This is a genomic window from Massilia sp. TWR1-2-2 (assembly GCF_049897565.1).
Taxonomy (GTDB): domain Bacteria; phylum Pseudomonadota; class Gammaproteobacteria; order Burkholderiales; family Burkholderiaceae_D; genus JAFCUW01.
On the sequence record NZ_JAFCWM010000007.1, the window covers coordinates 165,395 to 219,033 of the forward strand.

Genomic DNA, 53,639 nt, shown 5'->3' on the forward strand with positions numbered 1-53,639 from the left:
CAACGCCGCGCTGGCAATCGGTGTCGACACCGGCCTGACCCACATCGCCGCCGCCTTCGTGCGCCCGACCATCGAACTGTATTGCGACTCGCCGAAGTGGAAGACCGAAGGCAACTGGTCGCCGCGCATCGTCAACCTCGGCGAGCAGGGCGCGCCGCCGTCGGTGCCCGAGGTTGCCGCCGCCGCCGCGCAGCTGATGGCGGCGCCATGAAGCGCTCGACCTACACCGCCCTGTGGTATCTGGCGCTGCCGCTGGTGCTGGCGCGCCTGTCGTGGCGCGGCCTGCGCGAACCGGGCTATCGCAAGCATTTGGGCGAGCGGCTCGGCTACTACGGCGACCAGGGCGCCGGCTGGCACACCATCTGGATCCACGCCGTATCGGTGGGCGAAACGCGCGCCGCCGAGCCGCTGGTCGACGCACTGATGGCAGCCTACCCGAATAGCCGCATCGTCATGACCCACATGACGCCGACCGGGCGCGCCACCGGCAAGGAGCTGTTTTCCAGGCATGGCGAACGCCTGGTGCAGTCCTACCTGCCGTACGACATGCCGTCGATGGTGCGCCGCTTCAGGCGCCATTTCACGCCGCGCGTGTGCATCCTGATGGAGACCGAGGTGTGGCCGAACCTGATCGCGGTGTGCGCCGAACGCGGCGTCGGCGTCGCGCTGGTCAACGCGCGCTTGTCCGAGCGCTCGCTGCGCCGCGCCGGCCGCTTCGGCAGCCTGCTGACCGATGCCGCGCGCGCGATCACCCTGGTGGCTGCGCAGACCGAGGCCGACGCCGAACGCGTGCGCTCGCTCGGCGTGGCCGACGTCGAAGTCACCGGCAGCATCAAGTTCGACGTGGTGGTACCGCCAAGCGCCCACGCGATCGGCGAAGCGCTGCGCGCGCGCATCGGCGCGCGCCCGGTGCTGCTGTGCGCCAGCACCCGCGACGGCGAAGAGGCGCTGATCCTCGACGCCTTCAAACGCATGCCGGCGCGCCCGCCGGGCATGCTGCTGCTGATCGTGCCGCGCCACCCGCAGCGTTTCGACGACGTCGCCCGGCTGGTGCAGGCGCGCGCTCTGACCCTGGCGCGCCGCTCGGACGTAGGGCCGGTGGCGCTTGAGGCCGACGTCTTGCTGGGCGACTCGATGGGCGAGATGTTTGCCTATTACTTCGCCAGCGACTGCGCCTTCATCGGCGGCAGCCTGCTGCCGCTGGGCGGCCAGAACCTGATCGAGGCCTGCGCGGTCGGCAAGCCGGTGCTCATTGGCGAGCACACGTTCAACTTTGCGCAGGCAAGCGACGAAGCGGTAGCGGCCGGCGGCGCCCAGCGCGTGCACGACGCCGACCACATGCTCAAGCTCGCGGCCAGCCTGCTGCGCGACGGCGCTGTGCGCGCCGCGATGGGAGAGCGCGCCATGGCCTTCGCCAACCGCCATCGCGGCGCCACCGCGCGCACGCTTGAATTGCTACAGCGTCTGATTTATTAACATTTTTGATAGTATGTCTGCTTCATCGAAGGCTGACGGGGAGTCACATGCTGTGGTTTAACCATCCAAAGCCGGTCGGCAGCCGGAAACCGATCGCCGTTTTGGTCCAGCAGCACCGCGACCAGCGCAGTACGATCACGCTCGAAACCCCGCACGCCGACATACCCGCCTTGCATGCCAACGGTGACCTGGTCCTGATGCCGCTCGAGTTTTCGGTGCGCTACTCCTTGGTCGAATACGTCAGCTTCATGTGGCAGCACGCGCATCACCTGATCCGGCGGCGCCGCATCCACGCGCCCGCCAGCTGGTACATGCTGGTCAAAACCACCTGGGCGTCGGCCTTCCATTTCGTCACCCAAGGGCGCTCGCGCCATACCTACGCCTTCACCATCGACCGGCACGGCATCGTGCGCACCGGACCCGGTGGCGTAACCCTGATCGGATGGGAAGATGTCAGCGCGATCCGCAGCTATGCGCGCGGGCGCCTGATGGTGCTCAAGCGCGGAACCTTGCCGATCCCGTCGCGCTGCCTGACGCGCGAGCAGTCCGACAGCCTGGCCGCCTACGCAGCGTGGGTGAGGGAAGCCGCGCACTAAGTGCTCAGTCGATGAACAGCACCGGCAGTTCCTGCGATCGCTTGCGCAGCGCCGCCTTGGCGCCGTCGTAGTCCGGATACACCGATTCGACCGTCGCCCAGAAGCGCGCGCTGTGGTTCATCTCGCGCAGGTGCGCCAGTTCGTGCGCCACCACGTAGTCGATCAGCGCCAGCGGAAAGTGGATCAGGCGCCAGTTCAGTCGGATGCTGCCGTCGACCGTGCAGGAGCCCCAGCGGGTGCCGGCCGACGACAGTGTCATCGAGCTGTAGCTCACCCCCAGCCGCGGCGCGTACAAGGCCATCCGTTCGCTGAACACGCGCGTCGCTTCCGACTGCAGCCACAGGCGCACGCGCTCCTGCAGCTGCCACTCCGACAAGCCTGGCACCACGCCGATGGCCAGTTCGCGCAGTTCGCCGTCGAACACGCAGTGACTGCGCTCGGCCGGCTGCAATCGCAATGTGATGTCGCCGCCCATGAAGGGAAGCTGGGCGCCGTCGATCCATTGCACCGGCGGCTTCTGCTGGCGCAGCGCACGCCGCTCGCCGCGTTCGTGCAGCTTGGTCAGGATCCAGCGCTGCTTGGCGCGGATCGCATTGTCGATTTCGGCCAGGGTCACGCGCTTGGGCGCGGTCACGCGCAGGCCGTCGTCGTCGATCGTGAAACCGATCGAGCGGCGCGTCGAGCGCCGCAGCTGGTAGTCGAGCGAGTGGGAGCCGAGCTGGATGCGCCGCAGCGGCGTATCGGTCGATGTTGGCGGGGTAGGGAAGACGACGCGCGGCGCCGCCGGCGGCGCCTTGAACAGTGCCTGGGGCGGCGGTGCCGGCGCGGCCGGTTCAAGCGCGGCAAAAAAATCCTGCGCGAATAATTCGAGTTGCTGGTCGTCGATCTTTGGTGACTTCATGTCCGGTTGCGGCGCATTGGCCCGAATAAGTGCGCCGACCCCGCTCAGCCAGCGCTGTAGGCGTGGGGCGAAATGACGCGCATTTCTGATTCTATCCAATTTTCTACCTCTTGCATCATGCTGTCGGGAGTATGATTTTGCGGCGATATCGGCTTGCCGATCGAGACCGTGATCACACCGGGACGTTTCAGGAACGAGTTCTTGGGCCAGCACTCACCTGAATTATGCGCGATCGGCACCACCACCGTGTTCGTTTCCACGGCCAGGCGCGTGCCGCCGCTTTTATATTTGCCCGCCTTGCCCACCGCGATACGCGTCCCTTCAGGGAACATGATAATCCATTGGCCGTCGGCCAGACGGCGCTTGCCCTGTTCGACCACGTGCCTGAAGGCGTTCTTGCCCTGCTTGCGGTCGATCGGGATCATGCGCAGCAGCGCCATGCCCCAGCCGAAAAACGGGATATACAGGATTTCTTTTTTAAACACGTAGACCAGCGGGCGTCTCAGGTTGGGCAACAGGAAAATGGTCTCCCAGGCCGACTGGTGTTTCGACAGCACGATCGCCGCGGCGTCAGGTTGATTTTCGAGGCCCTTGAAGCGGTAGTGGATGCCGCAGATTACCTTGGCGGCCCATATCACGAATACGTTCCAGCGCGACGTCACCCAGAACCGCTTGTTGTAGGGCAGCGGAGCGGCCAGCAGGCACACGCAGACCCAGACGACGGTGGCCACCACCATGACGACGGTAAATAGCAGGGAACGCAGGAACAGGCCGAATTTATACAAAATCTTTTCTCCGAGGTAAATCAGTGGGTGCCGCCGGCAGGCGGCAGTGGTGTCTTGAGCAGCGCGCCGACCATCCCGGCGAGGTCGGCGAATACCTGGGTGCCCGGCGGCAGGCCGCCGGTCTCGAACGTCTTCTGGCCTTTGCCGGTCAGGACCAGGTAGGGCACGCAGCCGGTCTTGAAGCCTGCCTGCAGGTCGCGCAGCGAGTCGCCGACGGTGGGCACGCCCTTCAGGCTGACCTTGAAGCGCTTGCTGATTTCCTCGAACATGCCGGCCTTCGGCTTTCTGCAATCGCAGTTGTCGATCGCCGCGTGCGGGCAGAAAAAGATGGCGTCGATCGTCGCGCCCACCGTCTGCGCATTGGCATGCAGCTTCTGGTGGATGGCGTTGAGGATGGTCATGTCGAACAGCTCGCGCGCGATGCCGGACTGGTTCGAAGCGATCACCACCCGGTAGCCGGCCTGGTTAAGGCGCGCGATCGCTTCGAGCGAGCCGGGAATCGGCACCCACTCGGCCGGCGACTTGATGAACGCCGGCGAATCGTGGTTGATGACGCCGTCGCGGTCGAGGATGATCATCTTCATCACGCCAGTCTCCTCATGCCGCCAGTTTCGAGATGTCGGCGACGCGGTTCATCATCGCGTGCAACTGCGACAGCAGCGCCAGGCGGTTGTTGCGCAGGTCGAGGTTCTCGTCCATCACCATGACGTCGTTGAAGAAGCCATCGACGTCGTCGCGCAGCTGCGCCAGCGTCCTCAAAGTGCTGCTGAAGTCGCCTGCGCCAAAGGCCGCGTCGACTTCGGGTCGCACGCGCGCCACGCTGGCGGCCAGCTTGCGCTCGGCCTCGACCTGCAGCAGCTCGGCCGATACGGCGCCGATGGCGACATCGGTCTTTTTCAGGATATTCGTGATGCGCTTGTTGGCCGCGGCCAGCGACGCGCTCTCGGGCAGCGCGGCGAAGGCCTTGACGGCTTCCAGGCGCTGCACGATGTCGTCCAGCCGGTCCGGGTTCTGCGCCAGCACCGCCTCGACTTCGTTGGCCGAAAAGCCGCGCTCGCGCAGGATGCCGCGCAGGCGCTCGATGATGAAGGCGGCCACTTCGCTGGACGGATCCTTGAAGCCGGCGCGATAGTCGAATACCGCGGCGGCATCGGCCAGCAGGTCGCTGATCGCCAGCGGCAGGCGCTTTTCCAGCAGCATGCGCAGCACGCCGAGGGCGTGGCGGCGCAGCGCGAACGGATCCTTGTCGCCGGTTGGCTGCAGGCCGATCGACCAGATGCCGACCAGCGTCTCGAGCTTGTCGGCCAGCGCCACGGCGGTGCCGGTCGCGGTCGACGGCAGCGCGTCGCCGGCAAAGCGCGGCTGGTAGTGTTCGGACGCGGCCAGCGCCACTTCCTCGTGCTCGCCGTCGTGGCGCGCGTAGTACGCGCCCATGATGCCTTGCAGTTCCGGGAATTCGCCGACCATGTCGGTCAGCAGGTCCGTCTTGGCCAGCATGGCGCCGCGTTCTGCCAGCAGCACGTCGTAGCCGAGCCGCTTTGCGATGGCGCCGGCCAGCCGCGTAACGCGCTGCGTGCGCTCGGCCTGGGTGCCCAGCTTGTTGTGGTAGACCACGTTGGCCAGCAGCGGCAGGCGCGACTCGAGCGTCTTCTTCTTGTCCTGCTCGAAGAAGAACTTGGCGTCCGACAGGCGCGGACGCACGACCCGCTCGTTGCCGCCGATGATGTGCTGCGGGTCGCTCGTCTCGATGTTCGACACGATCAGGAAGCGCGAACGCAGCTTGCCGGCGCTATCGGTCAGCGCAAAGTACTTCTGGTTGGTCTGCATCGTCAGGATCAGGCATTCCTGCGGCACGGCCAGAAATTCGTCCTCGAAGCGGCATTCGTACACCACCGGCCATTCGACCAGGGCGGCCACTTCATCGAGCAGCGCTTCCGGCATCAGGACCTGGTCGGCGCCGGCTTTTTCCAGCAGCGCGGCGCGGATGGCGTCCTTGCGCTGGGCGGCGCTGGCGATGACCTTGCCCTCGTTTTCCAGCATGCCGGCGTAGTTGACCGGATGCGAGATCGAGATCGGCTGGCCCTCGGACAGGAAGCGGTGGCCGAGCGTGGTGCGGCCCGCCGAAAGACCCAGCGCGCTCAAGGGAACGATCTCCTCGCCGTGCAGCGCGATCAGCGAATGGGCAGGGCGCACGAACTGCACGGTGGCGCCGTCGGGCCGCTGATAGCTCATCAGCTTCGGAATGGGGAGCCTAGAAATCGATTCCATAATTGCGAACTGCAAACCCACCTGCAGAGATTTTCCGGCCGCCACAGAATTATAAAAAAGTGCTTCTGCCTTTCCATCCATGGCCCGCTCGAATTCTTCAAGTGGCACATGAGTCAAATGCATTGCGGCCAATTTCTTTAGCATCGGCGGTGTCGGGCTGCCGCTCGCGTCGAGCGCGATGTTAACTGGGAGGATTTTTTCTCGGATTGCGATATCGCGTGCTGTACCGCGAACATCTGTTATTGAAAGCGCCAATCTGCGCGGCGTCGCAAAAACCGTCACCGTGCTGCTATCCTCTAGCAATTCGCGCGCCTTAAGGCCGTCGGTAATCCCTGTGGCAAATGCGTTGCTTAGTTTGACGAGCGCCTTCGGCGGCAGTTCTTCGGTCAGCAGTTCGACGAGTAAGGTCTGGTTCATGGTTCTATTCTTATATGTTCGAAGGACTCAGGCCGCTTCGCGGTCGATGGGGGCGCCCGCGGCGCCAGGCGCCATCGGGAATCCCAGCTTTTCGCGCGAATCGTAGTAGGCCTGCGCGACCAGGCGCGACAAGGTGCGCACGCGGCCGATGTAGGCGGCGCGCTCGGTCACCGAGATGGCGCCGCGCGCATCTAACATGTTGAAGCTGTGCGACGCCTTCATGATCTGCTCGTACGCCGGGAGGGTCAGCGCCAGTTCGACCAGGCGCTTCGCCTCTGCTTCGTGGTTGGCGAAAGCGGCGAACAGCAGCTCGGTGTTGGCGTGCTCGAAGTTGTAGGTCGACTGCTCGACCTCGTTCTGGTGGAAGACGTCGCCGTACGACAGCGTCTTCCTGGCGCCGTTTTCTTCCCACTCCGTCCACACCAGGTCATACACGTTCTCGACGCCCTGCAGGTACATCGCCAGGCGCTCGATGCCGTAGGTGATTTCGCCGAGCACCGGCTTGCAATCGAGGCCGCCGACCTGCTGGAAGTAGGTGAACTGCGTCACCTCCATGCCGTTCAGCCAGACTTCCCAGCCGAGGCCCCAGGCGCCCAGGGTCGGGCTTTCCCAGTCGTCCTCGACGAAGCGCACGTCGTTCTGCTTCAGGTCCAGGCCGAGCGCCTCGAGCGAACCGAGATACAGGTCGAGGATGTTTTCCGGCGCCGGTTTCAGCACCACCTGGTACTGGTAGTAGTGCTGCAGGCGGTTCGGGTTCTCGCCGTAGCGGCCGTCCTTCGGGCGGCGCGACGGCTGCACATACGCGGCGCGCCACGGCTCCGGGCCGATCGCGCGCAGGAAGGTGCCGGTGTGGAAAGTGCCGGCGCCGACTTCCTGGTCGTACGGCTGGAGCAAGGCGCAGCCTTGCTTGTCCCAGTAGGATTGCAAGGTCAGAATAATTTGTTGGAATGTGAGCATCGGATCTGGAAGCCGCGCCAACGGGCGCGAACGGTAGGTGAGTTTGCCAAGCGCCCAATTTTAGCGGTTTTGGGCTGCGGCTGGGAACGTATGTAGAACAACAAGCATCATTAAGGGCAACTAAGCGGCGTTGGCAGCGTTGTTGCGGAACTTTCGCCCGGAAAGCCACGCCGCCGCCAGGCCGAGCGCGCCCAGCAGCAGGAATCCCAGATTGCCGAAGCGAATGTACGGCGTCATGCCTTCCATGCCCTGCACCTTGGCCGTGAGCACGCCGCGGGTAAACGGCGGCAGTTCGGCGGTGATGTTGCCGCGGCCATCGATGACGGCGGTGGCGCCGTTGCTGGTCGAGCGCAGCATCGGCCGTCCCGTCTCGAGCGAGCGCATGCGCGAAATCTGCAGGTGCTGCGGAATCGCCACCGACTCGCCGTACCAGGCCAGGTTCGACACGTTCAGCAGCACCGTGGCCGGCGCCGCGGCGGCGCGCAGCTGGTCGGCGATTTCCTCGCCAAAGGCGTCCTCGTAGCAGACGTTCGGCAGCACCAGCTGGTCCTTGACGGCGAACGCCGGCTGGATCTTGGCGCCGCGCGTGAAGTCGCCCAGCGGGATGCGCATCAGGTCGACGAACCAGCGAAAGCCCGGCGGCACGAACTCGCCGAACGGCACCAAGTGCTGCTTGTCGAAGCGGTAAGTCTGGCCGTTCGGGCCGATGCCGGCGACGCTGTTGGCGTACTGGGTCGGGCTGTCGGCCATCGGCGTGCCATACAGCAGGCTGCTGTTGGTGCTGCGCGCGAATGCCGCGAGGCTCTCCAGATAACCGGGCGGCAGATGCTGGGGCGGCAGGACGATCGCCGTTTCCGGCGTGGCGATCAAGTCGGCCGGCGCGGCGACGATCATCGAGCGGTACAGTTCCAGCGCGCGGTTGATGTGCAGCGGCTCGAATTTTTCGCCCTGCGCCACGTTACCCTGCAACAGGCGCACCGAGATCGGCTGGCCGTGAGGGCGCGTCCATTCGACATGGGTGAGGCCGAAGCCGGCCGCCATGATCGCGGCCAAGAGGCCGATCGCCGGCCAGCGCGCGCGCTGGGTCAGCATCGCCAGGCATGCGCCGCACAGCGCGACGAGCATGCCGATGCCGTACACGCCGATCAGCGGCGCGTAGCCCGACAGTGGACTGGTGTTGTGGGCGTAGCCGGAGGCGGCCCATGGAAAACCGGTGAATACCCAGCCGCGCATCCATTCGGACAGCGCCCAGGTGACGGGCAAGACCAGCATCAGGAACGAGGTCACCGGCAGCGACCAGCGGCGCCGCAGCCAGGCGGCGGCGCCAGTGGCAAGCGCGGCGAACAGGCCCATGTAGCACGCCAGCAGCAGGATCGCCAGCGCGGCGAGCGGCGCGGCCAGGCCGCCAAAGCGGTTCATCGCGATGTACAACCAGTGCATGCCGGCCACCGACCAACCGAGCCCGAAGGCCCAGCCGATCCAGGTGGCGCGGCGCACCGAGGTATCCATGCCGACCTGGTAGAACAGGAAGGCGAGCAGCAGCAGCTGGATCGGCCAGGCGCCGAAAGGGGCGAACGAGAACAGGCTGCACAGGCCGGCGAGGGCGGCCCACAGCATCGGCCACGCGGTGCCGCGCGGCGCACCCGCATATGTCGGGGCGCAGACGCGTGGCCGGCGCAGCATCAGTCGCGTTCGTCCTCTGGGTGCGGCAGCCGTTCGACCAGCAGCACGTGGATCTGGCGGGCGTCGGCGCGCAGCACTTCGAAGCGCAAGTTGTCGATGTCGAACAGCTCGCCCTTGTGCGGCATGCGGCCGAGGTGATTGGCGACCAGGCCGCCGATGGTGTCGACGTCGTCGTCGACCAGTGCGGCGCCGATCTCCTCGTTGAACTGTTCGAGTTCGGTCAGCGCCTTGACGCGCCAGCGCGGACCAAGCTGGCCTTCCTTGATCGACAGGACGTTGTCTTCTTCCTCGTCGAAATCGTATTCGTCCTCGATGTCGCCGACGATCTGCTCGAGCACATCTTCGATCGTGATCAGGCCGGCCACGCCGCTGTACTCGTCGACGACGATGGCCATGTGATTGTGGTTGGCGCGGAAGTCGCGCAGCAGCACATTGAGGCGCTTCGATTCGGGGATGAAGATGGCAGGGCGCAGCATGTCGCGCACGTCGAACGATTCTTCGGCGTAGTAGCGCAGCAGGTCCTTGGCCAGCAGGATGCCGATCACCTTGTCGCGTTCGCCCTCGATGGCGGGAAAGCGCGAGTGCGCGGTTGCCAGCACGTCGGGCATCCACTCTTCGATCGGCTTGCTGATGTCGATGACGTCCATCTGCGAGCGCGGCACCATGATGTCGCGCGCGGACAGGTCCGACACCTGGAACACGCCTTCGATCATCGACAAGGCGTCGGCATCGATCAGGCTGCGTTCGTGGGCGTCGTGCAGAACTTCGAGCAGCTCGGCGCGGTTTTCAGGCTCTGGGGAGATCAGTGCGGTCAGGCGTTCAAACAGTGACCGGTGTTGCTTGGCGTCCGTGCGGACGTCATTAGGGTGCTCTGGCATAGTTGGCGTGAGCCGTTGTTGCGATGGACGTAGGATACACTACATCGGCGATTGCCCGTTTTTTAAGCAGAGCGCGGGCGCGGTGGGGCCGCAGAATTCGGCTCAGCCATCGAGCCAGCTGACGGCCACAAACTGCTTCGTCAGTGTTACCTGATACGGCGATTCGTCCGGCCGGCTGGACGTCAGCGCGACCGCGCCAGGTCCGGCTTGCGTGCGCACCAGCGCCGCCTCTGACATTTGCCGGGCGATTGCATCGGCGTGCGCGCCTTCCCAGCGCGATCTGACGGCCGACAGCAGCTTGGCAATCGCCGCTTGCAGCATCAATGCTGAAATCGGGATTGCCTGCACCATCAAATGCGGAGGTTGTCGTGCCGGTGTCTGGACTAATCGTGGTGGTTTGCTGGCCATGTCCATCAACGGTGTAGCGCGTTATCAGCTTGCGCGGATCGGCGACAGATACAAGATCGTCCTGGTGCGAATAACCATAGCCGATCACGGGCGCTGCGGCGCCAGGCGTGGGCGGGGGCATAACCTGCGTCATCACGCGATCGCAGCTATCGAAAACCTGTGTAGTCGCGCGGCCGAGTGGATCGGTCACCCTGGTCAGGTTGCGCCCACGGTCGTAGGCATAAGCCACTCCAGGGTCCTGGTCATCGCGTTGTTCTTTCTGGAGCCGGCTGAGTGCGTCGTAGGTACGCTTTGACATCGTCACCAGTACGCCGGCCGGATCGCGCACTTCCTGTTTGATCACGTTGCCGATGTTGTCGGGCGTGAAGTGGACAGCGTTCCCTGCCGAGTCTCGGAGGTCCGTGAGGCGATGCGCCGCGTCGTAGGCATAGTCCATAAATGTACCGTCGGCGGCGGTAACGCGGGTGCGCTGGCCTGCGTCGTCATATTGATAGCTTGTACTTTCGGACAAGCCGCGGCCATCTTCAACGGTACGCGAAACGAGCTGCTGGCGGGGGCCATACTCGAGCTTGATGATTTGCCCGTTCGGCAGCTTGATATTGGTTGCCAGGCCATCTTTGCTGTACTCGCGAAACTGCGTGAGTTCGCCTGCGCCATTGGTTGCGGTCGCCAGATCGCCGGCAGTGTGGTCGTAGGTCGTGTCGAAGTAGGTGAGCAGCAGAGCGTCGTGGTTGCCCGCCGCATCGGCGGGTCCCGTGCGTGTCAGTAATTTGCCGACGCTGTTGTACGTGTACTGCCACGCACGTGCTGCGCCGGTTTTGGCGGCGGCGAAACCGAGCGCTCCGTTGTTGTCCGTGGTGGCTTGCACTGACTTACTGCAAAGGACGGCGACCGGCTTAGCGTTTGGCAGGGTCGCGTCGGAGCAACGCGCAATCTGCCCGTCGGCGCCGCGCTCACCGTTGTACACGTAATTTGTAAGTCGGTTCGGTTCGTCGGTCACGCTCTTCAGCGGCCAGTCCGGATGCCATTGTGTGCCGGTCATCCGTGCGGTCATGACGGAATCGTTAGCGGTAACCGGGCAGGCTGCGTCGGCCTTCAATCCGGCGATGCGACGTGTTTGCAACCCACGCGCAACGTCAGTCACGAAGCACGTTTTGTTGCCATTGAAATCGGTAGTGCTTGTCAAGTCGCCGCGGTTGGCATATTCGAATTTGCTCGAGGTTGCGGCCGATCCTGCCCCGGCAGGCCGGCTTTCGCTGGCGACGCGCCCTCTGGTACCGGACGGATAGGTGAGCGCCCAGAGTCTTTCTGTGCCGAGCGGGTCAATCACGCGCCGCGTAACGTCGGTGGGGTAAGAGAACGTGTAGCGTCCCGCGCCGCCGGCATGCTGTGTCGATAGCGCCTGGCCAGCAACGTTAAGCGCGTAGGTGGCGAAGCGGACGTTATTTTCGTCGGTGATGCCGGTCAAGAAGTAACGCGACGATTCGCGTTCGTAGTGGTAGCGCCTGGACGCCAAGACGGCGCCCTCGCGGCGTTGAAAATGTACTGCCTCCAGGCGGGCCATTCCGATGCTGTCAGCCTGGCCGAGAACCGAAGCCTGCTGATATTCGTAACGACCCCCCCCATCGGGTCCGTCGATCGATTCAACAACGCCGTCGCGCCAACCGATTTTGACGCTTCGGCCTTTGTCGTCCGAGATTAAAGTTAGCTGGCGCTCCGCGTCGTGCGAATAAGTCGCGGATCCCCCGGTCGCGCTATGCGAGCTGACCATCTTGTACGTACCATTTAAATTCTTGTAGCGCTCAACCTGACCGTTGGTGGTGGTGAGGAGCAGGTCGTTATAGTTCACGTCGAGCGCCTTCATCGAGACCCGCTTGTCATACCGCGAGACGAGTTTTCCGCCTGGCAGCAGGTCAAAAGCAAAAGCGCTACCGTCGCCGAAGGTGCCGGAGACGAAGGGCAAGAATATGCTGAACCGATCGACGACGAGCTCCCGGTCAAACGAAAAGGACCACCCGACTCCTGCGGATTGCGCGCTCCAGTTTTTGCGTAAGGTGCGATAGGTGCGTTGGATGCGCAGCCAGTCGCTTGGTCCGGCGATCAGGTCTGTTTCAGTCTGCACTTTGGCGCCACTTGCCAGTTGCACTGGATTGCCCAGTGTAAAGCCGACGTCCTCCTCTGAACAGCAGATTGGATCAGGGGACGGTGCGGGCGCTTCAGCTTGCTTGACGCAAACCCCCGGCGAACGTGGGCTGTATCCGGTTTCGCAGACAAGGATAGCGATGCCGTATCACTCGCCACCTTTTGCGAACACGCACCTGACCGAATCTACGTTGCGATTAGATCAATAATGTTGCGAATTTATAAGCATTCCTGCGGACCTTTTCAGAAGGTTGTACAAAACAGTCATCACGGTCCTGTGCCGAATCGCAATTGTTGGCCGCCGTGGAAAGGCTCGCGGTCGGGCGAATACAGCTCGCTCCAGCGGTTGGTGCGCCCGAGGATCTGGTCGTTGACGAGGATTGCACCGGCGGTGCAGTGGGTCATGCCGTTGCCGGAGTCGCCGGTGATGATGAAGACGTTGCCTTCGTCGAGCGGATTGCGGCCGAGCAGGGCGATGCCGTCACCCGGTTCCATCACCCGGCCCGACCAGGCGTAGTCGACCTGGCCGGCGATCGGGAAGCGCGCCCGTGCCCACGCCTCGATTTCGTCGTAGCGCTGCTGCGCCGGCGGGCTTGCCGCGTCCTTGTGGTCCTGGCCGCCGACGACCAGCAGTTCGTAGTTGGCGTCCGGTCTGGCCGACGCCAGCCGCACGTAGTAGTACGGTTTGCCGGTGTCCCACAGCAGCGCGCGCGGCAGCGCGTCTTTCGGCACGCGCAGGCCCAGCACGTAGCTGCGGTACGACTCCTGCATGCCGTGCTTGACGAAGCGCTCGATGAACGGCACGTTGGTGGCGATGACGACGGCAGCGGCCGTGATCGCGCCCTGCTCGCAGCGCACCGTCTGCGAGACGGCGTCGCCGCCGACGTCGAGCGCGCGGGTGTGATCGTGGATCCTGCCGCCGAGCGTGATGATCGCGCGCGCCAGCCCGGCGAGGTATTTGAGGGGATGGAACTGGGCCTGGCGCGCAAAGCGCAGGCACGGGCCGGTGTCGAACTGCAGGCCGGGCACGCGCTCGAGGCGGCGCACGTCGAGGCCGAAGCGGCTCGTCACCGCGTACTCGCTCTCGAGCACCGCGTTCCACTGGCCGTTCGGATTGAACAGGTAGCCGTCGAGGCGCTCGAATTCGCAGACGATCTGTTCGACGCGGATGATCGATTCGACGCAGTCGGTGGCGCGGCGGTAGCTGTCGGCCACCAGCGCGGCCTTGACGGCGCCGAAGCCGCGTTCGAGTTCGGAGTAGCGTTCGTCGGGCGGGAACATGTGCGCCGTGCTGCGGCCAGTTTCGCCGGCGCCGATGCCGGCGCTGTCGATGACGATCACCGATTTACCCTCGCGCAGCAGCATGTAGGCAGTGGTCAGGCCGGCGATGCCGGCGCCGATCACGCAGACGTCGGCAGTGGTGTCGCCGTCAAGGGCGGGGAAAGCGGGCATGCTGGCGTTGTCGAGCCAGATCGCGGTGGTCGGAGCGTTTGATGCTTGCATAGGCAGTATCTCCTGTCTGTTGTTCCTTTGTGTGACGTCCGAGTAGACAGGATTGTTCAATCGACAACTGTGCGCTTGCGAACAGAGAGGGGCGGAGCGGAGGAGTTGAGGCTGTAGGAGGACGCCGCGCTTTCAAGTGGGCAAAATACTACTGGGAAATTCGCGCGGCGCCGGTCAGCTGTGCGAGTCGGCGTACGGATCCGGATAGCCGAGCGCTTCGAGGATGTCGCGCTCGAGCTGCTCCATTTCGCCGGCTTCTTCCTCGTGCTCGTGGTCGTAGCCCTGGGCGTGCAGCACGCCGTGCACCACCAGGTGGGCGGTGTGTTCTTCGACCGTCTTCTGCTGTTCGGCCGCTTCGCGTTCGAGCACGTCGGTGCAAAGGATGATGTCGGCGCGGGTCGGCTCGTCGGCGGCCAGTTCCTCGCCCTCGTTGTAGGCGAACGTCAGCACGTTGGTGGCGTAGTCCTTGGCGCGGTAATCGCGATTGAGCACGCGCCCCTCCTCCTCGGCGACGAAGCGGATAGTCAGCTCGGCCGGCCCGAGCAGGGCAGCCTGCACCCAGCGCCGCACCTTCTGGCGCGACACCGACGCCAGCAGGCGCGCATCGGGATACTGCACCGCCAGCGTAAGCTTATTTTTTGCGGACATTTTTCGCACCCGGTTTGGGCAGGGCGATCAGCTCCTGGATCGAGGCGGCCGACTCGTAGGCGTCGACGATGCGCCCGACCAGCGGATGGCGCACCACGTCGGCGCTGGAGAACTGGGTGAAGGCGATGCCGCGCACGTCCTTGAGGACATGCACCGCGTCGATCAAGCCGCTCTTCTGGGTCTTGTGCAGGTCGACCTGGGTGACGTCGCCGGTCACCACGGCCTTGCTGCCGAAGCCGATCCGGGTCAGGAACATCTTCATCTGCTCGACCGTCGTGTTCTGCGCTTCGTCGAGGATCACGAACGCGTGGTTCAAGGTGCGCCCGCGCATGTAGGCCAGCGGCGCGATCTCGATGACCTGTTTCTCGAACATCTTCTGGGTGCGGTCGAAACCGAGCAGGTCGTACAGCGCGTCGTACAACGGCCGCAGGTACGGGTCGACCTTCGAGGCCATGTCGCCGGGCAGGAAGCCGAGGCGCTCGCCCGCTTCCACCGCGGGGCGCGTGAGGACGATGCGCTTGACCGCGTCGCGTTCGAGCGCGTCGACCGCGCACGCCACCGCGAGGTAGGTCTTGCCGGTGCCGGCCGGGCCGACGCCGAAGGCGATGTCGTGTTCGAGGATCGCGCGCAGATACTGGATCTGGTGCGGCGTGCGCCCGCGCAGGTCGGCGCGGCGCGTCTTGAGCACCGGCGTGGTGATCTCGGTCATGTCCGGATGCTCTTCGTCGGGCGCTTGCGGCGCGATGGTCGGCGCCAGGCCGGAGCGCTGTTCGACCAGCGCGAGCTGCACTTCCTCGATCGGCACGATCTTGTTGGCGACGGCGTAGAAGCGCTCGAGGATCTCGACGGCGACATCGGCGTTGCTGCCGCTGACGATGAATTTTTCGCCGCGGCGGAAAATGGTGACGTCGAGGGCGGCCGAAATCTGGCGCAGGTTTTCGTCGAGCGGGCCGCACAGGTGGGCCAGCCGGGTGTTGTCGAGCGGCTCGGGGACGAAGTACGAGGGCTGGGTAGGGGTCTTGGTTTTCAACTGGCTTTCGCAATCAGGTCGGCGCTGGCGACTAGTTCGCCGCGCAAGGTGTAGTTAAAACTCTCGGTGATGCGCACGTCGGCCATGCTGCCCACCAGCGCGGCAAACTGCGCGCCGGCGGCGAAGTTGACCACGCGGTTGTTCTCGGTGCGGCCAGCAAGTTCGCCGGCGTCCTTTTTCGACGGACCTTCGACGACGATGCGCTGCACCGTGCCGACCATCGCCGCGCTGAACTTGCGCGTGTTGGCGTCGATCGCCGCCTGCAGGCGCTGCAATCTCGCCAGCTTGACTTCATGCGGCGTGTCGTCTTCCAGGTTGGCGGCCGGCGTGCCGGGGCGCTTGCTGAAGATGAAGCTGTAGCTCGTGTCGAAACCGACATCGGCAATGAGCTTCATCATCGCTTCGAAGTCGGCCTCGGTTTCGCCGGGGAAGCCGACGATGAAGTCCGACGAAATCGACATGTTCGGGCGCACCGCCTTGATGCGGCGGATGATCGACTTGTACTCGAGCGCCGTGTAGCCGCGCTTCATGGCGCCGAGCACGCGGTCCGAGCCATGCTGCGCCGGCAGGTACAAGTGGTCGACCAGCTGCGGGATGGTGGCGTAGGCGTCGATCAGGCGCTGGGTAAATTCCTTCGGATGGCTGGTGACGAAGCGGATCCGCTCGACGCCGGGGATGGCAGCGACGTATTCGAGCAGCAGCGCGAAGTCGGCAGTTTCACCGCCTTCCATGGCACCGCGGAAGGCGTTGACGTTCTGCCCCAGCAGCGAGATTTCGCGCACGCCCTGCGCGGCCAGGCCAGCTACTTCAGCGAGCACGTCCTCGAACCGGCGCGACACTTCCTCGCCGCGGGTGTACGGCACCACGCAGTAACTGCAGTACTTGCTGCAGCCTTCCATGATCGACACGAACGCCGAGGCGCCGTCGGTGCGGGCGGGGGGCAGGTGGTCGAACTTCTCGATTTCGGGGAAGCTGATGTCGACCTGCGCCGCGCCGCTGCTGCGCCGTTCGCGCATCATCTGCGGCAGCCGGTGCAAGGTCTGCGGGCCGAACACCATGTCGACATACGGCGCGCGCTTGACGATGGCGTCGCCCTCCTGCGAGGCGACGCAGCCGCCGACGCCGATCAGCAGATCGGGCCTGGCCAGCTTCAGCTCGCGCAGGCGGCCCAGGTCGGAAAACACTTTTTCCTGCGCCTTTTCGCGCACCGAGCAGGTGTTGAGCAGGATGACGTCGGCGTCTTCCGGCGTATCGGTGCGCACCATGCCGTCCGAGGCGCCGAGCACGTCCGCCATCTTGTCGGAATCGTACTCGTTCATCTGGCAGCCGAAGGTCTTGATAAATACTTTTTTCTGCATGGAATGTTCTTGCTAGTGGTGTGCTGACGCTGTGACAACGCGAGGTGGCAGTTTACCGTAAATCGGCAACTTGGGCGGATTCGGCCGGGCGGCGCGCGCCGCCCGGCGAAGTATTAAATGCAAACGAATTTGTGAAATGCGGCACGGCGCCGACGACTAATGGTATTACTTTGCGCAAATTATACTGGGCGTTTCCTGCTGAAAACTTTCACATTCGTTAAATTGCCCAGAAGTATTTTCTGTTGTAAATCAATGGGTTCCGCCGGAATCGTCAAGCACAAGCTGAGTTCAAGAAAACTCTTGCGTGCGCCACAAATTATCCCCATGTGTTGAAATGCCGTTGTGACAAGCTTTCCGCACGATAGCTTGATTTTAAACAATGTAGGCGAAGCGAAGGTCGGATGTACTGATAGCGTATGAGTCTGATAATTTGTTTGATGAACAAGTGCGTTGGGAAGGCGAGTAGCGCGCAGGCGCAAACGATCCGGCAACGGTGAACGTGATTGATCGGTGGTTTGCTAGTTTGATCATCACACGTCGTTTTCCGGGAACTTATTTAGACGAAAGATAGTCTTTAACAAAGTTCGTAACGGAACTATTTCAACCACATACACGAGGTAAGATCATGGCACACCATGCTTTGGCATCACAAGAAAGTTACAACCCGAACCACCTGCTCGACATTCTGCTCGGCAAAATGCAGCTGAAGAACGACGCTGCCTTGTCGCGCATGCTCGAGGTGGCCCCGCCTGTCATCAGCAAGATTCGCCACCACCGCCTGCCGGTCGGCGCGTCGCTGCTGATCCGCATGCACGAAGTGACCGGCATGAGCATCCGCGACCTGCGCGACCTGATGGGCGATCGCCGCACCAAGTATCGTCTGTCCGACGCCCAGGGCCGTCCAAAGGCGGAAGACAAGGCCGCAGCCGAGGCAGCAGCGGCGACCACCACCACCGGCAACTATGCCCATTGATTCCGCGGGCGTGGCGGCAGCAGCTGTCATGCCAGCGGCGGATAGGGTAACAACACGCACACCGCGCAGCACGTGATCGGCGCCATCGATTTTGTTGAATCGCGACGCCGGGCACGGATTCCTGCGCAAGCCGTGCGCTCGGGAGTTAGCCCATCAGGACGGTAGCAATTTCTTCAAACTGCAATTCCGTTTCGCGAAATACATGCAGGTAGCTTTCCTCAGTGAGGCCCAGCGCGGTCCAGGCGACCGATGAGACGCGGGGCACCACGTCGTCGGTCTCGCGCGCGAGATCCAGTGCGTGAACGATGGCATTGGCCACATGAATGATGGTGGCCAGGAAGCCCGCGCCCGGGTGCTCCGGGCTGTGGTGGTTGGCAATTGCCAGCCGCATCGTGTCCGAAAAATTCCAGTGGTCCGCCAGCGCGACGCCCGCCATCACATGGTCGACGCCGAGCACCGCCCGTTCCGCGTCGAGCATGTCGACGTCGTGGGCGGCGCGGTAAGCGATCGCTTCGGCGTAGCGTTCCGGGTAGGTGCTGACCAGTACCTGCCGACCGATGTCGTGCAGCAGGCCGGCGGTGAAGGCGTAGTCCTGGTTGAAGCGCATGCGCCGTGCCAGCACCCGCGCGCAGGCGGCGGTGCCGATCGAATGGCGCCAGAACGCCTTGTCGTCAAACCCGGCGCACTTGCCGGCCGCGAAGCAACCGGTGACGGCGGCGGCGGTGATGATGTTGCGCGTCGTCTGAAAGCCGAGAAACGTGATCGCCTGCTGGATCGTGGTTACCTTCACCTGCAGCCCGTATACCGACGCATTGGCCAGGCGCAGCGTCTTGGCCGTCAGCGCCTGGTCGTGCGAAACTTTCTTGGCGAGCACGGAAATGTCGACGTCTTCCTGATCGATGCTGGTCAGCAGTTCCATCACCACCGCGGGCAGCGACGGCAGGTCTTCGAGTTTGCCGACAACGTCGTCGAGGCTCAGCGGTGTCATTCCGTCATCTCCCGCTCGAGCCGGTAGTCCGTGACGTAGCGGTACAGCGCGGCGGTGGCGCTATCGTCGTCGTTGCCGGCGTCATGGTGGCGAAACAGGTGCGCCAGGCGCGCCTGCACGGCGGACAGATCGACCGCCGGCGCGGCGGCGTCGGCGCCGCACAGGATCGCCAGCATCTCGATGCCATGGCGCGGCAGCAGGGCGATGATCGAGGTGGTCAGCACGGCGCCTTGCGGCAACAGCACCTGACCCTGCTGGTCTAGCAACACATCCGAGAGCACCATCCCGGGCCGTACATCGGCCAGCGCCAGGTGCTGATAAGCTGAACTCATGCCATTCTCCATTTTAGTGCTCAATAGTACCATCGGCGCGCAACGCGGTTGGCTGTAAATCTGACCGACCCTCGATCGCTTGCCAAGCGGCAGGGCTTCCCTTACATTGGGGGACAGCGTCCTTGAAAGGATCGAATGTTCAGTATTCAAAGCCGCTTGCAACTGCTGTTCGTGGTGATCGTCACGCTGGTGCTGGCCATTTCCGGCAGCTATGCCCAGTACTCGCTCGGCAAGGAACTCGAAAGCAGCAACCAGCGCCTGCGCGACGGCGTGCTGACCCGCCTCGGGATCAGCCTGCCGTCGGCGCTGTGGGACCTCGACAAGGCCAAGGTCGAGACGATCCTGGAGGCCGAAATGCTGCCGCCCGAAGTGGTCTCGATCCGCGTCTATGACAGCGCGGTGGGCCTGTTCGCCGGCAAGGCGCGCGGCGCCGACGGCGGGCTCGTCGCGGCCGGCCGCCAGCCGCCGGCCAGCGCCACCCCGGTCGCCGCCGATCTCGTTTTCCGCGACGCCGGTTCGGCCAGCACCAGCATGCAGCCGGTACCGGTGGGCAAGGTCGTCGTGTATTTCAGCCGTGCGCAGATCGACGCCGCGCTGTCGTCCGAACTGATGCGCAAGATCATCGAGGTGCTGCTGCTCGACGTCATCCTGGTGCTGGCGCTGTCGTCGTCGCTGCGTGTCGTGTTCCGCCCGCTGCGCCGGCTCAGCTACGGCCTGTTCGAGCTGGCCACGCGCGGCACCGGCGAAGTCGAGGAGTTGCCGGAGAACCGCCGCGACGAGCTCGGCGACGTGATCCGCGGCTTCAACCAGATCCAGCGCCGCCTGAAGTCGACCATCCTGCGCATCCGCGAGGCCGAGGACGCCGCGCTGCGCTCGGCGCAGCAGACCGAGCAGGCGATGACGGATCTGCGCCGCACCCAGGAGTCGCTGCTGCAGTCGGAGCGGCTGGCCTCGCTGGGCAGCCTGGTCGCCGGCGTGGCACATGAAATCAATACGCCGGTCGGCATCGCCCTGACCAGCGCATCGGTGCTGAAGGACGCCACCGACCAGTTGCAGGCGGCCGTCGCCACCGACGGGCTGAGAAAATCGGTGGTGCTGCGCTACCTCGACACGGCGGCCGAAAGCACCCGCCTGATCATCAACAACGCCTACCGCGCGGCCCACCTGATCCACAGTTTCAAGCAGATCGCCGTCGACCAGACCAGCGAGGCGCGGCGCCGGTTCGCGCTGATGGCGTATATCGACGAGATCGTCACGAGCCTGCAGCCGAAGCTGAAGAACATCGCCCTCGAGCTCAAGCTCGAGGGCGACGACGATATCGTGCTCGACAGCTACCCCGGCGCGTTTGCCCAGGTCATCACCAACCTGATGCTCAATTGCGCCGAGCATGCGCTTTCACCCGAGCATCCCGGCACCATCGACATCCACGCGCGGCTGGTCGGCGACATGGTCGAACTACTGCTCACCGATAACGGCAAAGGCATCCCGCCGGAGGTGCTCGACCGCATCTTCGATCCTTTCTTCACCACCCGGCGCGGGCAGGGCGGCACCGGACTCGGCCTGAACATCGTCTACAACCTCGTCGTCAAACAGTTTTGCGGCACCATCAAGGCGCGCAGCACGGTTGGCGTCGGCACCGAATTTACCTTGCGCATGCCCCGCGTGACGCCACGCGACGGCGCCGTCGACATCGATGCGGTGGAAAGCGCCGGCGCGCCGCCGCATTAGTGCTGCGCTTGCGCCGGGCCAAGCTGGACCGCTGGTTTTGTTGTATTCTCGCCATGCCGCGCGCCTCCGGAACAACGGAAGCCGGGCCTGCTGCGCGATCACTGTCGCGCTAACGCCACGCAAAGGATCCCCATGAAACTGTACTTCAGTCCCGGCGCCTGCTCGCTGTCCCCCCACATTGCCCTGCTCGAAGCAGGCCTGCCGTTCACCACCGAAAAGGTCAACATCCGCAAGCGGCTCACCGAGAGCGGCGCCGACTTCATGGCCATCAATCCGAAAGGATACGTCCCGGCACTGGAACTGGACAATGGCACCATCCTCACCGAAGGCGTGGCGATCACGCAGTACATCGCCGACCAGGCTCCCGACAAGCAGCTGACGCCGGCCCACGCTACCGCCGAGCACTACCAACTGCTCGAGTGGCTCAATTTCATCGGTACCGAAATCCACAAGAATTACAGCCCGCTGTTCAATCCGGCCAGCAGCGACGACGCCAAGGCCGGTGCGCGCGCGGCGCTGGCGAAGCGGTTTGCCCTCGTTGCCCAGCGCCTCGAAGGCCGCGACTACCTCATCGGCGAGCGCTTCTCGGTGGCCGATGGCTACCTGTTTACTGTCCTCAACTGGGCTGCCGTGGTCCAGTTCGATCTCGCGCCATACCCCGTGCTGCAGGCGTTTCACGCCCGCATCGCTGCCCGCCCTGCGGTGCAGCAGGCGATGCGCGACGAAGGCTTGCTGGGCTGACCGGCGACCAGCGTAACGCTGTGGAGTAGAATCGGGGGCATGACCTTCCACTGCGGCATTGCCCTCCTGCGCGGCATCAATGTCGGCCGCGCCAAACGCGTCGCGATGGCCGACTTGCGTACCTTGTTCGAAGAACTCGGCTTCACCGACGTGCGTACCGTCCTCAATAGCGGCAACGTCGTGTTCGGCAGTCCGGTGCATGCGCCGGCGCCGGCCGCCGCCGCCATCGAGGAGGCGCTGGTGCGCCGGCTCGGCGTCGCCGCGCGCGTGATGGTGCGTAGTGGCGAACAACTCGGCGCCATCGTCGCCGCCAATCCGCTGGTGGCGCAATCCACCGACCATGCGCGCCTCGTCACCTTCATCTTGTCCGATGGCAGCCACGCACCACTGCTTGCGCCGCTGGCCGAGCACGATTGGGCGCCTGGCGCGCTGGCAGTGGGCAAGGATGCTGTGTATGTCTGGTGTCCCGACGGCGTGCTCGACAGCGCGGCGGCTGCGGCCGTCAGCAAGGTGCTGGGTGACTCCACGACGGCGCGCAACTGGAATACCGTCACCAAGCTGCACGCGCTGTGCACGGCGCGCGGGTAGCTGCGCGGGTAGCTGTACACCCTCGTGCTGCAGCGCGCCTTGCCGCTTACTTGAACTTTTCGCTGCTGTCGCGCGTTGCGCGGTAGCCGATCAGCACCAGCCCCAGCAGCATCATGGCGAACATTTCCGGTTCGGCCAGCTCGGATGTGGCCGACTGCAGCACGACAATGCCACCCGCGCCGCCCGAGGCCGGCAGGTTGGCCGCCGCGACGACCGGCAACGTTAGTGGCAAACCGGCTGGCCCGCGCCCGGCCGCGACCTCCGCCACGCTGGCCTGCGCGCTGCCGAACATGAGCAGCGCCAGGCTTGCTGCAAGTGCGATTTTTGTCACGGCATCTTCCTTTGTTTGTCCCTGCCGCCAATGGAAAATCGGATTCGATCCACGACTCCAGCATACCGCGATTCTTGATGGCGGGGCGTCCGATTCGACTGACAAACAACAAACAGATAGCCGCGTTGTAGAGCCCGCCATTGAAGGCGGCGTACGATTTAACAGATGTTGATAACGCCAACAAAAAGGGCGGTAATCGGCACGTTTTTATCAAGTCGATAAGCAAGTTTATCAGGACGATAACGGGTTCAATTACTGCTGTGATCACATCTGTTGCGCTGCACGAAGTTTTACATAAATTTGTTTGTACCTGGGTTTTTTTTGGCGGTATAGTCTCGATATCCTTATTGCCTCCGAGCATCAAATTGATGGCAAATGGTCATTGTGCGGCCCTCGGGCCATCCTGCCTTTTCGATTGCTGCGCCCCACCTTCGCCGGCAACCACGGCTGTTCGCAGTCCGCACCACGCGCATCAATCAATCAAAGAGTCCCTATGCCTAACTTAGCCAAACTTCAGATCGCCTTCAAGAACACGTATGTGCGCGTCGGCGCCGTCATGCTGCTCGCCTTGATCGTCTGGATGGCGTTCTTGCGCGGTGACGTCGCCCAGGACACCAGTCCGATCGTGCTGTCGCAGAACATCTCCGAAATCACCGCGCTGGCCGCGAAGAAGGAACAGCTCGACTATTTGATGGTGGCCAAGCCGCTGTCCGAGTCGCCGCGCTACATCTTCAAGTTCAAGGGCGCCTCCGAGCTGCACGTCGTCAAGGTGCCGAGCACCTCGCACCTGAGCCTCGAGCGCGAAGTGCTGCTCAAGAACGCCATCCCGTATTCGATCGCCAAGGACGACTATCTCGCTTCGCACAAGGCGGTGCTGCTCGACGAAGGCGAAAACAGCGCCTCGGCGCAAGCGACCGCCTTCCTCAAGCGCCACGCGCTCGACGTCCTGCTCATCGGCCTGATCATCTACGCACTCAAGTTCGGCATTCCCGGCATGGGCATGAACGCCTCCGTCATCACGCCCGACAAGCTCAAAGGCAGCATGGACGACCTGATCGGCATGGAAGACATCAAGCAGGAAGTGCTGCATCTCGAAGACATGATCCGCAACCGCGCCGAATACAAGTCGCACAACATCGACAAGCCGTTCAACGTGATGCTGACCGGCCCGGCCGGCACCGGCAAGACCAAGCTGGTAGGCTACCTCGCCAAGAAGCTCAACGTGCCGCTGATCCAGGCATCCGGCTCGGCACTCGAATCGGGCTTTATCGGCGGCGGCTCGAAGGCGCTCAACGCGCTGTACCGAAAGGCCTGCGCCAAGGGCAGCTGCATCATCTTCCTCGATGAAGCGCAGACCCTGTTCATGCCGCGCGGCCGCGGCGAAAAGAAGTGGGAAGACGACACCGCCAACACGCTGCTCGGCCTGCTCGACGGCGTCAAGAGCGACAAGGGCGCCGGCGTGATCTGGGTGGTGGCGTCGAACTTCGACGATGCCTCGTCCGAGATGGACGAGGCGATGCTGCGCCGCTTCTCGGTGAAGATCAACTTCCGCCTGCCGAACAAGGCCGAGCGCGGCGAACTGCTCAAGAGCTTTTTGTCGCACAAGAAGGAAGGCCTGGTCGACTGGAATGACCTCGACCTGGGCCAGGTCGCCGAGATGACCGCCAACCTCAGTCCCGCGCTGCTCGAAACCGTGGTCGAACGCGCCAGCATGATCTCGATCCAGGAAAAGACGATCATCAACACCGACCTGATGTTCCGCGCTTTCGAGCGCGCCACGCTGGGCCTGACCGACCGTGCGACGACGGCCGAAAAGCACAAGCAGCGCGAGCGCGTTGCGCTGCACGAACTGGGACACTTCTTCATGCAGATCGATCCGTACCTGCGCCAGGGAATGTCGCTCGAACAGGTGAAGGCGAAGTCGCACCTGCTCAAGATCAGCACCGAGTCGGTGTCGAAGATCGGCGCCCTCGGGTACGTGCTCAATTCGGGCGACGACGTATCGCTGCGCACGCTCGAAGAACTCGAGCAGGATGTCATCCAGCTTTACGGCGGCGTCGCTGCCGAGGAGCTGTTCTACGGCGCGCGCGGCATTTCGGTCGGCAGCCAGAACGACATCGAAAAGGCCACCAAGATGCTGAACCTGATGGTCAACCGCCTGTCGATGTATTCGCGCTCGAAGATCGACTACACCCAGCTTGGCCAGGACAGCAACGGCGAACACTCGATCCGCCAGGTCGAGGAGAAGTCCGATGAACTCTACAGCTACACGCTGGGCGCGATCCACGATTACAAGGCGATGATCGAGTCGATCAAGGACACGCTGCTCGACCAGTACGTGCTGTCGAAGGATGCGATCTTCGCGCTGCTGGAGGAGCGCCGCGAGCTGCTGATGGCGCACATCTCCGGTCCGCACCTGACGCTGTGCGAGGGCGCCGCCGTCTGATAGGGGGCAGACCCGATTTTGCTTTCAGGGGGTCTGACCCCGGTTGTGTTGGCGCCGGCCGACCAAGGTCAGACCCTCAAGGCGCCGTCGCCAGCATCAGCAGCGACTTGCGCACCGAATCGCGCACCGCCAAAAATTCTTCCCGCCGCTTGTGCTTGTCCAGCCTGAACAGCATCAGGCCTTCCATCTGCGCCACCATCAGGATTGCGCGCTGCATGTACTCGCTGTCCGGTATCGCCGGATTGAGGCCGCGGATCAGCAGGTAGATCGCCTTGCGCTCGCGCCCCAGCATCCTGGCCATCAGCGACGACGCGAACGCGTTGCGCGACGCCAACGCCCAGATCTCGAAGAAAATCGCGTGCGTCACCGGATCGGTGATCTCGTCGAGGAACATGTCGACCGTCGACAGGAACAGCTCGCTGCGCGAGGCGCTGCCCATCTCCGCGCGGATCGAATCCATCTTCGCCTGGAACACGTCCATCGTGTACAGCAGCAGCGCTTCGACCAGCGAATCCTTGCTCTGGTAATAGTGCTGCACGTTCGACAGGCTGATGCCCACTTCGGCCGCCACGCGCCGCATCGACAGCCCGGCATAGCCGTCGGCGGCGAGCAGTTCGCGCGCCGCCTGCAGGATATCCTTGGCGCGGCCGAGCCCCTTCTCGGTCGTGACCGAGGACTTGTTTATCGGGACGCTGGCGAGTGACGGTGGCATGCTGTAATTATCGCACGCGTCAGCTATGCCAAAATAGTACGGCTGACCTATAATCGAGTGTCCAAATCGTTCAGGAGCGCGCAGTGAGCCGCAAAGTATTCGTCACCGGCGTAGGCATGATCCCGTTCGCCAAGCCAGGCGCCAGCGCGCCGTACGACCAGATGGGCGCGATGGCCACCCGCCAGGCGCTGGAAGACGCCGGCATCGGCTACGACGACGTCGAGCAGGCGTATGCCGGCTACGTCTACGGCGACTCGACCAGCGGCCAGAAGGCGCTGTACCAGGTCGGCCTGTCCGGCATCCCGATCGTCAACGTCAACAACAATTGCTCGACCGGTTCGACCGCGCTGTTCCTGGCGCGCCAGGCGGTGGCCAGCGGCGCCGCCGACTGCGTGCTGGTGCTCGGCTTCGAGCAAATGAGCCCTGGCGCACTCGGCAACGTGTTCGACGACCGTCCCAGCCCTTTCGATCCGTTCGACGCCGTTACCGACCGGCTGGTCGGCAAGCCGGAGATCCCGCTGGCACTGCGCTACTTCGGCGGCGCGGGCCTGGCGCACATGGAAAAATACGGCACCCCGTTCGACGCCTTTGCCAAGATCCGCGCCAAGGCCAGCCGCCATGCCGTGAACAATCCGCTGGCGCTGTTTCGCAAGCAAGTGAGCACCCAGGACGTGCTCGACGCGCCAATGATCTGGCCGGGCGTGATGACGCGCCTGATGGCATGCGCGCCAACCTGCGGCGCCGCCGCGGCCGTGCTGGTATCGGAACAATTCGCGCGCAAGCATGGCCTCAGGACCGACGTCTACATCGCCGGCCAGGCCATGACGACCGACCGTCCCGGCACCTTCGATTCGAACGACATGATGCGCCTGGTCGGCTACGACATGAGCCGCGAGGCGGCCGCCAAGGTCTACGCGCAGTCCGGCATCGGCCCGGAAGACCTCGACGTCGTCGAACTGCACGACTGTTTCGCCCAGAACGAGTTGATCACCTACGAGGCGCTCGGCCTGTGCCCGGAGGGCGGCGCCGACAAGTTCATCAGCGAAGGCGACAATACCTACGGCGGCAAGGTCGTGACCAATCCATCCGGCGGCCTGCTGTCGAAAGGCCATCCGCTTGGCGCCACCGGCCTGGCGCAGTGCTACGAGCTGACCCACCAGCTGCGCGGCGACGCCGCCGCGCGCCAGGTCAAGGGCGCGAAAGTCGCGCTGCAGCACAACCTCGGTCTCGGCGGCGCCTGCGTCGTCACCATGTACCGCGCGTCGTAGGAGCTGCCATGGACCTCACTTCTCCGTGGATGAATCCCGAGCTGGAAGGCTTTCGCGACGCGGTGCGCCGCTTCGTCGACAGTGAAGTGGCGCCGCACCAGCAGCGCTTCAGGGACCAGCAGCACGTCGACCGCGCACTGTGGAACAAGGGCGGCGAGATCGGCATGCTGCTGGCCGATATACCGGAACAGTACGGCGGCTCGGGCGGCAGCTTCGCCCACCAGTGCGTCGTTTTCGAGGAGCTCGGCTACGCCGGCGACATGGCGTTCGGCATCCACGTGCACGCCATCGTCGCCCACTACATCCTCAACCAGGGCACCGAAGAACAAAAACAGAAATACCTGCCGCTGTTGGCCAGCGGCGAGATGGTCGGCGCCATCGCCATGTCGGAACCGGGCGCCGGCTCCGACCTGAAGGGCATCCGCACCGCCGCCGTGGCAGGCCCCGGCGGCTACCGCGTCAACGGCTCCAAGACCTTCATCTCGAACGGCTTTTTGGCCGACCTCGTTCTGGTGGTCGTCAAGACCGACCCCGAAGCCGGCGCGCGCGGCGTGTCGCTGCTGTTGCTCGAGACGAACAACAATCCGGGCTTCCGGGTAGGCCGCATCCTCGAAAAAGTCGGCCAGAAGGGCCAGGACACGTGCGAGCTTTTCTTCGACGACGCCCACGTGGCAAGCGACGGTGTCCTGGGCGGCGTCGAAGGACGCGGCTTCGCGCAATTGATGACCGAGCTGCCGTACGAGCGCACCATCCTTGGCGTGTCCGGCGTGGCCGCGATCGAGCGCGCGCTGAAACTGACGGTCGAGCACACGCGTGAGCGCAAGGCATTCGGCCAGGCCCTGATCGAAATGCAGAACACACGCTTCGTGCTGGCCGAGATCAAGACAGAAGCGACCATCGCACGCATCTTCATCGACCGCTGCATCGACGACATGATCGCCGGGCGCATGGATGCGGTGCAGGCGTCGATGGCGAAGTACTGGATCTCGGACCTGCAATGCAAGGTCATCGACCAGTGCGTGCAGCTGTTCGGCGGCTACGGCTACATGCTCGAATACCCGATCGCGCAGATGTACGTCGACGCGCGGGTGCAGCGCATCTACGGCGGCGCCAATGAGATCATGAAAGAAATCATCGCCCGTTCACTGTAAGGGGAACTTCGCATGGCAGGACCGCTGGCAGGAATTCGCGTGGTGGAGATGGTGGGCCTCGGGCCGTGTCCTTTCGCCGCCATGATGTTGGCCGACATGGGCGCGGAAGTGATCCGCATCGACCGCAAGGCGCCGCCCGGCGCCGACAATCCGTTCCCGATGCTCGGCACGAAGTACGACGTGATGGCGCGCGGGCGCCGCTCGCTGGCGCTTGACCTCAAGCTGCCGGCGGCCAAGGAAGTGGTGCTGCGCCTGCTCGACCAGGCCGACGTCGTGCTGGAGGGCTTTCGTCCCGGCGTGATGGAGCGGCTCGGCTTCGGCCCCGACGTCTGCCACGCGCGCAACCCGAAGCTGGTGTACGGCCGCGTGACCGGCTGGGGGCAGCACGGTCCGCTGGCGCAGGCGGCAGGCCATGACCTCAACTACATCGCGCTGACCGGCATGCTGCACGCGATGGGCCGCGCCGACACGCCGCCGGCGCCGCCCTTGAACCTGGTGGGCGACTTCGGTGGCGGCGCCATGATGCTCGCGTTCGGCGTCGTCTGCGCGGTGCTCGAGGCGCGCACCTCCGGCAACGGCCAGGTGGTCGACGCCGCCATGACCGACGGCGCCGCGCTGCTCGGCGCCATGATGTACGGCTTTCGCGCCTTCGGCGCATGGAACGACCAGCGCGCCTCGAACCTGCTCGACGGCGGCGCCCCGTTCTACGATACCTACGCCTGCCTTGACGGCAAATTCATCTCGATCGGCTCGATCGAGCCGCAGTTCTATGCCTTGCTGCTCAAGCTGACCGGCGCCTCCGACCCGGCCTTCAGCGCCCAGATGGACGCCACCAGCTGGCCGCAGATGAAACAGCGCTTCACCGCGCTGTTCGCCACGCGCGGGCGCGGCGACTGGTGCGCTCTGCTCGAAGGCACCGACGTCTGCTTCGCCCCGGTGCTCGACATGGCCGAGGCGCCGGCCCATCCGCACAACGTCGCCCGCGGCACCTTCATCGACATCGACGGCGTGACGCAGCCGGCGCCTGCGCCGCGCTTTTCGCGCACCGCGCCGGCGGTGGGCGCTGCCGCGTCCGCGCCGGGCGCCGACAGCGCCGCCATCCTGGCCGGCTGGGGCTGGGCAGACGCCGATATTGAGGCGCTCAAGGAAGCACACGTGATCTGACGCGTGCAAACGGCCGCGGTAGTAAGATGGCATTCTTGAAACCGCAGAGGAGTCGCGATGGAAAACACGCTGGGTGACCAGGGCCGCATTGCCAGCGCCGGCATGGAAGCCGAAGCGCTGCCCGGCCGCGACCTGTTCGTCGTCGCCAAGTGCCTGGTGCCGACCGATGCCTACGTGCTGCAGGGCTGCCTGGTGGCGGGCGGCGTGCCGGCGGTGGTGGCCGACGCCAACCACGTGCAGGCCGACCTGCTGATCGCGCCGGCGCTCGGCGGCGTGCGCATCCTGGCGCCCGCCGAATACCTGCAGCAGGCGGAAGAAATCCTCGCCGCCTACGAGCGCGGCGACTACCAGCTCGACGAAAACACCGACGTGGGCGAGCCCGATTGAGCACCGCCGTACCGATCGACAAGGAAGGCGAACTGCGCGCCTCCAAGCGGCTGGCGCTGATGTTCTTTATCGGCGCCGGCGTCGTGTTCGCCGTGACGCTGTTCCTGCCGCCGCTGTGGTGGGTCGGTCTTCTCAAAGCGTTCGCCGAGGCGGCGATGATTGGCGCGCTGGCCGACTGGTTCGCCGTCGTCGCCCTGTTCAAGCGGGTGCCGATTCCGTTCGTGTCGCGCCATACCGCCATCATCCCCAAGAACAAGGAGAAAATCGCCGACAACCTGGCCGTGTTCGTGCGCGACAAATTTCTCGATACCGAATCGGTGGTGAGCCTGATCCGGCGCCACGATCCCGCGCAGAAGGTGGCCGACTGGCTGGTCCGGCCCGACAACGCCAAGGTGCTGGGCGACTACCTGGTCAAGCTGGCCGCCGGCGTACTCGATTTCATCGAGGACGCGCCGGTGCAGAACTTCATCCGCAAGGCGGTGCACTCGCTGGTCAACAGCGTCGACCTGTCGCAGTCGGCCGGCGTGATCATCGAATCGATGACCAAAAACGGGCGCCACCAGCAGCTGCTCGACGAAGGCATCAACCAGCTCGCCACGCTGCTGCACAACGAAGAGACGCAGGCCTTCATCGCGCAGGGCATCGTCGACTGGCTGAAGGAAGAATACGCGGTGTTCGAAAAAGTGCTGCCGTCGGAGATGATCGGCCGCAAGGGCGCCGACATCGCGGTGCGGCTGGCGGCCGGCATTCTTGCCAAGGTCAATGGCGACCCCGATCACGAGCTGCGCCGCAACTTCGACCGCTTCACCCACGACTTCGTCGAGCGGCTGAAAAACGATCCCGAGTTCCATCAGAAGGGCGAGGAGATCAAGCAGTACCTGCTAGGCGACGACACCCTCAACACCTACTTGAAGTCATTGTGGGACGACCTGAAGGCGTGGCTGAAAAAGGACCTGCACAGCGAGCAGTCGGTGCTGCACCAGCGCGTGGTGGCCACCGGCAGCTGGATCGGCCGCACGCTGGCCGAGGACGCGCGGCTGCGCCAGTCGCTCAACGACCATCTGGAGGCGGCGGTACGCAGCGCGGCGCCGGAGTTTGCGCAGTTCCTGACCCGGCACATCGCCGACACCGTGAAGAACTGGGACAGCGAGGAGATGTCGCAGCAGATCGAGCTCAATATCGGCAAGGACCTGCAGTACATCCGCATCAACGGCACCTTGGTCGGCGGCTTGATCGGCGTGGTGCTGTACCTGGTGTCGACCTTGCCGGCGCTGCTGGGCGTCGCCGCGCGCTGAGCGATGGTACGGGGTCAGCCCCCGGTTTTTCCGTTGGGGGTCTGACCCAGGGTCTGACCCCGGTTTTTGTTGGCGGCGGCACACCGAGGTCAGACCCCTTGAAAGTAAAACCGGGTCTGACTCCTGAACGTTACGCTTTTACGTCAAAGACGGTCAGTTTGCCATTTGCATCGATCTGCACTTGATACGGGATCCGGACATCGGGAAATCCGAAGTCGCGGGTGTTGCGTGTAACCAGGATGCGGCCGTGCACATCGGCGGTCGCTTTGATGATGGCGTCCGGTATAGGGAGCTTCTTCGCGCCGGGTGCAAAGCTGGCGCTGCGCAACGCGACAGTGCGGTCCGCAACGGCGCCCACTTCAAGCGGGTGGACGGTGAACGACGCTAATTGCGCCTTTGTCTGCCTCTCGGCGTCCGGGTCACTATGCACACCGGCAAGCACTTCTAGCCAGGTAATGACGCTGATGGCGATGTCATCGTGTTTGGCGACTTCATCTGCGGCCTGCGGAATTCCGTTAAAGAAGTCGATGACGATAGTAGTGTCGAGGAGGACTAGTTCCATTCTGACCGCGCCTCCTGCTGGTACTGCAAGCCCTCTTTCGGCGCCGTCGCAAGTTCCTTCCAGATACCAAATCCGTCCATGATGGCACGCTTCTTTGCTTCCTGAGGGTCGGGTTGCGGGGCTTCTTGCGAGCGCGAAATAGCGTGGGATTGTTGCGACCTGATGAATTTCTGCACCAAGCCGTTCTGCTTGAACTGCTCCGCGCGCAGTATCTCCAAGCCGATCATCACAGCACAGTTTGCGACATCCGATGGCAAAACATGTTGGAGCGTCGCAATTTCCTGCGCGCTTTTTGCCGCGTTCTCTTCCAGCTCAACGGTAATTTTTCCCATGGCAATTCTCGCACGGTCCTGAACCAGGTCAGTGTATCGCATGGACGCATGCTTGTCGCACTGTCGCCGCAACTGCGCGGCTGGCGACATCTCAGGCTGTCTGGGGATTGCCGCGTTGAGCTAAATCACGTCGATGCGAAAGCGAGCAGGATCAAGCCGGCGGCCACGATAACGGAAGCGGCGATGCGCCTGGCGCCAAATTTCTCGCCCAAAAAACAGCGATCCGATACACGCCGCGAACACGACGCTCGTTTCGCGTAGCGCGACGACCTGCGCGATCGGCGCGATCGACATGGCGGCGAGCGCGATCGCGTAGCCGCCCACGGAAAGCACGCCGGCCGCCACGGCCGAACGCCAATGGCCGTGCGCGAACGTCGCCATCGCGTCCTTGCCGCGCGTGCCGGCAAAGGCAACCATGCCGATGCCGATGCCGGTGCAGATTTCAAGCCACGCGATGTAGCCGAGCAGCGTGCCGCCTTTGCGTATCCCCAGGCCGCTCAAGAAACTGTAGCCGGCGATCGCCACGCCGGTGCACAGCGCCAGCATGATGGCCTTGCGGTTGCTTGTACTGGTGCCGGAGGCGAGCAGCAACACGCCGGCCGACAGCAGGCACACGCCAAGCATCGACATGGCGCCGAATACCTCGCCGGCCAGCAGCGCGCCGGGTAGCAGGACCAGCAGCGGCGCGATGCCGCGCGCGATCGGGTACACCTGGTTCATGTCGCCGACGCGGTAGGAGGCAATCATCAGTCCGAAATAGGCGTAGTGGATCGCCGCCGCGGCGAGCAGATAGGGCAGCGCCTGCGTCGACGGCAGCGGCACGATGATGGCGGTGACGATGCCCGCGACCAGGCCGACCAGGCGGATCGCCGCCAGCATCAGCACGCGGTCGCCGCTGGTCTTGAGCAAGGCATTCCACGACGCGTGCGCCAGTGCGGCCAGCAGGACCGCGGCGTACGCCGCGACCAGCGGCATCGCTTACACCGCCCGCCGGCCGCTGGCCTTCACAGCTCCAGCGTCCCGCACGGCACGCTGACGATCATCGTGTAGCCGAATACTTCGAGCTGCTGCGCATCGCTGAAATTGAGGGTCACGCCGGCCAGCCAGTCGAGTAGCGGCTGGCGCGCGGGATTGCGCGTGTCGAGCTGCTGCACGACGTTCCTGGCAAATGGCCGCGAATAGGTCAGGCGCACGTCGAACGGGCAGGACATCGCGTTGAAGTCGAAAAAGACCGGCTTTGCCAGGTCCTTGCCGGTGCGCAGAAAATTGACCAGGGTGCTGTCGCGCAGCACGGTGCGCGGTCCGCCGCTAAGGAGGAAACGGTAGGCGCGCAAGACCTCGACCGGCCCCTTGTCGAGGCACGGCAGCCGCAGCCCCGCGGCGAATTCCTCGACCGAATTGCGCAGGCCCTGGTGCGGCGTGGCGGCGATCCACTCCATCGCCGGCGGCAGGTCGGGCGCGGTGAAGCGCAGCTTCACCAGCAGCACGCCCTGCTGCTCCATGCGCAAGGCCTGGCGCGGATACACCGGTTTGGCGTCGGCGACGGTATGGCGCATGCAGCTCATCTGAGCGGCGCGCGCGGGGTCGGCGCTGTCGCGCGGCGGCGACGCCACCACCCGGCTGCGTCCGTCCGGATCGAAAGAGTACTCGCGCAGCAAGGTGACCGGGCCGCCGGCGGCCTGCATGCACGGAACGCGGTATTGCTCGACGTGCTCGCTGACGACATCGTCGAGCGCACGGATGCCGGATCGTCGCACAAGCGTGACGCGCGGGGAGCGCTCGGGATCGCGGAACTCGAGCTGCACGCGCACGACGCCGCCTTCTTTGCGGTTGAGCGATTCGGCCGGGTAATCCGGGCGGTCGGGCCCGCCGGCCGGCAGGGTCAGGCATGCCAGCGCAGGCGAGGGCGCGAGCACCGTATCGCCGGCGAGGGCGGTCGTCGGAATCGCGCAAAGCAAGAGCGCGGCGAACATGCCGAACAGCGGCGAGGTTCGGAGGAGTGGCATGGTGCTTCTTCGAAAAGATTGTGAATTGAGTCATATCATCGCATATTCGTTTCTTGAGCGAAACTACAAATCGCGGCATGCAGCGATAATTGGTTATTCAGATCGCAACGCACCGGCGTAAGATAGCCGGGCGCATTGCGCCAACTGTTCTCGAAAGGACCGTCATGACAGCACAGAAACCATCCAGCATGCTGGCCGCATCATTTCTCGTCGTTGCCTTGCTGGCCGCCGCTGGGGCCTCGGCGCAGATCAAGCGCACGCCGGTGCTGACCGCGGACGTCGCCGCGCCAGGCCAGCAGGCGGTAGTGGTGCGCGGCGAGATCGACGGCGGCGTGCTCGCGCCGCGCCACACCCATCCGGGCGACGAGATCAGCTACGTGCTGGAAGGCGAAGTCGAACTGCTGATCGACGGCGAGCCGCCGCGGCTCGTCAAGGCTGGCGAAGCCTTCGTCGTCCTCGCCGGTAAAGTGCACGGCGCGCGCAATCCGGGCACGGCGCCGCTGCGCTTTGTCGGCGTGTATGTCGTCGACAAGAGCAAACCGCTGGCCACGCCGGCGAAGTAATCGCGGCTCACGGCCTGCGCATCAGGTGCCGGAAGGTCGGCTCGATGTGTTTCGCGTGCAGGTGGCGGACGATGTCTTCCAGCGTGGCGTCCATCAGCAGTAAGCCATTCACTGGGACAGGGGCGCTCTCGCCGGCGCCCGCCGCGCCGCCATGCGCCTGCTGCAGCATCGTCATCGCCCGCTGAAACTGCGCCGCGCCGATGCTTTGCACGCTCTCGAGCAGGGCGGCCTGACCGGCGATTGGCGGCGCCATCTCCAGCCCCGCCTCGTCGGTGAACGACGCGCCCAGTCCCGGATTGATGAAGGCCGACCATTTGCCGCTGGACTGGTGCAGGCATGGCGGCAGTTCGACCGGCGCCGTCGCGGCGTCCGCGCGCAGTTCCATGCCCGGAAAGTACGCCTGGCGCAGCAGCCCGAGGAACTGCTGGATCACCGACGTCGGCACGGCCCGCTCGAGCGACAGCCACAGAGCGTATCCATCGTCGCCGGAAATGCTCACCGCCGGCGCCGGCAGGCCAAGCTCCGCCTGCACGGCGTTGGCTACCTCGCACAGGATTGTCCAATGTTCGCCTTCGATGTCGGTCTTGACGAACGGGATGACCATGGCGCGCGCCTGGCTGTCGCCGTTTGCCAGGCTGACGGCGCGCAGCTGCTGTTCGAGCGCCGGCGCCGACATGGCGCCAGGCGGCAGGTATAACCTGGTCAATTCGGCGATCAATTTATTCATTTGCTTCCTTCGAGTGCGCGCTGGCGCGACGCCAGCACGGCGCCGGCAAACAGCGCCACGGCGGAATATATCAGCCCGCGCTGCAAGCCGCCCGGCCCGTCGGCGATCCAGCCGATCATCGACGGCCCGACGATCTGCCCGAGCGCGAACACCGTCGTGAACGCGCTGATGCCGGACGACCAGGCGTGCTGCGGCAAATTGTGGCGCACCAGCGCGGTGGTGGAGGCCACCACGGACAGGAAAATCGCGCCGAACATCAGGCCCGAGACAAACACCAGCACTGGCGCCGACGTCAACGCCGGCATGATGGTCGCCACGCCGAGCAGTCCATTGAGCACCGCCATCGACTGGCCGCCCTTGAAGCGGTCGAGCATGCGCGCCCAGATGCGCGACGAGGCGATCACCGCCACTCCGAGCATCGAGTAAAACAGCGTGATGGTGCCGGCGCCCATGCCTTGCTCCTTGAGCACGGCGATGACGAAGGTCATGTAGCCGATGTAGCCGACGCCGAACATCAGATAGCCGAGCAGCCCGAACGCAAAGGGCCGCAGGCGGAAATTGCCGTGCGCGCTGGCCGGCGAGGCGGCGCCGTCGATGTGGCGCGCCGGCAGCGCCATCGCCACCGTCGCCAGCAGGCAGACGGCGCCCAGCGCCACCCACGCCCACTGCCACCCATGCGCGGCGCCGCTTGCGCCGGCCGCGGCCAGCGCAAGCGGCACCAGCAGCGCCGAGATCACGATGCCGATGCCGGTGCCGCCGTAGTAGATGCCGATCAGCAGGCCGGCGCGGTCCGGATGCAGCAGACTGAGCCGCGCGGCCAGCACGCCGCCGGCAATGAAGATGGCGGCGCTGGCAATGCCGGCCAGCACGCGCTGCAGAATCAGCAGTTCGGCGTTCACCACCAGGCCGGACAGCATCATGAAGATGCCGGCCAGCACGGCGCCGCCGACCAGCGCGGCTTGGGCGCCGAAGCGCCGCATGATGGCCGGCGTGATCAGCGCGCCGATGAAGTAGCCGAGCGCATTGCCGGTATTCATCGAGCCGGACAACAGGTAACTCCAGCCCAGGTCGTCGCGCATCGGCGGCAGCAACAGCGCGTATGAAAAGCGCGTCAGGCCAAGCGACACGGCAGCGCCCAGCGACAGGGCAAGCGCGGTCAGGAACGGCCGGCGCGCCGCGAGGGACGGCGCGCTCGCCGGTGAATCGACAGGTGCTTTCAACGTACTCTTCATTTCCTCTTTCGTGCAGTTCAGCCGCATCACCAGTGCACATCATAAGCCGAGCCAGCGTTGCGGGTGAAAAGTGAAATTGAGCGATAACATTCAGATAAAATGCATCTTTGATAGAATGGTGCTGCTGACGAGCACGACTCACACGATGTGAGCATTTTTTGTAGTTGTTGATGCACTCATGCATTTTGGAGAATCGAATGGTTTCCGCAGTTGCCCGCCCCTACATCGACGCCAGTGTTCCCGTGTTGCGCGAACATGGCCTCGCCATCACCACGACGTTCTACCGCAATATGTTTGCCGCGCACCCGGAGCTGACCAACTTGTTCAACATGGGCAACCAGGCCAATGGCAGCCAGCAGCAGTCGCTCGCCTCCGCCGTGTTTGCCTACGCGGCCAACATCGACAACGCCGCCGTGCTCGCCCCGGTCGTCAGCCGCATCGTGCACAAGCACGCGTCGCTCGGCATCACGGCGCAGCACTATCCGATCGTCGGCCGCTACCTGCTCGGCGCCATCCAGCAAGTGCTCGGCGATGCCGCCACGCCGGCGCTGATCGCCGCCTGGGATGAGGCGTATTCCGAACTGGCCGCCGCGCTGATCGCCGCCGAGAACGTGCTGTACGCGCAAGCCGGCATTGCGCCCGGCCAGCTCAACGACATGCGGGTCATCGACGTCATCGACGAAAGCGACGACATCACCGCGTTCGTGCTCGCACCTGCCGGTGGGGAAGCGGCGCCCGCCTTCAAGCCGGGCCAGTACCTGAGCGTGTCCGTCACGTTCGATGACGGCGCCACGCAGCTGCGCCAGTACAGCCTGTCCGACGCGCCGAATGGCCAGTCGCTGCGCATCTCCGTCAAGCGCGAGCGCGAGGGCGACGCCACGCCGGCCGGCCGTGTATCGAACTGGCTGCACCAGCATGTGGTCAAGGGCAGCATCTTGAAAGTGACGCATCCGTTCGGCGACTTCACCGCCGACACCGAAGGCGCCGCGCCGATCGTGCTGATGTCGGCCGGAGTCGGGATCACGCCGATGATCGCGGTACTGAACCGCATCGCGCGCATCAATCCGCAGCGGCACGTCACGTTCGTCCACGCCGCCCGTGCCGGCCGCCATCACGCGCACCGCGCCGATGTCGCCGTGGCGAAGCAGTCGATGCCGAACCTTTCGGTAGCTACCTTCTACGAAACGTTTGCGCCCGAGGACGATTCGTCGATCGCCGCGGGTATGATGGACGTGAGCAAGGTGCCGGCGTGGGCCTACCAGGATGCCGACGTCTACCTGTGCGGCCCGGTCGCCTTCATGCAGGCACAGTGGCGCTCGCTCATCGAAGCGGGCGTGCCGGCAAGCCGCCTGCACCGCGAAGTGTTCGGCCCCGAGCTGCTCAATTACGTGAACTAGGCATGAAAGGCAAGCGATGACCTCGATTACGGCAGCATCGATACCGCTGATGGTCGACGCATTTTACGCGCGCGTGCGCGACGACGCCGTGCTCGGGCCGGTGTTTGCCAGCAAGCTCGAAGGCAAGTGGGACCAGCACATGCCACGCATGGTTGCGTTCTGGACCAAGGTGCTGCTGGGCACCGGCGAGTTCGAGGGCAACGTCTTCGCCAAGCACATGGCATTGAACGGCATCGGCAAGGAGCATTTCGTCCGCTGGCTGGCGCTGTTCAGGATGACGGCGATCGAGGTGTTCGGCATCGAGGAGTCCGCCGCGGCGATCCAGGTCGCCGAGCGGATCGCCGGCAGCCTGCAGCTGGGTTTTTTCGGCGAAATCCAGGTGTGACGGCGCGGCCGGCATGGCGAACCGGCCCGCGCGAACTAGTGTGTTACTGTTAACTGGCCACCTCGCCACTCAGTGTTTTCACGGGCGCGCTCTTCGCTGCTTGCCCATCGCCTGGTCGATATTCCGTCCGATCCCAGGGCCGCTGCAATTCACCCACGAGGAAACTTCATGAGCATTCCCGCCAAGCCCCAACTGTTGGTGATCAACGCCGGATCGTCGAGCATCAAGTTTGCCCTGTTCAATACGGCCCCGATCGTGACCGCGGTATTCGAGGGCGAAATCAGCGGCATCGGGCGTCCCGGCAGCTGCTTTACCGTGCATGGCGCCGACAGCCGCGATACGCTGGAGCGCAGGTTTGCCGTTGCAGACCGCGTCACCGCCGTCAATGTGCTGGTCGACTGGCTGGCCGCGCGGCTCGAGCCGGCGTCGCTGGCGGCCATTGCGCACCGCGTCGTCCATGGCGGCGTGCATGTCGCCACTTGCGAAAAGATCGACGGCGCCATGCTCGGCGCGCTGTACGACTGTGCCACCGCCGACCCCGAGCATTTGCCGCAGGAATTGCACCTGATCGAAACGCTGCGCCGCCGCTATCCGGATGTCACCCATATCGCCTGCTTCGACAGCGCCTTCCACGCCGGCATGCCGGCGGTGGCCAGCATGATGGCCATTCCGCACCGCTATTACGACGCCGGCGTCAGGCGCTTCGGCTACCACGGCCTGTCGTGCGCCTACCTGATGCGCCAGCTGGGCAGCATCATCGGGCCGGACGCGGCCGCCGGCAAGGTCATCCTGGCCCACCTCGGCGGCGGCGCCAGCGTCACTGCCGTGCAGGGCGGCCAAAGCCGCGATACCACGATGGGTTTCTCCCCCGCCGGCGGCATCGCCATGGGCAACCGCTCCGGCGACATCGATCCCGGCCTGGCCTGGCATTGCTTCCGCAACGAGGCCATGGAGCCGGCCCGCTTCAACCACATGCTCAACCACGAATCGGGTCTGCTGGGCGTGTCCGGCAGCAGCGGCGACCTGCGCGAGCTGATGGCGCGCGCGAAAGCCGATCCGCGCGCCGCCCAGGCCGTCGACCTGTTCTGCTACCAGGCGCGCAAGGCGATCTGCGCGATGGCCGCCGCCATCAAGGGCGTCGGCACGCTGGTGTTTACCGCCGGGGTCGGCGCCAATTCGGCCGAGGCGCGCGAGCGCATCTGCGAGGGCCTGGCCCACATCGGCGTGCGCCTCGACCCGGCGCGCAATGCCGCCGGTGCCGCGCTCATTTCCGCCGACGACAGCCTCGTCAGCGTGCGCATCATCCACACCGACGAGCAATGGATGATCGCCGAAGAGGCGCACATGTTGCTGCGTCAAGACAACGGCAGCAATGCCGGAATGGAAGTCCATGGATGACATGACCGTGCCGGCCGCCGCCACCGCAGAGACGCTGCGCGACATGCACGCGTACTGGCGCGCGGCCAACTACCTGTCGGTCGGGCAGATATATTTGCTCGACAACCCGATGCTGCGCCAGCCGCTGACGCAAGCGCACGTCAAGCCGCGCCTGCTGGGCCACTGGGGCACGACGCCCGGGCTCAACTTCATCTACGTGCACCTGAACCGCGTCATCCTGGCGCATGACCTGTCGGTGCTGTACGTCACCGGCCCCGGCCATGGCGGGCCGGGCCTGGTCGCCAATGCCTACCTGGAAGACACCTACAGCGAGGTGTATCCGGACATCGCGCAAGACGCCGAAGGCATGCGGCGCCTGTTCAAGCAATTCTCCTTTCCCGGCGGGATCCCGAGCCACGTGTCGGCCGAGACGCCTGGCTCGATCCACGAAGGGGGCGAGCTCGGCTATTCCTTGTCGCATGCATTCGGCGCCGCCTTCGACAATCCCGACCTGATCGTTGCCTGCGTGGTCGGCGACGGCGAAGCCGAGACCGGCGCGCTGGCAACGAGCTGGCACTCGAACAAGTTCCTCAATCCGGTGCACGACGGCGCCGTGCTGCCGATTCTGCACCTGAACGGCTACAAGATTGCCGGGCCGACCGTGCTCGCGCGCATCCCGCGCGCCGAACTGGCCGCCTTGATGACCGGCTACGGCTACGAGCCGTTCTTCGTCGAAGGCGACGATCCGGACGCCATGCACCGGCTGATGGCCGACACGCTCGACCTGGTCGTGCAGCGCATCGGCGCCATCCAGCGCGACGCGCGCGCCAACGGTTTCACCGATCGCCCGCGCTGGCCGATGATCGTGCTGCGCTCGCCCAAAGGCTGGACCGGTCCACAGACGGTGGACGGCAAGCCGAGCGAAGGGACCTTTCGCGCGCACCAGGTGCCGATCGCGGACATGCACAAGCCGGGCCACCTGGCGCTGCTGGAACAATGGATGCACAGCTATGCGCCGCACGAGTTGTTCGACGCGGCCGGCAAACTGATCGCGCCGCTGCGCGCACTGGCGCCGGCCGGCGCACGCCGCATGAGCGCCAATCCGGTCGCCAACGGCGGCGCGCTGCTGCGCGACCTGGAACTGCCCAACGTGCATGAGTTTGCCGTCAGCGTGGCGGCGCCCGGCGCCGCGCTGGCCGAATCGACCCGCGTGCAGGGCGAGTACCTGCGCGCGGTGATGCAGCAAAACATGAGCAATTTCCGCATCTTCAGCCCGGACGAAACGGCGTCGAACCGCTGGGCCGCCGTGTTCGACGCGACCGCCCGCTGTTCGACCGCCGAGATCCTTCGCGGCGACGAAGATGTCGCCGCCGACGGCCGGGTGATGGAAATGCTCAGCGAGCATCAATGCGAAGGCTGGCTCGAAGGCTATCTGCTGACCGGCCGCCACGGCATGTTCTCCTGCTACGAGGCGTTCATCCACATCGTCGATTCGATGTTCAACCAGCACGCCAAGTGGCTCAAGTCGGCCAACGCGATCGGCTGGCGCGAGCCGATCGCTTCGCTGAACTACTTGCTGTCGTCGCATGTCTGGCGCCAGGACCACAACGGCGCCAGCCACCAGGACCCGGGCTTCATCGACCATGTGCTCAACAAGAAGGCCGAGATCGTCCGCGTCTACCTGCCGCCGGACGCCAACACGCTGCTCGCCGTCACCGATCATTGCCTGCGCAGCCGCAACAAGATCAACGTCATCGTCGCCGGCAAGCATCCGGAAGCGCAGTGGCTGGGCATCGACGCCGCCATCGCCCATTGCCGCGCCGGCATCGGCGTATGGGAATGGGCCAGCAACGACCGCGACGACGATGTCGACGTCGTGCTGGCGTGCGCCGGCGACGTGCCGACGCTCGAAACGCTGGCCGCGGTGCAGATGCTGCGCGAGCATTTTCCGACGCTCAGCGTGCGTGTCGTCAACATCGTCGACCTGATGACCTTGCAGCCGGCGCACGTGCACCCGCACGGCCTGGACGAGGCGCAGTTCGACACCATGTTCACCATCGACAGGCCGGTCATCTTTGCCTACCACGGCTACCCGTCGCTGATCCATCGGCTCACCTACCGGCGCGCCAACCACGCCAACATCCACGTGCACGGCTTTCGCGAGGAGGGCACGACGACCACGCCATTCGACATGGTGGTGCTCAACGAGGTCGACCGCTTCCACCTGTTCGCCGCCACCGTGAAGCGCGTGCCCAAGCTGCAGCACGTCCGCCAGGCGGCGCTGCGGTTCGCCGAGGACAGTCTCGCGGCGCACAGCGCGTACATCCGCCAACACGGCATCGACATGCCGTCCATTCTGGACTGGACCTGGAACACCGGCGCGCCGAACAACGCGCACTGAACAACGATCGGAGACACACCATGCAGCAACTTGATTGCACTAAGCTTGAACTGGCAGCGAAGATCCTCGGCGCCGCCCGGGAGCTCACGCTCGCCACCGTGCGCGCCGACGGCTCGCCGCACGCGTCGACCATCAACTTCGCCTGCGAGGACTTGATCATCTATGCGGCGATCTCGATCGATGGTGGCAAGGCGCACGACCTGGGCCGCGATGCGCGGGTGGCGCTGACCGTCAACGCGCCCTGCGACAAGTGGAGCGAGATCCAGGGCATGTCGATCGACGGCCGCGCCGCCTTCATCACCGAACCGGCCGAGCTCAGTTTTGCCAGCGCGCTGCTGCTGCACAAGCTGCCCGACTATGCGCGCATCATCACCGAGCCCGACATCCTGCCGTGGCCGGGGATGCTGTTCATCCGCATCACGCCGGAGCGGGTGGCGCTGCTCGACTACACGCGCCGCTTCGGCCACACCGACACGTTCGACCTGCGCGAGGCCAGTTAAGACGCGACCGAGGTCAGTTGGGTTCGGCCGACGGGAAGAACAGCTGCTGGCCGGCCGGGCGGAACGACGCGATGCGCTGCTGGCCTTCGCTTGACGTGATCCAGTCGGTCAGCGCGCGCGCGCCCCTGGCGTTGACTCCCGGATGGCGCGCCGGGTTGACGGTGATGATGCCGTACGGGTTATACATCTTCGGGTCGCCTTCGACCACGATCGCCAGCCCGGTCTTGGCCTTGTAGGTGCTGTAGGTAGCGCGGTCGGTCAGCGTGTAGGCCTGCAGTTCGGCCGCCATCGTCAGCACTTCGCCCATGCCCAGCCCCGCCGACAGGTAGCGGCTGCCGGCCGGCAGCGTGCCGGCCATTTTCCAGTAGCTCTTTTCCATGACGTCGGTGCCGGAGGCGTCGCCGCGCGAGATGAACTTGGCGCCGGTTGCGGCGATTCTGCGCAGCGCGGCGACGACTTCCTTGCTGCCCTTGATGCCGGCCGGATCGGACACCGGCCCGGCGATCACGAAGTCGTTGTACATCACGTCGCGCCGGTCGATGCCGTAGCCGTCGGCGACAAACTTGTCTTCGGCGGCGCGCGCGTGCACCAGCGTGACGTCGACGTCGCCGTTTTTCGCCAGTTCCAGCGCCTTGCCGGTGCCGACCGAGATGACCTGCACCTTGATGCCGGCGCGCGCTTCGAAGGCCGGCAGCAGCCACGCCAGCAGACCGGAGTTTTCGGTGCTGGTGGTAGTGGACAGGCGCAGCGCCTGCGCCTGTACGAGGAGCGGGCTGCAGGCGAGGGCGATGGCGGCGATGAGTTTGGCGGTTTTCATGGTGATCCCTTAGCTGAAGCGGTAAATCAGGTCGCCGTCGCGCAGCTTCAGGCGGCGCACGCCGGGCAGGCCGATCAGGTCGCGGTCGTGGCAGGCGATGACGACGGTGGTGCCGGCGTCGAGCAGCGCCGGGATCAGCGCGATGACCTGCTCGCGCGCGGCGCCGTCGAGGTTGGCGGTGGGCTCGTCGAGCAGCAGCAGCCTGGGCGCGAGCACCTTGGCGCGCGCCAGCGCGATGCGCTGCTTCTCGCCGCCCGACAGGCTGGCCGGGTTGGCGTCGCGCAGGTGCGTGACCCCCGCCCACATTATCGCCGCTTCCACCGTTTGCGCCAGGCGCGCGCCGCGCATGCCGCGCGCGGCCAGGCCGTAGCCGATGTTGTGGGCGACGCTGGTGGCGAACATGATCGGGTCCTGGTGCACGTAGACGACGCCGGCGCGCAGCTCGGGCGGGTAGGGCGCAAGCTGCAGCAGCTCGCCGCACCACAGCAGCGACGACGGCTCGCTCTTGTCGAGCCCTCCCAGCATGCGCAGCAAGGTGGTCTTGCCGGCGCCATTGATGCCGGTCAGGACGTAGGCGGTGGCGGCATCGAGCGAGAAGTCGGCGATGTCGAACACCACCCGTTCGCCGTGCTGGCGGCGCAGCCGGCCGACCATCATCAGGCTGCTCATGGCCGCCCCCGCGCGGCGTGGGCGTCGCCCTGCGCCAGCATCAGCGCGCCGTTCATCGCCAGCGCGACGACGATCAGCACGATGCCCAGCGCAATGCCCTGGGCGAATTCGCCCTTGCTCGTTTCGAGCGCGATGGCGGTGGTGATGGTGCGCGTTTCGCCGGCGATGTTCCCGCCTACCATGAGAGCGCAGCCGACTTCCGAGATCACGCGCCCGAAGCCGCTGATGACCGCGGCCATGACGCCGAAGCGCGCCTCGAACAGTACCGTCGCCATCACGCGCCAGCGGCCCGCGCCGAGCGTGATCGCCGTTTCGGCGTAGCGCGGATCGGCCGCCTGCACCGCCGACAGCGTAAACGCCAGCAGCACCGGCAGCGCGATCAGGCACTGGCCGGCGATGATGCCGCTTTGCGAGAACAGCCAGTGCAGGCCCCCCAGCGGTCCCTGGCGCGACAGCATCAGGTACAGCAGCAGGCCAATCAACACGGTCGGCATCGACAGCGACGCCTGCACCAGCCAGATCACCAGCCGGCGCCCGCCAAAGCGGAAGCTGGCGATCGCGTAGCCGAGCACGATGGCCAGCGGCGCGGCCAGCAGCAGGCCGACGACGCTCGTCTTGAGCGAAATCCAGACGATGGTCCACAGGGCGGCGTCGCCCGACAGCAGCAGGGCGAAGGCCCCGCGGATGGCGTCGAGAATCGGCATCAGGCGCTCTGTGGATGGATCGTCACGCCGGTGTCAGCCTCCGCAAGACCTGGCCGCCGCCGTAGCTGCTTTGCGCCTCCACCTCGCCGCCCAGCGCCACCCGGATCGCGCAGTACTTGAACTCGGGGATCTTGCCGAACGGGTCGAGCGCGGCGTTGGTCAGCTTGTTGATGGCTGCCTCGTAGTAGCAGAACGGCACGAAGATGGCGCCGCGCGGCGAACTGTCGTCGGCCCGCGCGTACAGCGTCACCTTGCCGCGCCGCGACTCGATGGTGATGACGTCGCCCGGCTTGCCGCCCATGCCGGTCAGGTCGAGCGGGTGCACCAGCGCCACCGGATCGGGCTCGAGGGCGTCGAGTACCGCAGTGCGGCGCGTCATGCTGCCGGTGTGCCAGTGCTCCAGCTGGCGCCCGGTGATCAAGACCATCGGGTAGGCCGTGTCGGGCCGCTCGTCGGCCGGGATGATGTCGGCCGGGACGAAGCGCGCGCGGCCTGAGTCGCGCGGGAACGTCTCGATAAACACCACCGGGTCGCCCGGGTCGCCTTCGGCAACGCACGGGTAGGTGACGGAGTGTTCGCGCTCGAGGCGATCCCACGTGATGCCGCCGATGCTAGGCATGGTGTGGCGCATCTCGTCGAATACTTCCGACACGTGCTTGTAGTTCCAGTCGAGGCCCAGGCGCCTGGCCAGCTCCTGCAGGATCCACAGGTCCTGCCTAGCCTGGCCCGGCGGGTCGATCGCCTGGCGGCCCATCTGCACCGTGCGATCGGTATTGGTGAAGCTGCCGGTCTTTTCCGGGAACGCGGAAGCGGGCAAGATGACGTCGGCCAGGTAGCAGGTCTCGGTCAGGAAGATGTCCTGCACCACCAGGTGCTCGAGGGCGGCGAGCGACTCGCGCGCGTGGTTGGCGTCGGGGTCGGACATGGCCGGGTTCTCGCCCATGATATACATGCCGCGGATCTGTCCCGCCTTGATGGCGTGCATGATCTCGACCACGGTCAGGCCAGGCGTGCCATCGAGCGGCGTGTTCCAGGCAGCTTCGAACTTGGCGCGCACGGCCGGGTTGTCGACCCGCTGGTAGTCCGGGAACATCATCGGGATCAGGCCGGCGTCGGACGCGCCCTGCACGTTGTTCTGGCCGCGCAGCGGATGCAGGCCGGTGCCGGGACGACCGATCTGGCCGGTCATCAGCGCCAGCGCGATCAGGCAGCGCGCGTTGTCGGTGCCGTGGATGTGCTGCGAAATGCCCATCCCCCACAGGATCATCGAGCCCTTCGAGGTAGCGTACAGGCGCGCCACGTAGCGCAGCGTGTCGGCGTCGATGCCGCAGATCGGCGCCATCAGCTCGGGGCTGTAGCCTTCGACGTTCTGCTTCAGTTCATCGTAGCCGATGGTGCGGCTGGCGATGAAGTCGGCGTCGACCAGGTTCTCGTGGACGATCACGTGCATCATCGCGTTGAGCATGGCGACGTCGGTGTCGGGCTTGAACTGCAGGTAGCGGTGCGACATGCGCGCCAGGTCGGAGCGGCGCGGATCGCACACCACCAGCTTGGTGCCGTTCTTGACGGCGTTCTTGATCCAGGTGGCGGCCACCGGGTGGTTGACGGTCGGGTTGGCGCCGATGACGATCACCACTTCGGCTTTCGTCACGTCCATCACCGGGTTCGACACCGCGCCCGAACCGATCCCCTCGAGCAGCGCGGCCACCGACGAGGCGTGGCACAGGCGCGTGCAGTGGTCGACGTTGTTGCTGCCAAATCCGGTGCGCACCAGTTTCTGGAACAGGTAGGCTTCCTCGTTGCTGCCCTTGGCCGAGCCGAAGCCGGCCAGCGATTTTTTGCCATGGGTGTCGCGGATGTTCGACAGGGCGCCGCCGGCCAGCGCCAGCGCTTCTTCCCAGGTCGCTTCACGGAACACGTCCATGACGCGGTCCGGATCCATCACGAAGTCGCCGCGTTTCGGCGCGTCGGCGCGACGGATCAGCGGCACCGTCAGGCGGTGCGGATGGTGCGCGTAGTCGAAGCCGTAGCGGCCCTTGACGCACAGGCGCTCGTGGTTGGCCGGGCCGTCGCGCCCTTCGACGAACAGGATCTTGTTGTCCTTGACGTTGTAGGTCAGCTGGCAGCCAACGCCGCAGTAAGGGCAGACCGAATCGACCTTCTTGTCGGGCGCCGTCAGCGCCACTTCGCGCGCCGGCATCAGGGCGCCGGTCGGGCAGGCCTGCACGCATTCGCCGCAGGCCACGCAGGTGGAGTCGCCCATCGGGTCGTCCATGTCGAACACGATCTTTGTCTGGTCGCCGCGAAACGCCAGGCCGATCACGTCGTTGACCTGTTCGTCGCGGCAGGCGCGCACGCAGCGGGTGCACTGGATGCAGGCGTCGAGGTTGACGGTGATGGCCGCGTGCGACGCGTCTTGCCGAGGCTGGCGGCGCGCGGCGAAGCGCGGCTTGCCGACGGCAAGCTTGCGCGCCCAGAAGTCGACTTCGTTGTGGCGCGTGTATTCGGTTTCCGGCATGTCCGACAGCAGCAGTTCGAGCACCATCTTTTGCGCCGCGACCGCGCGCGCGCTGTCGGTCGTGACCTTCATGCCGTCGGTCGGGTAGCGGCAGCACGACGGCGCGAGCACGCGCTCGCCATTGATCTCGACCATGCAGGAGCGGCAGTTGCCGACCACTTCCATGCCTTCGCGGTAGCACAGGCGCGGGATGTCGATCCCCTCGCGGTCGGCCACTTCGATCAGCGTTTCGGTCGACAGCGCTTCGACCGTGCGGCCGTTGATGTCGAAAGTGACGGCCACGCCTTGCAGGGCAACGCGGTTCAATCTGGTTATCGCATTCATGGTTTCACCAACTCATTCGGGAAATATTTGACGACGCAGTCGATCGGATTCGGCGCTGCCTGGCCGAGGCCGCAGATCGAGGCGTCGCGCATTACCTGCGACAACTCGTCCAGCAGCACCAGGTCCCACACGGGCTGTTCGATCAGGGTCAGCGCCTTGGCGGTGCCGACGCGGCACGGCGTGCACTGGCCGCACGATTCGTCCTTGAAAAACTTCAGCGTGTTGCGCGCCGCCGCTGCCGCCGTGTCCAGGTTCGACAGTACCACGACCGCCGCCGAGCCGATGAAGCAGCCGTACGGCTGCAGCGTATCGAAGTCGAGCGGGATGTTGTTCATCGACGCCGGCAGGATGCCGCCCGACGCGCCGCCCGGCAGGTAGCCGTAAAAGGTCTGCCCCTCAAGCATGCCGCCGCAGTATTCGTCGATCAGCTCCTGGATGGTGATACCGGCCGGCGCCACCTTCACGCCCGGCTGCTTGACGCGGCCCGATACCGAGAACGAACGCAATCCTTTGCGGCCGTTGCGGCCATGGCTGCCGAACCAGTCGGCGCCTTTTTCGAGGATGTCGCGCACCCAGTGCAGCGTTTCGAAGTTGTGCTGCAAGGTCGGCAGGCCGAACACGCCGACCTGGGCGACGTACGGCGGGCGCAGGCGCGGCATGCCGCGCTTGCCTTCGATCGATTCGATCATGGCCGACTCTTCGCCGCAGATGTAGGCGCCGGCGCCGCGCCGCAGCACCAGCTTCGGCATGCGCGCCATCGGCGGGTCGATGCGCAGCTTCTCGAGTTCAGCTTCGAGCATGGTGCGGCAGCCGTGGTATTCGTCGCGCAGGTAGATGAAGACGGTTTCGACGTCCGTGACCCAGGCGGCGATCAGCGCGCCTTCGAGGAAGCGGTGCGGATCGCGCTCGAGGTAGTAGCGGTCCTTGAAGGTGCCCGGCTCGCCTTCGTCGAGGTTGATCGCCATCAGGCGCGGGCCCGGTTCACCGCGCACGATGCGCCATTTTCGCCCGGCCGGAAAACCTGCGCCGCCGAGGCCCCGCAAGCCCGAGCCTTCCATTTTCTGGATGACCGATTCGACGTCGTGCTTGCCGTCGGTGCAGTCGCGCAGCAGCGCGTAGCCGCCGGCGGCGCGGTAGGCGTCGAGATCGATGAAGCCTTGCGGCGTATGGGTCGTTTCACCGGCGGCGACCTTGGCGACGATGGTGTCGACGGTGGCGTTTGGCACCGGATGCTGGCCGACGACGGCGGCAGGCGCCTGTTCGCAGCGGCCGATGCACGGCGCGGCGAGAACACGCACCTCGGTGCCGAGAATGCCGGGCAAGCGCGCCAGCAGGTCACGGGCGCCGGCCATTTCGCACGACAAGCCGTCGCACACGCGCACCGTCAGCGCGGCGGGCGCGTCTGCGCCTTCCTTGACGACGTCGAAGTGGTGGTAGAACGTCGCCACTTCGTACACTTCGGCTTGCGCCAGCTTCATTTCCGCCGCCAGCGCGGCGAGGTGCTGGGCCGACAGGCTGCCGTAGCGATCCTGGATCTTGTGCAGGTGTTCGATCAGCAGGTCGGCCTGGCGCGATTCAATGCCCAGCAGGGCCTGCACGTCGGCGAGCGCTTGCGGGTCAACGCGGCGGCCTTTTGGTGCCTGGCGCTTGCGCTCGCGCGATGCGCCCTGCACGGCGATGGGAATGATTGGGTGGTTCATTGCTTTGTCCGGTGGAACGAGGGGAACAAGCGCCAGGGCAGGCGCGACGGCTAGCCCTGGCGAAGGTTTGTTGTAGTGTCAATATGTCATTGACACACGAAGCGGTATCACTTGAAGAACACCGCTGCCTTTTGCAAGGTCAGCCAGATGCCGATCGACAGCGGGATGCCCACTGCAAGCCAGGCAAAGGCGGCGACAGCCGGGTTGTTGTTGATCACAACGACGCCGCCGGTATTGCCCGAGGTGCCAGCCATGCTGTTGTTCAGGCTGACATCGCGGTCGTGCGCCAGCTTCTTTTCGGCGGCCAGTTCGGCGTCGGTCATGAAGTACTTGTCGGCGACCGGGCGGATCAGCAGGTTGCACAGCAGGCCCAGCGCTATCATCCCGGACAGCACGTACATAGTCACATCATACGCCTGCGCCTTCGGCACACCATTGGCGATTTGATATTCGCGGATGTAGTTGACCAGCACCGGACCGAACACGCCGGCTGCCGACCATGCGGTCAGCAGGCGACCGTGAATCGCGCCCACCATCTGGGTGCCGAACAGGTCGGCGAGGTAGGCTGGCACAGTGGCGAAACCGCCGCCGTACATGGACATGATAATGCAGAACGCGGCGACGAACAGGAACAGGTTGTTGGCGTGGGCCGAGTTCGGGATCGACGCGTACAGGATGAAGCCGAGGATAAAGAAGATCGAATAGGTTGGCTTGCGGCCGAGGTAGTCCGAGCACGACGCCCACACAATACGGCCGCCGATGTTAAACAGCGACAGCAAACCGAGGAAGCTGGCGCCGACCGCTGCGATCGACGCTTTCTGCGCCACCGACAGGTCGTTGAAGGCCAGGTCCACGCCGATGAGCTTGCCGGCGAAGATTTCCTGCAGCATCGGCGAGGCCATGCCGAGAATGCCGATGCCGGCCGTCACGTTCAGGCACAGCACCCCCCACAGCAGCCAGAATTGCGGAATGCCCCAGACGCGTTTCACGTGCACGTGGCGCGGCGTGATCATGGTGTTGGTCTTGGCGCTGACCGGTGGCGTCCAGCCGGCTGGTTTCCAGCCCAAAGCCGGCACGCGGTAGGACAGGGCGCCGGCCATCATGAAGACGAAGTAGACAGCTGCCATGACGAGGAAGGTTTGCCACACGCCGACCGAAGTCGGGCTGGCGAAGTACTTCATCAGCGCTGCAGCCATTGGCGCGCCGATGACGGCGCCGCCGCCGAAGCCCATGATGGCCATGCCGGTGGCCATGCCGCGGCGGTCCGGGAACCATTTGATCAGCGTTGACACGGGCGAAATGTAGCCGAGACCTAAGCCGATGCCGCCGATCACGCCGGAGCCGAGCCACATCATCCACATCTGGTGCTTGTAGATACCGATCGCTGAAATGACGAGGCCGCCGCACCAGCACAGCGCCGACACGACACCGGCCTTGCGGGGACCGGCGCGCTCGAGCCAGCCGCCGAACATGGCAGCGGAGCCGCCGAGGAAGACGAAGAACAGGGTGTACATCCAGCCCAGCGAGGAGATTTTCCAGTCGCAGGTGGTGGTGAACAGTTCCGCCAGCAGGCTCATTTCTTTCGCACAAGCGACCGGATCCTTGATGCCGATCGCGCGCGACAGCGGCAGCCAGAACACGGAAAAGCCATACGCCATACCGATGCACAGGTGAATAGCCAGGGCCGCCGGCGGCACCAGCCAGCGATTAAAACTCGGAGCCGCAATGGTGCGTTCCTTGTCTAGTACATCCAATAAAGCCATGTCTCACTCCATTTTTTACGTTTTATGAATATGCTTTTTTAAGCATATTTCCCCAACCACTTTTATTATTTTTGCAGAGTAGCACGATGCAATTTGGTTCGAAATAGGCTATTTTAAGCATATGCTCAAAGTTCAAATCCGCCCGCACTGGGAAATTCGCTTCGGCGCCTCGCCCCCGCTCGACACCGCCGCACTGCTGGGACTGCTGCTGGCCGTCCAGGACACCGGCTCGATCGCCAAGGCAGCCAAATCGGTCAAGCTGTCCTACCGCTACGCCTGGGGCCTGTTGCGCGATGCTGAACAATTATTCGGCGACAGCCTGCTGCAGACGGGCCGCGGGCGCGGCACCACCTTGACGCCGTTGGCGCAAAAGCTGGTCTGGGCCGACCGCCGCATCGCCGCCCGGCTGTCGCCCACCCTCGAGAGCCTGGCGTCGGAACTGGAAGTTGAACTGGGCAAGATGGCGCCGGACCGGCTGCGCATGATCCGCATGGACGCCAGTCACGGCTTCGCGGTGGCGGCGTTGATGGTTCACCTGAACAAGGTGGAGATGCCGGTGGAGTTGCGTTATCGCAACAGCACCGATGCGGTGGCGGCGTTGTCGCGGCGCGAATGCGACCTGGCCGGCTTCCACGTGCCGACCGGCCACTTCCAGCCGGCGGCGATGGACTGGTACACGCGCTGGCTCGATCCGGCCCAGCACTGCCTGATTCACCTGGCGGTGCGTCACCAGGGGCTGTTCGTCGCGCCCGGCAATCCCTTGAACATCCGCGGGCTGGAAGACCTGGTGCGCACCGACATTCGTTTCGTCAACCGGCAGATCGGATCGGGCACGCGCAAGCTGCTTGAGCTGATGCTCGACGCCGGGGACATCAATGTGCACGACATCAATGGCGTCAACAGCGCCGAGTTCACCCATTCGGCGGTGGCCGCGTACATCGCCAGCGGCATGGCCGACGTCGGCATCGGCGTGCGCACGGCGGCGCAGCGGTTCAATCTCGATTTCATCCCGCTGGTGCGCGAGCGCTATTTTTTCGCGCTGCGCCAGGATGCGGTGGACGACCCGCTGATCCGCCAGTTCATTGCCATCTTGCAGTTGCCCGAGTATCACCTGCGGGTCAATGAGCTGACCGGGTACGATGCGGCCGATACGGGGAAGATCCTGTCGCTGGAGGAGGCGTTCGGGTAGCTGCCGCGCTCGAACTTGTGCCGCGTTATATGCCCAGCAAAAACATCACATCGGACAGCGTCGCCGGCGTGCCTCCTCCTCAAAAATACACTGTCACGCTGGACGGGCGGTATTTCATCGTCAACGGCCGGCTGTGGCGTACGAGCAATCCTGGATTGGCACCCGAAGTCCGCCAGGAACTGGTCGACCAGCTCATGACCGCGCGCAGGCAGGTCGGCGCAGCGAAGAAGGCGGGCGACGCCGAAGCGATGCTTGCCGCGCGCGCGGCAGTCGACGGGGCAAAACGCGCGCTCGGCGAGCGGGGACCGGTGTGGTGGACCGATGGTTCCCCCGATTTCAACCGTCGGCTCGTCGTCAACACTCCGTATGCGACCTGGTATGCGTAGTAGTCGGTGCAGAGCCGGTTAGCTCAACAGCCTGCAATTGCGCGACAATTCGCTGGCAAATCTTGCCTACTCGTAGTCGAATCGTCCACATATCCTCAGGTTTCCGCATCACCACACAGGAAGTCCGATGGCTATTCAAAAATTGCGAATTGCAGGCATCATTGCGCCTGCCTGCCTTCTGGCCGCTTGTGGCGGCAACGACACGCCCCCGCTACCGCCTCAGATAGCCAGCACGTTCACGACCAGCGCAGATGGCTGGCAAGGTGGTTACTCCGACTATCACGGCGCAACTGAACCGACCGACGTCGTCTGGGCGCCCCGTTCTTTGACGGCCCCGCTGTCGGGAAGCGCTTACTACACTGGTGGGACAAATCGCAGCGACGATCTTTTCATCTACAGCAAAAAGAAATTCAGCGGGTATGCGCCTTCGACGCTGTACAAGCTGAGCTTTGAAATCGAGATCGCAACCAATCAGTCCTCGGGCTGCTTCGGTGTCGGCGGTTCACCAGGCGCGAGCGTCTATGTGGTTGCGGGCGCGGCGCCGACGGAACCTAAAACCGTTTTGACTGATGGTCAGTACATTCTTAACCTGGACCGCGTCAATCAAGCCACGCCAGGCGCAGCATCCCAAGTGCTCGGCAACGTCGCAAACGCGGTGACAAACTGCGGGCCTCAGGTGTATCAAACTTGCCGGGCTGGCCGCGTAAATCCAATGACGATTGCCGGCACCGTGGCCCCTGAGGCCAAGATGTCAAACGTAGCGTTCCGGCCCGCTTCATCGGCAGCGTTGTCGGGCGTCGCCAATTCGGTTGATCTAGGGAAGCACTGATTTATTCTTCGGGCACTGGTTCCGTCTGCTAGCAAGACCTGAGACAATAACGGCACGCACACTACCGTCCAGTTGATCATGCAGAAGAGTTTTTCCGACCTTGA

At 64.7% G+C, this 53,639-nt stretch carries 50 protein-coding genes (1 of these 50 cut by a window edge); 22 read left to right on the forward strand and 28 right to left on the reverse strand.

Translation table 11 applies throughout. The features are described from left to right. The 3 genes in view from waaC to ACP7DD_RS09040 are tightly spaced (at most 47 nt apart) and all read left to right on the forward strand, a layout consistent with a single transcriptional unit that may run on beyond the window. Positions 1 to 211, forward strand: the end of a protein-coding gene (gene waaC, locus ACP7DD_RS09030) for a lipopolysaccharide heptosyltransferase I (RefSeq protein ID WP_426174410.1). Its footprint begins 770 nt before the window's first position; the window shows 211 of its 981 coding nt (coding positions 771-981); the start codon falls outside the window, past its left edge; it ends in the stop codon at positions 209 to 211. Next, a complete protein-coding gene (gene waaA / locus ACP7DD_RS09035; protein ID WP_426174411.1) occupies positions 208 to 1,476 on the forward strand; it encodes a lipid IV(A) 3-deoxy-D-manno-octulosonic acid transferase in 1,269 nt (422 codons plus the stop codon). The genes waaC and waaA overlap by 4 nt, the downstream gene beginning before the upstream one ends. Positions 1,477 to 1,523: 47 nt before the next feature. After that, complete coding sequence (locus ACP7DD_RS09040) at positions 1,524 to 2,072, forward strand: YcxB family protein (RefSeq protein ID WP_426174412.1); 549 nt, start codon at positions 1,524 to 1,526, stop codon at positions 2,070 to 2,072. A gap of 4 nt (positions 2,073 to 2,076) precedes the next feature. Here ACP7DD_RS09040 and ACP7DD_RS09045 read toward each other — a convergent pair whose 3' ends face one another. The 12 genes from ACP7DD_RS09045 to miaB form a co-directional block, all read right to left on the reverse strand. Beyond that, positions 2,077 to 2,973: a M48 family metallopeptidase gene (locus ACP7DD_RS09045; protein WP_426174413.1), complete on the reverse strand. Its 897-nt coding sequence runs from the start codon at positions 2,971 to 2,973 to the stop codon at positions 2,077 to 2,079. Between the two features lie 44 nt (positions 2,974 to 3,017). Next, positions 3,018 to 3,710: a lysophospholipid acyltransferase family protein gene (locus ACP7DD_RS09050; protein ID WP_426174414.1), complete on the reverse strand. Its 693-nt coding sequence runs from the start codon at positions 3,708 to 3,710 to the stop codon at positions 3,018 to 3,020. Between the two features lie 68 nt (positions 3,711 to 3,778). Beyond that, on the reverse strand, positions 3,779 to 4,342 hold the full coding sequence (gene gmhB / locus ACP7DD_RS09055) for a D-glycero-beta-D-manno-heptose 1,7-bisphosphate 7-phosphatase (RefSeq protein WP_426174470.1): 564 nt from the start codon (positions 4,340 to 4,342) through the stop codon (positions 3,779 to 3,781). A 13-nt stretch (positions 4,343 to 4,355) separates the two neighbouring features. Beyond that, positions 4,356 to 6,443, reverse strand: coding sequence for a glycine--tRNA ligase subunit beta (gene glyS, locus ACP7DD_RS09060; RefSeq protein WP_426174415.1), 2,088 nt, complete (start codon positions 6,441 to 6,443; stop codon positions 4,356 to 4,358). A 27-nt stretch (positions 6,444 to 6,470) separates the two neighbouring features. After that, the gene (gene glyQ / locus ACP7DD_RS09065) at positions 6,471 to 7,400 is read right to left on the reverse strand and encodes a glycine--tRNA ligase subunit alpha (protein WP_426174416.1); all 930 of its coding nucleotides are present in this window, start codon (positions 7,398 to 7,400) and stop codon (positions 6,471 to 6,473) included. 120 nt (positions 7,401 to 7,520) lie between these two features. Then, entirely contained in the window at positions 7,521 to 9,083 is a 1,563-nt protein-coding gene (gene lnt, locus ACP7DD_RS09070) for an apolipoprotein N-acyltransferase (RefSeq protein WP_426174417.1), read from the reverse strand. Further along, complete coding sequence (locus ACP7DD_RS09075) at positions 9,083 to 9,961, reverse strand: HlyC/CorC family transporter (RefSeq protein WP_426174418.1); 879 nt, start codon at positions 9,959 to 9,961, stop codon at positions 9,083 to 9,085. Before ACP7DD_RS09075 ends, lnt begins: the two co-directional genes overlap by 1 nt. Next, complete coding sequence (locus ACP7DD_RS09080) at positions 9,945 to 12,515, reverse strand: DUF6531 domain-containing protein (protein WP_426174419.1); 2,571 nt, start codon at positions 12,513 to 12,515, stop codon at positions 9,945 to 9,947. Before ACP7DD_RS09080 ends, ACP7DD_RS09075 begins: the two co-directional genes overlap by 17 nt. Positions 12,516 to 12,778: 263 nt before the next feature. Next, complete coding sequence (locus ACP7DD_RS09085) at positions 12,779 to 14,014, reverse strand: NAD(P)/FAD-dependent oxidoreductase (protein WP_426174420.1); 1,236 nt, start codon at positions 14,012 to 14,014, stop codon at positions 12,779 to 12,781. A 174-nt stretch (positions 14,015 to 14,188) separates the two neighbouring features. Then, positions 14,189 to 14,662 carry an rRNA maturation RNase YbeY gene (gene ybeY, locus ACP7DD_RS09090; protein WP_426174421.1) on the reverse strand — a complete coding sequence of 158 codons (474 nt, stop codon included), beginning with the start codon at positions 14,660 to 14,662 and terminating at the stop codon, positions 14,189 to 14,191. Next, positions 14,646 to 15,692: a PhoH family protein gene (locus ACP7DD_RS09095; RefSeq protein WP_426174422.1), complete on the reverse strand. Its 1,047-nt coding sequence runs from the start codon at positions 15,690 to 15,692 to the stop codon at positions 14,646 to 14,648. Before ACP7DD_RS09095 ends, ybeY begins: the two co-directional genes overlap by 17 nt. Beyond that, entirely contained in the window at positions 15,689 to 17,050 is a 1,362-nt protein-coding gene (gene miaB / locus ACP7DD_RS09100) for a tRNA (N6-isopentenyl adenosine(37)-C2)-methylthiotransferase MiaB (protein WP_426174423.1), read from the reverse strand. The genes ACP7DD_RS09095 and miaB overlap by 4 nt, the downstream gene beginning before the upstream one ends. A gap of 625 nt (positions 17,051 to 17,675) precedes the next feature. Here miaB and ACP7DD_RS09105 point away from each other — a divergent pair. Next, entirely contained in the window at positions 17,676 to 18,023 is a 348-nt protein-coding gene (locus ACP7DD_RS09105) for a hypothetical protein (RefSeq protein WP_426174424.1), read from the forward strand. A 145-nt stretch (positions 18,024 to 18,168) separates the two neighbouring features. Here the strand turns inward: ACP7DD_RS09105 and ACP7DD_RS09110 are convergent, their stop codons facing one another. Continuing rightward, positions 18,169 to 19,011: an HDOD domain-containing protein gene (locus tag ACP7DD_RS09110; RefSeq protein WP_426174426.1), complete on the reverse strand. Its 843-nt coding sequence runs from the start codon at positions 19,009 to 19,011 to the stop codon at positions 18,169 to 18,171. Then, a complete protein-coding gene (locus ACP7DD_RS09115) occupies positions 19,008 to 19,343 on the reverse strand; it encodes a hypothetical protein (RefSeq protein WP_426174427.1) in 336 nt (111 codons plus the stop codon). The genes ACP7DD_RS09110 and ACP7DD_RS09115 overlap by 4 nt, the downstream gene beginning before the upstream one ends. Before the next feature lie 135 nt (positions 19,344 to 19,478). On the opposite strand from ACP7DD_RS09115, the gene ACP7DD_RS09120 reads away from it, so the two are divergent. The 3 genes from ACP7DD_RS09120 (at position 19,479) to ACP7DD_RS09130 (ending at position 22,400) form a co-directional block, all read left to right on the forward strand. Continuing rightward, positions 19,479 to 21,071, forward strand: coding sequence for a sensor histidine kinase (locus tag ACP7DD_RS09120; protein ID WP_426174428.1), 1,593 nt, complete (start codon positions 19,479 to 19,481; stop codon positions 21,069 to 21,071). A 132-nt stretch (positions 21,072 to 21,203) separates the two neighbouring features. Next, positions 21,204 to 21,812, forward strand: coding sequence for a glutathione transferase GstA (gene gstA / locus ACP7DD_RS09125; RefSeq protein ID WP_426174429.1), 609 nt, complete (start codon positions 21,204 to 21,206; stop codon positions 21,810 to 21,812). Positions 21,813 to 21,851: 39 nt separating this feature from the next. After that, on the forward strand, positions 21,852 to 22,400 hold the full coding sequence (locus ACP7DD_RS09130) for a DUF1697 domain-containing protein (protein ID WP_426174430.1): 549 nt from the start codon (positions 21,852 to 21,854) through the stop codon (positions 22,398 to 22,400). 46 nt (positions 22,401 to 22,446) lie between these two features. Here ACP7DD_RS09130 and ACP7DD_RS09135 read toward each other — a convergent pair whose 3' ends face one another. Then, positions 22,447 to 22,731, reverse strand: a complete 285-nt coding sequence (locus ACP7DD_RS09135; protein WP_426174431.1) for a hypothetical protein — start codon at positions 22,729 to 22,731, stop codon at positions 22,447 to 22,449. Between the two features lie 493 nt (positions 22,732 to 23,224). Here ACP7DD_RS09135 and ACP7DD_RS09140 point away from each other — a divergent pair, with 493 nt between their 5' ends. Next, positions 23,225 to 25,177, forward strand: coding sequence for an AAA family ATPase (locus ACP7DD_RS09140; protein WP_426174433.1), 1,953 nt, complete (start codon positions 23,225 to 23,227; stop codon positions 25,175 to 25,177). Between the two features lie 76 nt (positions 25,178 to 25,253). On the opposite strand, the gene ACP7DD_RS09145 is transcribed toward ACP7DD_RS09140, so the two are convergent. Beyond that, positions 25,254 to 25,889: a TetR/AcrR family transcriptional regulator gene (locus tag ACP7DD_RS09145; protein WP_426174434.1), complete on the reverse strand. Its 636-nt coding sequence runs from the start codon at positions 25,887 to 25,889 to the stop codon at positions 25,254 to 25,256. Positions 25,890 to 25,972: 83 nt separating this feature from the next. Between ACP7DD_RS09145 and ACP7DD_RS09150 the strand changes: the two genes are divergently transcribed. The 5 genes from ACP7DD_RS09150 to ACP7DD_RS09170 are packed head-to-tail and all read left to right on the forward strand — an operon-like array spanning position 25,973 to position 31,154. Further along, on the forward strand, positions 25,973 to 27,157 hold the full coding sequence (locus ACP7DD_RS09150; protein WP_426174435.1) for a lipid-transfer protein: 1,185 nt from the start codon (positions 25,973 to 25,975) through the stop codon (positions 27,155 to 27,157). 8 nt (positions 27,158 to 27,165) lie between these two features. Next, entirely contained in the window at positions 27,166 to 28,308 is a 1,143-nt protein-coding gene (locus ACP7DD_RS09155; protein ID WP_426174436.1) for an acyl-CoA dehydrogenase family protein, read from the forward strand. Positions 28,309 to 28,320: 12 nt separating this feature from the next. Further along, on the forward strand, positions 28,321 to 29,472 hold the full coding sequence (locus ACP7DD_RS09160) for a CaiB/BaiF CoA transferase family protein (protein ID WP_426174437.1): 1,152 nt from the start codon (positions 28,321 to 28,323) through the stop codon (positions 29,470 to 29,472). Positions 29,473 to 29,529: 57 nt separating this feature from the next. After that, positions 29,530 to 29,859, forward strand: coding sequence for a hypothetical protein (locus tag ACP7DD_RS09165; protein ID WP_426174438.1), 330 nt, complete (start codon positions 29,530 to 29,532; stop codon positions 29,857 to 29,859). A 14-nt stretch (positions 29,860 to 29,873) separates the two neighbouring features. Continuing rightward, positions 29,874 to 31,154: a DUF445 domain-containing protein gene (locus tag ACP7DD_RS09170; RefSeq protein WP_426174471.1), complete on the forward strand. Its 1,281-nt coding sequence runs from the start codon at positions 29,874 to 29,876 to the stop codon at positions 31,152 to 31,154. A 130-nt stretch (positions 31,155 to 31,284) separates the two neighbouring features. Here ACP7DD_RS09170 and ACP7DD_RS09175 read toward each other — a convergent pair whose 3' ends face one another. From ACP7DD_RS09175 to ACP7DD_RS09190, 4 genes are all read right to left on the reverse strand, one after another. After that, positions 31,285 to 31,716 carry a PIN domain-containing protein gene (locus ACP7DD_RS09175; protein WP_426174439.1) on the reverse strand — a complete coding sequence of 144 codons (432 nt, stop codon included), beginning with the start codon at positions 31,714 to 31,716 and terminating at the stop codon, positions 31,285 to 31,287. Beyond that, positions 31,707 to 32,048, reverse strand: a complete 342-nt coding sequence (locus ACP7DD_RS09180; RefSeq protein ID WP_426174440.1) for a hypothetical protein — start codon at positions 32,046 to 32,048, stop codon at positions 31,707 to 31,709. The genes ACP7DD_RS09175 and ACP7DD_RS09180 overlap by 10 nt, the downstream gene beginning before the upstream one ends. Before the next feature lie 120 nt (positions 32,049 to 32,168). Beyond that, positions 32,169 to 33,023, reverse strand: a complete 855-nt coding sequence (locus ACP7DD_RS09185; protein ID WP_426174441.1) for an EamA family transporter — start codon at positions 33,021 to 33,023, stop codon at positions 32,169 to 32,171. Positions 33,024 to 33,052: 29 nt separating this feature from the next. Then, complete coding sequence (locus ACP7DD_RS09190; protein ID WP_426174442.1) at positions 33,053 to 34,054, reverse strand: hypothetical protein; 1,002 nt, start codon at positions 34,052 to 34,054, stop codon at positions 33,053 to 33,055. Between the two features lie 164 nt (positions 34,055 to 34,218). Between ACP7DD_RS09190 and ACP7DD_RS09195 the strand changes: the two genes are divergently transcribed. Beyond that, positions 34,219 to 34,617 carry a cupin domain-containing protein gene (locus ACP7DD_RS09195; protein ID WP_426174443.1) on the forward strand — a complete coding sequence of 133 codons (399 nt, stop codon included), beginning with the start codon at positions 34,219 to 34,221 and terminating at the stop codon, positions 34,615 to 34,617. Between the two features lie 7 nt (positions 34,618 to 34,624). On the opposite strand, the gene ACP7DD_RS09200 is transcribed toward ACP7DD_RS09195, so the two are convergent. Together ACP7DD_RS09200 and ACP7DD_RS09205 are read right to left on the reverse strand one after the other, a co-directional pair. Beyond that, a complete protein-coding gene (locus tag ACP7DD_RS09200) occupies positions 34,625 to 35,344 on the reverse strand; it encodes a hypothetical protein (RefSeq protein WP_426174444.1) in 720 nt (239 codons plus the stop codon). Next, the gene (locus tag ACP7DD_RS09205) at positions 35,341 to 36,576 is read right to left on the reverse strand and encodes a YbfB/YjiJ family MFS transporter (RefSeq protein WP_426174447.1); all 1,236 of its coding nucleotides are present in this window, start codon (positions 36,574 to 36,576) and stop codon (positions 35,341 to 35,343) included. Before ACP7DD_RS09205 ends, ACP7DD_RS09200 begins: the two co-directional genes overlap by 4 nt. A 197-nt stretch (positions 36,577 to 36,773) precedes the next feature. Here ACP7DD_RS09205 and hmpA point away from each other — a divergent pair, with 197 nt between their 5' ends. The 5 genes from hmpA to ACP7DD_RS09230 all read left to right on the forward strand — a co-directional run bounded on the left by hmpA (position 36,774) and on the right by ACP7DD_RS09230 (position 42,636). Continuing rightward, positions 36,774 to 37,973 carry an NO-inducible flavohemoprotein gene (gene hmpA, locus ACP7DD_RS09210; RefSeq protein WP_426174448.1) on the forward strand — a complete coding sequence of 400 codons (1,200 nt, stop codon included), beginning with the start codon at positions 36,774 to 36,776 and terminating at the stop codon, positions 37,971 to 37,973. 16 nt (positions 37,974 to 37,989) lie between these two features. Further along, positions 37,990 to 38,358, forward strand: a complete 369-nt coding sequence (locus ACP7DD_RS09215) for a group III truncated hemoglobin (protein WP_426174449.1) — start codon at positions 37,990 to 37,992, stop codon at positions 38,356 to 38,358. Between the two features lie 168 nt (positions 38,359 to 38,526). Further along, complete coding sequence (locus ACP7DD_RS09220) at positions 38,527 to 39,756, forward strand: acetate/propionate family kinase (RefSeq protein WP_426174450.1); 1,230 nt, start codon at positions 38,527 to 38,529, stop codon at positions 39,754 to 39,756. Then, complete coding sequence (locus tag ACP7DD_RS09225) at positions 39,749 to 42,136, forward strand: phosphoketolase family protein (RefSeq protein WP_426174451.1); 2,388 nt, start codon at positions 39,749 to 39,751, stop codon at positions 42,134 to 42,136. Before ACP7DD_RS09220 ends, ACP7DD_RS09225 begins: the two co-directional genes overlap by 8 nt. 20 nt (positions 42,137 to 42,156) lie before the next feature. After that, positions 42,157 to 42,636, forward strand: a complete 480-nt coding sequence (locus tag ACP7DD_RS09230) for a pyridoxamine 5'-phosphate oxidase family protein (protein WP_426174452.1) — start codon at positions 42,157 to 42,159, stop codon at positions 42,634 to 42,636. A 13-nt stretch (positions 42,637 to 42,649) separates the two neighbouring features. On the opposite strand, the gene ACP7DD_RS09235 is transcribed toward ACP7DD_RS09230, so the two are convergent. The 6 genes from ACP7DD_RS09235 to ACP7DD_RS09260 all read right to left on the reverse strand — a co-directional run bounded on the left by ACP7DD_RS09235 (position 42,650) and on the right by ACP7DD_RS09260 (position 51,131). Next, positions 42,650 to 43,453 carry a substrate-binding domain-containing protein gene (locus ACP7DD_RS09235; RefSeq protein ID WP_426174453.1) on the reverse strand — a complete coding sequence of 268 codons (804 nt, stop codon included), beginning with the start codon at positions 43,451 to 43,453 and terminating at the stop codon, positions 42,650 to 42,652. Between the two features lie 9 nt (positions 43,454 to 43,462). Then, positions 43,463 to 44,122, reverse strand: coding sequence for an energy-coupling factor ABC transporter ATP-binding protein (locus tag ACP7DD_RS09240; protein WP_426174454.1), 660 nt, complete (start codon positions 44,120 to 44,122; stop codon positions 43,463 to 43,465). Then, positions 44,119 to 44,826 (reverse strand): ABC transporter permease, encoded by a 708-nt coding sequence (locus ACP7DD_RS09245; protein WP_426174455.1) that lies wholly within the window; start codon positions 44,824 to 44,826, stop codon positions 44,119 to 44,121. Before ACP7DD_RS09245 ends, ACP7DD_RS09240 begins: the two co-directional genes overlap by 4 nt. Positions 44,827 to 44,848: 22 nt before the next feature. Then, positions 44,849 to 47,668: a formate dehydrogenase subunit alpha gene (gene fdhF, locus ACP7DD_RS09250; RefSeq protein ID WP_426174457.1), complete on the reverse strand. Its 2,820-nt coding sequence runs from the start codon at positions 47,666 to 47,668 to the stop codon at positions 44,849 to 44,851. After that, the gene (locus ACP7DD_RS09255) at positions 47,665 to 49,368 is read right to left on the reverse strand and encodes an NAD(P)H-dependent oxidoreductase subunit E (RefSeq protein WP_426174458.1); all 1,704 of its coding nucleotides are present in this window, start codon (positions 49,366 to 49,368) and stop codon (positions 47,665 to 47,667) included. The genes fdhF and ACP7DD_RS09255 overlap by 4 nt, the downstream gene beginning before the upstream one ends. Before the next feature lie 107 nt (positions 49,369 to 49,475). Then, positions 49,476 to 51,131 carry an OFA family MFS transporter gene (locus ACP7DD_RS09260; protein ID WP_426174459.1) on the reverse strand — a complete coding sequence of 552 codons (1,656 nt, stop codon included), beginning with the start codon at positions 51,129 to 51,131 and terminating at the stop codon, positions 49,476 to 49,478. 121 nt (positions 51,132 to 51,252) lie between these two features. On the opposite strand from ACP7DD_RS09260, the gene ACP7DD_RS09265 reads away from it, so the two are divergent. From ACP7DD_RS09265 to ACP7DD_RS09275, 3 genes are all read left to right on the forward strand, one after another. Then, on the forward strand, positions 51,253 to 52,320 hold the full coding sequence (locus tag ACP7DD_RS09265) for a substrate-binding domain-containing protein (protein ID WP_426174460.1): 1,068 nt from the start codon (positions 51,253 to 51,255) through the stop codon (positions 52,318 to 52,320). Between the two features lie 29 nt (positions 52,321 to 52,349). Next, positions 52,350 to 52,706, forward strand: coding sequence for a hypothetical protein (locus tag ACP7DD_RS09270; protein WP_426174461.1), 357 nt, complete (start codon positions 52,350 to 52,352; stop codon positions 52,704 to 52,706). A 127-nt stretch (positions 52,707 to 52,833) separates the two neighbouring features. After that, on the forward strand, positions 52,834 to 53,535 hold the full coding sequence (locus tag ACP7DD_RS09275) for a hypothetical protein (protein WP_426174462.1): 702 nt from the start codon (positions 52,834 to 52,836) through the stop codon (positions 53,533 to 53,535). Positions 53,536 to 53,639 lie beyond the last annotated feature (104 nt).

What these genes read in the sequence shown, in the direction of transcription:
- waaA (WP_426174411.1), top strand. Translation starts at nt 208, where the DNA reads ATGAAGCGCTCGACCTACACCGCCCTGTGGTATCTGGCGCTGCCGCTG.
- ACP7DD_RS09040 (WP_426174412.1), top strand. Translation starts at nt 1,524, where the DNA reads ATGCTGTGGTTTAACCATCCAAAGCCGGTCGGCAGCCGGAAACCGATC.
- ACP7DD_RS09045 (WP_426174413.1), bottom strand. Translation starts at nt 2,973, where the DNA reads ATGAAGTCACCAAAGATCGACGACCAGCAACTCGAATTATTCGCGCAG.
- ACP7DD_RS09050 (WP_426174414.1), bottom strand. Translation starts at nt 3,710, where the DNA reads ATGGTGGTGGCCACCGTCGTCTGGGTCTGCGTGTGCCTGCTGGCCGCT.
- gmhB (WP_426174470.1), bottom strand. Translation starts at nt 4,342, where the DNA reads ATGAAGATGATCATCCTCGACCGCGACGGCGTCATCAACCACGATTCG.
- glyS (WP_426174415.1), bottom strand. Translation starts at nt 6,443, where the DNA reads ATGAACCAGACCTTACTCGTCGAACTGCTGACCGAAGAACTGCCGCCG.
- glyQ (WP_426174416.1), bottom strand. Translation starts at nt 7,400, where the DNA reads ATGCTCACATTCCAACAAATTATTCTGACCTTGCAATCCTACTGGGAC.
- lnt (WP_426174417.1), bottom strand. Translation starts at nt 9,083, where the DNA reads ATGCTGCGCCGGCCACGCGTCTGCGCCCCGACATATGCGGGTGCGCCG.
- ACP7DD_RS09075 (WP_426174418.1), bottom strand. Translation starts at nt 9,961, where the DNA reads ATGCCAGAGCACCCTAATGACGTCCGCACGGACGCCAAGCAACACCGG.
- ACP7DD_RS09085 (WP_426174420.1), bottom strand. Translation starts at nt 14,014, where the DNA reads ATGCAAGCATCAAACGCTCCGACCACCGCGATCTGGCTCGACAACGCC.
- ybeY (WP_426174421.1), bottom strand. Translation starts at nt 14,662, where the DNA reads ATGTCCGCAAAAAATAAGCTTACGCTGGCGGTGCAGTATCCCGATGCG.
- miaB (WP_426174423.1), bottom strand. Translation starts at nt 17,050, where the DNA reads ATGCAGAAAAAAGTATTTATCAAGACCTTCGGCTGCCAGATGAACGAG.
- ACP7DD_RS09105 (WP_426174424.1), top strand. Translation starts at nt 17,676, where the DNA reads ATGGCACACCATGCTTTGGCATCACAAGAAAGTTACAACCCGAACCAC.
- ACP7DD_RS09110 (WP_426174426.1), bottom strand. Translation starts at nt 19,011, where the DNA reads ATGACACCGCTGAGCCTCGACGACGTTGTCGGCAAACTCGAAGACCTG.
- ACP7DD_RS09115 (WP_426174427.1), bottom strand. Translation starts at nt 19,343, where the DNA reads ATGAGTTCAGCTTATCAGCACCTGGCGCTGGCCGATGTACGGCCCGGG.
- ACP7DD_RS09120 (WP_426174428.1), top strand. Translation starts at nt 19,479, where the DNA reads ATGTTCAGTATTCAAAGCCGCTTGCAACTGCTGTTCGTGGTGATCGTC.
- gstA (WP_426174429.1), top strand. Translation starts at nt 21,204, where the DNA reads ATGAAACTGTACTTCAGTCCCGGCGCCTGCTCGCTGTCCCCCCACATT.
- ACP7DD_RS09130 (WP_426174430.1), top strand. Translation starts at nt 21,852, where the DNA reads ATGACCTTCCACTGCGGCATTGCCCTCCTGCGCGGCATCAATGTCGGC.
- ACP7DD_RS09140 (WP_426174433.1), top strand. Translation starts at nt 23,225, where the DNA reads ATGCCTAACTTAGCCAAACTTCAGATCGCCTTCAAGAACACGTATGTG.
- ACP7DD_RS09145 (WP_426174434.1), bottom strand. Translation starts at nt 25,889, where the DNA reads ATGCCACCGTCACTCGCCAGCGTCCCGATAAACAAGTCCTCGGTCACG.
- ACP7DD_RS09155 (WP_426174436.1), top strand. Translation starts at nt 27,166, where the DNA reads ATGGACCTCACTTCTCCGTGGATGAATCCCGAGCTGGAAGGCTTTCGC.
- ACP7DD_RS09160 (WP_426174437.1), top strand. Translation starts at nt 28,321, where the DNA reads ATGGCAGGACCGCTGGCAGGAATTCGCGTGGTGGAGATGGTGGGCCTC.
- ACP7DD_RS09165 (WP_426174438.1), top strand. Translation starts at nt 29,530, where the DNA reads ATGGAAAACACGCTGGGTGACCAGGGCCGCATTGCCAGCGCCGGCATG.
- ACP7DD_RS09175 (WP_426174439.1), bottom strand. Translation starts at nt 31,716, where the DNA reads ATGGAACTAGTCCTCCTCGACACTACTATCGTCATCGACTTCTTTAAC.
- ACP7DD_RS09180 (WP_426174440.1), bottom strand. Translation starts at nt 32,048, where the DNA reads ATGGGAAAAATTACCGTTGAGCTGGAAGAGAACGCGGCAAAAAGCGCG.
- ACP7DD_RS09185 (WP_426174441.1), bottom strand. Translation starts at nt 33,023, where the DNA reads ATGCCGCTGGTCGCGGCGTACGCCGCGGTCCTGCTGGCCGCACTGGCG.
- ACP7DD_RS09190 (WP_426174442.1), bottom strand. Translation starts at nt 34,054, where the DNA reads ATGCCACTCCTCCGAACCTCGCCGCTGTTCGGCATGTTCGCCGCGCTC.
- ACP7DD_RS09195 (WP_426174443.1), top strand. Translation starts at nt 34,219, where the DNA reads ATGACAGCACAGAAACCATCCAGCATGCTGGCCGCATCATTTCTCGTC.
- ACP7DD_RS09200 (WP_426174444.1), bottom strand. Translation starts at nt 35,344, where the DNA reads ATGAATAAATTGATCGCCGAATTGACCAGGTTATACCTGCCGCCTGGC.
- ACP7DD_RS09205 (WP_426174447.1), bottom strand. Translation starts at nt 36,576, where the DNA reads ATGAAGAGTACGTTGAAAGCACCTGTCGATTCACCGGCGAGCGCGCCG.
- hmpA (WP_426174448.1), top strand. Translation starts at nt 36,774, where the DNA reads ATGGTTTCCGCAGTTGCCCGCCCCTACATCGACGCCAGTGTTCCCGTG.
- ACP7DD_RS09215 (WP_426174449.1), top strand. Translation starts at nt 37,990, where the DNA reads ATGACCTCGATTACGGCAGCATCGATACCGCTGATGGTCGACGCATTT.
- ACP7DD_RS09220 (WP_426174450.1), top strand. Translation starts at nt 38,527, where the DNA reads ATGAGCATTCCCGCCAAGCCCCAACTGTTGGTGATCAACGCCGGATCG.
- ACP7DD_RS09225 (WP_426174451.1), top strand. Translation starts at nt 39,749, where the DNA reads ATGGATGACATGACCGTGCCGGCCGCCGCCACCGCAGAGACGCTGCGC.
- ACP7DD_RS09230 (WP_426174452.1), top strand. Translation starts at nt 42,157, where the DNA reads ATGCAGCAACTTGATTGCACTAAGCTTGAACTGGCAGCGAAGATCCTC.
- ACP7DD_RS09235 (WP_426174453.1), bottom strand. Translation starts at nt 43,453, where the DNA reads ATGAAAACCGCCAAACTCATCGCCGCCATCGCCCTCGCCTGCAGCCCG.
- ACP7DD_RS09240 (WP_426174454.1), bottom strand. Translation starts at nt 44,122, where the DNA reads ATGAGCAGCCTGATGATGGTCGGCCGGCTGCGCCGCCAGCACGGCGAA.
- ACP7DD_RS09245 (WP_426174455.1), bottom strand. Translation starts at nt 44,826, where the DNA reads ATGCCGATTCTCGACGCCATCCGCGGGGCCTTCGCCCTGCTGCTGTCG.
- fdhF (WP_426174457.1), bottom strand. Translation starts at nt 47,668, where the DNA reads ATGAATGCGATAACCAGATTGAACCGCGTTGCCCTGCAAGGCGTGGCC.
- ACP7DD_RS09255 (WP_426174458.1), bottom strand. Translation starts at nt 49,368, where the DNA reads ATGAACCACCCAATCATTCCCATCGCCGTGCAGGGCGCATCGCGCGAG.
- ACP7DD_RS09260 (WP_426174459.1), bottom strand. Translation starts at nt 51,131, where the DNA reads ATGGCTTTATTGGATGTACTAGACAAGGAACGCACCATTGCGGCTCCG.
- ACP7DD_RS09265 (WP_426174460.1), top strand. Translation starts at nt 51,253, where the DNA reads ATGCTCAAAGTTCAAATCCGCCCGCACTGGGAAATTCGCTTCGGCGCC.
- ACP7DD_RS09270 (WP_426174461.1), top strand. Translation starts at nt 52,350, where the DNA reads ATGCCCAGCAAAAACATCACATCGGACAGCGTCGCCGGCGTGCCTCCT.
- ACP7DD_RS09275 (WP_426174462.1), top strand. Translation starts at nt 52,834, where the DNA reads ATGGCTATTCAAAAATTGCGAATTGCAGGCATCATTGCGCCTGCCTGC.